The sequence below is a fragment of the Paenibacillus caseinilyticus genome (genome assembly GCF_027533645.1).
GTDB classification, from domain to species: domain Bacteria; phylum Bacillota; class Bacilli; order Paenibacillales; family NBRC-103111; genus Paenibacillus_G; species Paenibacillus_G caseinilyticus.
The window spans coordinates 115,343-173,013 of record NZ_JAQAGY010000006.1 but is presented as its reverse complement, the minus strand read 5'-3'; the positions used below and the strand labels follow the sequence as shown (position 1 = coordinate 173,013).

The window sequence follows — 57,671 nt, the reverse complement described above, 5'->3', positions numbered from 1 at the left end:
CAGATCGCGTGCTATCCGAAGGTGAAGCTGGGGGACAAACAGTATCACCTCTCGACGCAGCTTGCAGGCGTCATTGGGGCGACGGACACGGCCAATAACGATGTTCCCTATGTCTCTCCATCCAATAAAGCGCTGAAAGCCGTTGGAGCCGTCCTGGAGGATGGCACGGAGCTTTACCTTGGTCCGGATCAGGCAGCGTATCTGAACAGCCAGGGCATCGTTACAGCACTGAATTTCATGGACGGATGGAAGAGCTGGGGCAATCAAACCGGAGCGTATCCGGGCTCGACGGACCCCAAAAATGCGTTTATCGCTATCCGCCGCATGTTTGACTGGGTGTCAAATACGATCATCCTGACGTACTGGCAAAAGGTCGACAGCCCGGGGAATAACCGGCTGATCGAAACGGTGACCGATTCCCTGAATATTTGGCTCAACGGCCTGACGTCCGCCGGCTACCTGCTGGGAGGCAGGGTCGAATTCCAGGCATCGGAGAACCCAGTTACGGACCTGATGAACGGCACCTACAAATTCCACGTCTACCTGACGCCTCCGGGTCCGGCACAGGAGATTAATTTCGTCCTTGAATATGATCCGCAGTACCTGCAGAGTCTCTTTGCAGCGTAGAGAGGGAGATAGCCATGAACAACGTACCCGAGAAGCTGATCAGCTACTCTGTTTACCACAACGGCAATGATTTTCTGGGAACTGCGGATGTGCAGCTGCCAAGCCTTGAGGCCATGACTGACACCGTAAGCGGCGCGGGGATCGCCGGGGAGGTTGACAGCCCGACGATCGGACACTACAGCTCCATGACGCTGGGCCTGAACTGGCGGACCATCACCAAAAACAACCTGTCTCTCGCGGCCCCGGTGGCTCATGCTCTTGACTTCCGCGGCTCGATGCAGGTGTACGATCCGGCGTCAGGGCAGCATAAGCCGGTTCCCGTGAAGGTTTCCGTGCGGGCTATGCCCAAGAAGACGGACTTGGGCAAAGGGGCGGTCGGCGCCACCATGGACACGGCAAACGAGTTTGAAGTGGTGTACATCAAGGTGCTGCTTGACGGAAAAACGATGGTGGAGATCGATAAATACAACTATATCTGCATCATCGACGGAATCGATTACCTCAAAAAAATCAAAGAACAGCTCGGCATGTAGAAAGGAGCATTACCCATGAATCCCTTAGAAAAAGCGGCAGAGCAAACGGCAGAAGAGCAGGTGAAAGAAGAGCTGCAGGCGAGCGTACAGACGTTCACACTGAGCAAGCCCTATTTGTTCGACGGGGAGAGCCATACGGAGATCAAGCTGAACTTCGATGCCTTGACCGGCGAGGATCTGATTGCCTGCGAAAGGCAGCTGAACGTGCTCTACCCAGGTACTACAATTCCGATGAAGGAGATTTCCAAGCAGTACCTAGCTGTAGTGGCGGCGAAGGCAGCGGGCGTACCGGTTGAATTTATGCAAAAGCTCCCGGCCAAGGACTTCAGCAAAGTGACCATTCGGGTGCAGAATTTTTTGCTGGTATAGGACTGGCTGGCGAGGAACGGGGGAGGCTGCTGCGCAAAGCGGCGCTCTCCCTGTCCATAAGTACGAATACGTCGGTCCCGTACTGGCTCGGCCAGCCTGTAGCTGAGATGTGGGAATGGATTACGGACACCAACGAGATCATGAAACGGAGGTGATTTAGGGTGTCAAAAGAGTATGACATAGCGTTTAAGCTGGGGGCGGAGCTCGAGAGCTCCTTTTCCAGCGCCTTCGGCAAGGTGCAGAGCACCATCGAGCGGATCAGTATGGTGGCTGGCGCAGGGCTTGCCGTATTCGAGACCTTCAGCGCTTCGAACGAGTACATCAAGGGCATGAATCAGATTCAGGCAGCCACGGGCGCGTCCCAGGAGCAAATGGCCGAAATGAGCGAGGTAGCTGAAGGGCTGTATACCCAAAACATGGGCGAAGATTGGAACGATGTGGCCAAGGCCGTGTCGGCCGTTAGTTCCGTCACCAAGTTGCACGGCGAAGAGCTCGAGGAAACCACGAAAAACGCCATGCTGCTGCGGGACACCTTTGAATACGACATTGCAGAGTCAGTCAAAGCATCCGATACGATGATGAAAAACTTCGGGATCACAAGCTCGGAGGCTTATAACCTGCTTGCCCAAGGGGCGCAGCAGGGGCTCGACAAGTCCGGGGAGCTGCTGGACTCCGCCAACGAGTACACGCCTTACTTTAAAACCCTCGGCTTCACGGCAAACGAGATGTTTGACACCTTCAGCGCCGGGCTTGATGCCGGCGCGTTCAATTTGGACAAAGTGGGCGATGCGGTCAAGGAATTCAACATCCGGGTCAAGGACGGCAACAAAGGCACGGCCGACGCCTTCAAGGCTCTCGGCATGGATGCCGAGAAGATGTCCCAGACGTTTGCCGCCGGCGGACCGCGGGCGAAGAAAGCCTTCAATGAGGTTGTGCAGGCAGTCTCCAAGATTGAGGACCCGGTGAAGAAGAATCAGATCGGTGTGGCGCTGATGGGGACGCAGTTTGAGGACCTCGAGGCGGCCGTCGTCGCTGCTATGGGCACCGCGGAAAGCAAATTCGACTCCACCAAGAAGACCATGGACGAGATCGCCAAGGTGAAGCACAACTCCCCGGGGGAAGCCTTCGAGATGATCGGTCGCCAGCTCGAGGTCGGGCTGCTCATCCCCCTGGGTCAGCTGGCCCTGCCGGTGCTCAACGAATTCAGCTGGGCACTGGGTAACATAACGCCTATCGTCTCCGAACTCGTATACGCCTTCCAGAACGGCTTTGATGGCGAAACGGTCGGGATATTCCAGACGATGTTCGAAAGCTTCGGAATGGGCGCTCAGGAGGCCGAGAGCGCGGCGAACGTGGTAGTCGAAACATTGAGCGGACTTCGAGCTGCAGTGATTGAGCTCGGCGGCGATGCCTCGGCGGGATTTAACCAGTTTCTTTCGGCCGGGCAAGAGACATACGCGTTCATCGTGGAAAACTGGTCGACCCTCGAGCCCCTGCTCGTCGGCGTCGCGGGCGCATTCGCGGCGTACCAGGTTGCAGCCGGCATTATGTACCTCTGGAGCAACGCGGCCGCCATCGGTGCAGCGACGACAGGGGCCTTTGGCGCGGCCATGGCCTTCCTGACATCGCCTATTTTCCTCATCGCAGTGGCGATTGGGGCCGTGATCGCAGCCGGCTATGCGCTATACAAGAACTGGGATACGGTCAAGGCCAAGGCAGGGGAGCTGCGGGACGGCATCCATGATGCGCTCGGAGGGCTGGGAGAATGGTTTGGGGGACTGTGGGATGCAGGCAAGGCCAGCTTTTTCGGATTTATTAATTCAGTCTCTTCCCGGATCAACGGGCTGATCCGAGGCTTGAACTCGGTGCAAGTGGATATTCCGGAGGGCGTACCAATCGTCGGCGGAACAAAGTTTGGTCTCAGCATCCCCGAAATCCCCATGGCCGGGTACGCTGAGGGCGGCATTATCGATCAACCGCATATGGCCATGGTCGGCGAGGGCGGCGACAAGGAGGTCATCGTCCCGATCAACAACTCCAAGCGGTCTATGGCCCTCTGGCAAACCGCCGGGAACATGCTGGGTGCCAATACCGGCGGCGGGGGCGGCCCAGCTGGGGGCATTGTGGTCCACTTCTCCCCTCAAATCACCCTCCCGGCGGGCGGAGAGAACGTGAGGGAGCAGGTAAGAAGTGGCCTTAACGAATCGTATGACGACTTGGTTAAGCGGCTGCAGGCGCTGCAGCTGCAGGTGAGGAGGACGAGTTATGACTGAGTATGTGACCATCCAAGGCGACATGTGGGACTCGATTGCCTATAAAGCACTCGGATCCGAAACGTACATGCCTCATCTCATGAAAGCCAACCCCGATCACGCCCGGATAGCGGTATTTTCCGCGGGCGTTGTGCTGCAGCTGCCCGTCGTGCCTACAGGGCAAGCGGCCACCTCCCTGCCGCCCTGGAAGAGGGTGAGCCTGTGAAGGCGAGGCGCGCCGAGCTCGTTGTCGTGTATGAGGATGTGGATGTGTCCTCCTCAATCGCCGAGTACCTGACGAGCTTTTCGTACAGCGACGCTGGCAGCGGTACGCTGGATGATCTGCAGCTGACGCTTGAGGACCGGCACCAGTTGTGGCAAGGGGACTGGATGGGGAAAAAGGGGGACACGATCACCGCGGCGATCCGTACGGTGAACTGGAATAAGGCGGGGGAAGCGCAGCTTCTCATCTGCGGCACATTTGAAGTGGACGGGATGTCCTCTTCCGGCCCTCCGGATGTGCTGAATATCAAAGCCGTCTCTATCCCGTTTGATTCCAATGTACGGTTTGAGAAGAAAACCCGTGCATGGGAGAAAGTGAAGCTGTCCACGCTGGCCAAGGACATTGCAAAAAATGCAGGTTATAAACTCGTGTTTGAGCTTACAGATGATCCGGAGTATGACCGGGTCGATCAGACCGATCAGAGTGACCTGGCCTTTCTGCTCGAGAGGGCCAAGAACGAGGGCGTCGGCATGAAAGTGACGGACGGTCAGATCGTGCTGTTTGATGAGCTCGTGTACGAGCAGCAGGGGCCGGTGGCTGAGATTGCACGCGGGGCCGGCAGAGTCCTTTCGTACTCCTTCGAGGATAACATGGCCGATGCGTCCTATGTGGCTTGCCAAGTAGCCTACCAGGAGCCGAGGAGCAAGAAGACGGTCACGCACACCTATCGCCCACCAGGGGCGCCCACCAAGGGGCCTGTGCTCAAAATTAACGAGCGCTTTGCATCCATCAAGGAGGCAGACCGGATCGGGCGCAAACGTCTGCGCGAGAAGAACAAAAACGCGGTCAAGGCCAGCCTGAAGCTGCCCGGCGACGTGCGGCTGGTGACGACCGCGACGGTCACTCTGGCCGGCTGGAAGAACTTTGACGGGAAGTACATTATCGAGTCATCCAAGCACGATGTGGGGGGCAGCGGCTACACGACGAGCCTTGAGCTCAGGAAGGTGCTGGAGGGATACTAATGTTTGGATCAAGACAGAACGGCGGCCTCTATCCGGTCCGCCTGGGCGAGGTCTCCTCGGTTTACCCGGAACGGGGGACCGTCAGGGTTCGGTTTGCGGATAAAGACGATACCGTATCGCCGGAGTTGCCCCTGATCGGCTGGATGCCGGGCGATCCAATGCCGGCCAATGGCGCGCAGGTCCTTTGCCTGTACCTGGAGACAGGCGACGGCTTCTGCCTCGGGCGGACAGATGGAGGTGCCGGATGATTGGAGCCTTTGGGGATGTCGTTTTTTTCGCCACACTGGAGACGCAGCGGACTTTTACGGATTTTTCGCGGAAGAGCTCGGCCAGATGGGCCAAGCACGATGTGCTTCTCCGCAAGCCCCTTGGGCAGTTTACCGGTCCGGAGCTCGACCAAGTATCGTTTAAAATGCGCTTTGATGTGCGCTACGGGGTGAACCCCCGGGCGGAGATGGAGCGCCTTTTGGTCATGCAGCGTGACGGCCGGGTGGCCGACCTTACGATCGGAGGAAAGTCCCTCGGCATGGGCCAGTGGGTCATCACATCGCTGGATCAAAGCTGGGATGAGATCGACAACGAGGGCATCGTGCTTGTCGGCACGGCCTCGATTTCACTTGAAGAGTATATCGAAGAGGGGGGATAGGACTTGGAGTATACGCTGAACCTGCAGGAGCGGACGCAGGGGGTCATTTTCGGGGCAACAGGGCTGCAATCGATCCGGCAGAACCTGCTTACGCTGCTCACGACCATGCAAGGGACAGTGCCGCTGGATCGAGGGTTTGGCCTTGACCCCCAAACGATAGACGAACCCCTCCCGGTTGCTCAGGCCCGGTATACGGCTAAAATTCTGCGTTTAATCCGCAAATATGAGCCGAGGGTAACCGTGAAGGAGATTTCGTTTCTCACGGATAATGCATCCGGCATCCTGGTGCCCGTTATACGTTATGAAACCGAGGTGACATCATGAGCGGCACCCTTTTTGATCTACCAGACATCCAATTCACGGACCCCAATGTGCTTGAAACGGCGAACGACTTGATCACGAGCTTCGAAGCGATATCAGACACCAAGCTGTATCCGGCCGATCCGGTACGGCTTTTTTTCTTGAGCATCGCCAAGAGGCTCGTGGTCCAAGAAGCGATGATCGACACGAGCGCCAAGGCTAATCTGCTGCGTTATGCGAGAAAGGATTTCCTGGACCATCTCGGTGCGTTTTCGGAGACCACACGCCTGGAGGCCACGGCAGCCGTGACGACGATGAGGTTCAACGTCTCCCAAGCCCAGGCAAGCGCCATTCCCATTCCGTCCGGGACACGGACGGTTCCGGAGGCAAAAAGCGGGCTTTACTTCGAGGTCGTATCTCCAGGTTCGGTGCCCGCGGGGGCGACCCATACGGATCTGCTGTGCCGGTGCGCGCTGCCCGGTGAGGCAGGCAATGGCTATCTACCAGGACAGATTAACCGGCTGGTCGACCCCATCCCTTACATCTCCTCAGTAAGCAATGTGACGGAGAGCAGCGGAGGGGCGGACCGGGAAACGGACGATATGTACAGGGAGCGGATCCACGAGGCGCCCGAGTCCTTTTCCGTGGCCGGTCCGGATGGCGCTTATAAGTATTGGGCCAAATCAGCCAGCCCCCAAATCATTGACGTGGCCGTGCACACGCCGTCGCCCGGGGTCGTAAACATCGTTCCCCTGCTTGCCGGCGGGGAGTCGCCGAGCCAGGAACTGCTGGACGCCGTGCTCGCCAAATGCAGCGACAAGAAGGTGCGTCCCCTGACCGATAACGTCACAGCATCGGCGCCTACCGATGTAGAGTACAGTGTCTCTTACACGTACTGGATTGAGAGCAGCAGGGCATCGGAGGAGGCGGCCATCCGGCAGGCTGTGGAGGCGGCCAGCGAAGGCTACACCACTTGGCAGAAATCCAAACTCGGACGCGATATCAACCCTTCGGAGTTGATCCGCAGGGCGATGGCAGCCGGCGCTTACCGGGTGGACATCACTGCGCCTGTCTTTCAGGCGCTGGCCAAGACAGAGAAGGCCGCATTGACCGCAGTGAACGTGGTTTATGGGGGGCTGATGGATGATTGAGTTCAAGGACCTCCGGATGATCGACCTGGTTCCACCGAATTTGCGAAACGACCCCAAAATCGCAGCTGCAGCTGAATCCCTTGACGCAAAGTTCCAACGGCTGGACGAAAAGATCGATCGCCTGCCGTTGTACAGCCGCATGGATTCCCTGACCGAGGAGGAAGCCAACGAGCTGGCATGGCAGTTTCATGTGGACTTCTACGACCCGGCTCTGCCAATCGAGAAGCGCCGGGAGCTCGTCAAAAACAGCATCGCCTGGCATCGGCGCAAGGGTACACCATCGGCCGTCGAGGAAGTCGTCAGCGCGGTGTTCGTGGATGCAGAGGTACTGGAGTGGTTCCAGTACGGCGGGGACCCGTACCGGTTCAAAGTGGTGGTCAGGGACGTATTGGATGCTGATAAGTACGCCAAAATCGTGCAGGCGATCAATTCTGTTAAGAATACGCGCAGCTGGCTCGACAATCTGGATGTGCAGCGTGACTTCCCGGGGGAGATGTATCTTGGGTTCGTAACAGCCAGGAATAAAGAAACAACAATCCTGCCCAAAAGGTAGGGGATTGGAGGGAGCATATGGCCGGATATGGCGGCAGCATCCTAACCAATGGGGGCCTGATTTTGCAGGGTAAGGTGCAGGCAGGCGCCCCATTGGTATTTACAAAGATTGAAATCGGTGACGGCACCCCGGCCGCCGGTGTCCAATACAAGGACCTTACGTCCCTGGTGAACAGGGTAAAAATCCTTCCCATCACACTGATCAAACCAAACGGTCCAGGCGAGGCGCTGGTCCGCACAATTTTGACTAGTGAAGGCGTAACGGCTGGGTTTTATGCCCGGGAGATCGGCTTATATGCGAAGGACCCTGCAAACGGAACAGAGGTCCTTTATTGTTATGCTAATGCCGGCGACAAGGCCGATTATATTCCGCCTTCAAGCGGGACAGATCTGGTGAGCGAGGTCATAAATGTTGTTACTTTAGTTGGCTCCGCATCGAATGTTTCAGCCACCATTGATGGATCACTCGTCTATGCTACGGCAGCCCAGCATAATTCATTGCAGAATCAAGTGATCGTTTTGGATAGCCTTACACCAAAAAGAACAACGGCAAACATGACCCTATACGTTTCGACCACCGGCAACGACGCAAACGACGGCCTGACAAGTGGCACGGCCCTCCGGACGATCGCGGCAGCGGTGGCAAAGATTCCGCAAATAGTTCTCCATTCCGTTATAATCTACATTGCAAACGGGAGCTATTTGGAAAACGTGGTGATATGGGCCAAGCATGGCAATGGCACCATTAGCCTTATTGGCAATGCCACGTCCCCGGCTTCCGTGACCTTTAGTTACCTGGAGTTGAATAGCTGCACGGCGAATGTCGCAATTCAAGGGATACAACTGAATAATTCAACTGGCAAGGGTTGTTGCTTCCTGAACTACAACTCGGTTTCCGACATGAACAAATGCCGGCTGATTGGCAACAACCGTTCATACAACGGATTCAACGGGGACCGTGCAAGCCAAATCATAAGCGAATCCTATATTTCCGGAATGCAGGACGCTATAGCGGCTCGGTGGAATTCTAACGTGCATTTGGTTGAAGTTTCAGGGGCGGATAATTACTTCGGAATTACGGCGACACATAACGCTAAAGTCGGAATACATGGATCGGCCATCCCGGCCGTGAATCAATTTAATGCCGAATGGGGCGGGAGCATTGATTGGGGCAACTTGACGGTGACCCGAAGTGATATGACGTTTTATGTAAATCCGGCGACCGGCGATGATGCCAATGACGGCACGTCCGGCTCGCCCCTTAAAACGATCATGGCGGCCGTCAGAAGGATTCCGCAAATAGTCAATCATAGAGTTGTCATCGTATTGGTGCAAGGTTCTTATGCTGCGGAAGAAGTTGTGTTTAGTGGGTTTTACGGGCGAGGGCAATTGGAATTGTTGGGTTCCGACACGGCAGCCAATAGCGTAAATTTCGTGATTGGTGGCGTGAACGTTATTAAATGCGGAATTTACGTATATGTCAGAGGAGTAAAGGCGGACCGGATCAACTGGCCAGGGTTCTATGTCAACACATGCTCAGACGTATTCATTGATATGTGCAAATGCACGACGGCGACATTTGGGACGACCAATCATGAGGGCGTTCGGTTTGTTCGGGCAAACGGGTCCGTTGGGGTCGGTGAGTTTTCCAACAGGGGGTCTGGAATCCTGGCCAATTCTGGATCTATCGTGTTTAGCAATGGAAACACCGGGACAGGTAACGGCAATGGGTTGTCGTCCGCCGAGGGCTCTACCATCGGCAAATACCAATCCCAGCCCGGCGGGGTTACGGCCGAAAATGCTTATGCAGGTGGGGTGATTCGATGATTGCCATTGTATATAGAAAAATTGACGGGTATGTGCTCGACGTAGTCAAAGACGTAACATCGGTTGCAGACGGCAACGTAATAGGACAGGACCATCAGCTGAAGGGGATTGACATGCAGGCCGCGGGCGTCATCGTCGTCGATGATGCTGTGGAAGTGAAGGCTGGTAATAGGGTTGATCCCACCAAGCTTGACGATCTTAGCGAACAGCTCCCTAAATCCGCCGAGCAGCTCCGGGATCAGCGTCTCGCTGACCTCGAAAAGGGACTCGCTGATTACTTTGCAAATGGAGGTGCGTGATATGCCCATGGAGGACTACAAGATCCGTATCATAGGTAATGCCTGCATCACAAGGTTCAATGACATGGAGGCAGCGGACCTGAAGACCATCATGGATACCAGGTACAGTGCCCTCCAGGCGGAAGATCGAGAAGCGGTACGAAAGCACGTCGCTTCCTCAAGGTCGGATATCCCATATGAAAAAATCGAGGAGCCCTCCGCTTAAGCGGACCGGCTCCTTTTATATATCCCCATCACACCAAAAGAAAAGAGGATGACACTGTGAGCAGAAATCTGTTGTACTCATCAAATTTCAAGTCCAACGTCGTAAAGGTTCAAACTCCGGGCACCCGAGTGCAGCTGCCGGATATCCCCTGCAAAGAGATCACCATCATTGCCCTTCGAAGCAATACGGGCTCTATTTTTGTAGGAGACAGCACGGTCAGCTCGACCGTCTTCGGCGCTGAGTTCTTACAAAGGGACGGGCTCACCTTTGTGGTAAACAATGCAAGCGAGTTTTATATCGACGCCTCCGTGGCCGGCGAAGGCGTGTCGTTTACCACAGGCTAAGCCCAGTAAAGCAGAAAGGGGGCTGCTGTCATCATGCCGCCCGAACCGGTCATAATTTCCGTTGGAGAGGCAGGCTATTCAGAAATGGGAGCTTGGACTGCATCAAGCTCCCTAACCTCTTACAACGGAACGCAAACCAAGTACACACAGACAGTCGGGAATACGGCCACCTGGAGCAAGTATGCACCTGAAACGGGCAATTACGATATCGAGGTCTGGTTTCCGATTTCGGCCGCGAGCGCCTCTCTGGTGGAATACATCATATCCACCCCTTACGGTGACTGGGTGCGGACAGCTGATCAGACGAGCAATGGCGGCGGATGGTACAAGATCGCCACGGTTACCGCCCAGCAGGGCGCCGGCATCACGGTGACGTTGACAGCCAAGACCGCAGGGGCAAACACGCGGGCCGGATCGGTGCGGTTCGTGTTCACGGCGGCAGCCGCCGAACCCACGGGGACCGCCTCAGCTGGGCAGGACACCACCACGGTCAAGGTCATCCTGAACCAGGTTGGTTTTGATCTCGGAGAAGCCAAGCGAGCGACAGTGACAAACGTGCCGGACGGCACCCCTTTCACTGTAAAACGAGTCTCTGATGGCTCGCCGCTGTTCCCCGGCAACGTAATCGGCGGGGTGGCCGACTTTACTGGTTTCGATCCACTCGCCTTGCACAGCACTCTTTACTATGTGGAGTGCAACGGCGTAAAATCGGACAATTTCATGATTGCCAAGTTCCTGATGCAGCGAACGACCGCCAAGATCATGCTCGACTTCATGGTGCAGTCGCGGTCCGATATCTGGAGCCCTGGCGAGAACAGCGTCCTGACGCGGGATGGGCATCACTTCGACTTTCCCCTGAGCAGCATTTACTTCCTGTACTGCGCAAACCCTGCCTATTACGAGCGGCTGCCTCGAGGGGTGTACCGAGTCGCAGATACCGAGTTTGCGGAGCTGCGGCTCCAAAACGAGCCGGATATCGTGTGGCTCATGAAATTCTATGCTTACAAGATGTACGACCTTGTCGTAAACAAAGGCAAGCAGCTCCACGCCATGACCAAGGGCGAGCTCGCCTTTTTCCTGCACCTTTATCCGGAAATCAGCCAGTATGTGACCCCTGCGTTTTATCAGCAGATCCGTGACCTGGCGGTCTCTCAGTGGTCGGTCCCTACAGTCAGCGCGGACATGCAGAAATACGATGCAGGAACCTCGACGGACAACAACCTGCTGGCGACCCAGTCAGTCATTGGGGATATCAAGGGGGCCCAGCCACCCGGATATGCGATCATGCCCAACATCCTCATGTGGGAGGTTGCGCAGCGCGACGGCCTGGCCAATCCCCAGCAGTATCTTGATGCGGCCATTAATAACGCCGCATGGCTGGTCAACAGCGTCGACCTGAGTGATCCGCGGTACACCAAGGGCCAGCGGATGAGCGAGCACATCACCATCCCGTCCCTCGCTTATTTGCTGGAGGTCCATCCGGACAAGGCTCCGGCGGGGACAAAGGCAAAGATCGCAGCATGGATCGACAGGATGATCAAACGGTCGAATAACATGTGGGACCTGCGAAAATACGCAGACCCAGCTGCCGGCGATGGTCTCGATCAGTGGACGGGCGGCCTTATCGTTTATAACGAGCCAGGTAACATTGCCGGGTTCCAAGGCTGCGCGCTCGCGGCAATCCGGGTAGCAGGTACGCCGGAGCAAAAGGCAAGAATGCTTGCTATCGCGGTTGCCCACAATGACCAGGTCCTCGGTCGCAACCCCTTAAATGTGGCATTCTCCTACAGCGCTGTGACCGAAATTCCGGGCGTCGAGCGCGGCTGGCCAGTGCAGTACAAAGATACCGGCGCTGGTGATCTGAAGTGGGTTGTAGGCTCCCTGGAAGGATCGCCAAAAGAGTCTGCGTACCCGTTTGCACCTGCGGCTCCGCCTCAGTATACCGAGGGATGGACCAGCCATAACGGACCCTGGAACAAGTCTCGTGCCTACGCGGATGCCAGCAAAATCGAGGTCAAGGTAGTCAATTCTTTCGGCGCGGAGATCAGCCAGGCTCCAGCGGGGACCGCTGTATTTGTCCGATTGAAGGCACCGCTGAACAGCAATCCGGAAGCCATTGAAACAGCAGCGGTGCAGGCCGTGACGAACACGGGAACCAAGATCAACATTACATTGACAGAAGAATCTGCGGACGATTACTATTTCCGCGGATCTTTTGTCGTGCCGGAAGGGATCAACTTCTTTGATGTCTCTTACGGCTTCAGTTTATTCAGACAGAGCGCCCGGGTCACTGCAGCTCAGACGACCGGGCCAAGCGAAAGGACGGGTCTAAACATGGGCATCGGCAGATGGAGACCATTTAGCAACGGAGGCGGCAGCGTACCTGCCGTAAAGAAGTGGCTGGCCGTGGACGTCGTCTGGATCGGAAACTCGATCTGGGCAGGACAGGGGCTTACAGCTGCGCAGAAATTCATCGCGCAGCTCAGCGAAGCGACAGGAATGAACAGCACGGTGCACGGATTTCCGGGCGAAGCTTGGGCACATACCGGATCCGGTACCGACACTTCGATTCTTAGCCGGCGGGCCACATTTAAAAAGGGCGCGAAGATGTACGTCATGTATTCCGGAGGTAACGATAATAACAAGGACATCGATCTCGGCGATATCACGGACCGTTTGAACACCACCTTTAGTGGTTCAATCAACCTGATGATCGATTGGGTCGAGGCGAACGCACCAGGCGCCATAATCGTCATGGCCATCTCCTTGCCGCGAAATGGCCCACCGACCGGAGTGATCACAAGCACGACCAAAAACCTCAAGGGGTTTTCGCTGATGGACTACAACAACCGCGCTCGGGAGATCGCGGAAGCACGCGGATGTTACATCTGGGATTTGTTTGGAATTTGGAAGAAGAGCGAAATCATCCCGAAAACGCAGGACGGCGTGCATCCTAGCCCTTCAGGAGCTACGCAGATTGCGCAAAATGGAGTCGGGTTCTTTAATTCCCTCGAAGTACCGGCAACTGCTCCTGCAGGCGATACAACGGCACCAATCAAGCCGGCCACACCGACTCTGGGATCCAAGACTTCGACGCAGGTCGTAATCAACTGGACAGCCGTCGCGGATAATGCCGGCGGATCTGGCGTCAATGCTTATCAGGTATTCCGAAACGGTACGCTTCGGACAACGCTCGGCATTGCAACCACATTCATCGATACCGGGCTCTCTCCCAATACGGCTTACACTTACGCGATCAAGGCCCGGGATGCGGCCAATAACTACTCGCCAATCTCGGATAATCTGAGCGTGACGACGGATCCGGCCGCCCAGGGGGACACTACACCGCCGAACACTCCAGCCGCGCCAACGCTCGGCTCCAAGTCGCATAACAGCGTAACGATCAACTGGACAGTAACATCGGATAATACCGGCGGGGTTGGCGTCACGCAGTATGAGGTTCACCGGAACGGTACGCTGCTCACCACAGTTCCAAGCAGCACTCTCGCGTACACGGACAGCACCGTACAGCCTGCCACAGACTACACCTACGCGATTAAAGCAAAGGATGGAGGTGGATACACTTCCGCCGCGTCTGCAGCTCTCAGCGTAAGGACAGACGATGCACCTGCAGGCGGCAGCAGAGTGGAGATCGCCAAGCACAACTTTAATGCCAATTCGGGCGCGACGAACCTTGCGGCGCTGACTCTTGAGACCGGTCAGCAATGGACTGTTCCTGTTGGTGCAGCAGCTGTTGGTGGAACTGGTTCTATCTGCGCCTACTTCTCAAGCTCCGTTGCCAACTCCGTTGCTGTCTTTGATGGTGGGGTTTCGGATGGGAAATACGAGCTCAAATTCCCGAACCCAGGCGGTACGAACAAGCCGAATGGCGGACGGAATGTCTTCCGTTACGTGGACAAAGACAACTACTGGTTTACCGAGAACTCGGATACTGCGGGACTTAGACTGTTCTTGCGCCAAGGTGCCCCGGGTGCCGGAGCCAATACTCCGATGTTCACAGGCACTGGACCAAACACCGCAGACGGCTGCGTAGTTCGTGTAGAACTGGTAGGACCTAGCATCTCCGTCTACTACAACGACGTTTTGGTTGAAACCATCACCAATACGACGCACCAAACGGCTACGAAATACGGTTTTGGTACGGCACAACAAGTAGCGCGCTTTGACGATGTTCTCCTTTACACTGGTCCATAAACATGCTGGCCTCGATCCGATCGGGGCTAATTTTATGCCCGATGGGCAAGGAGCGAGTCGAGAAATGGCATCACAAGAGGTTGTATGCGTCAAAGAATTCGGCGCAGTAGAAGGCGGCAAGGAAGACTGCACGGAGGCGTTCAATAAGGCCACGGCCGCGGCGCGGGACCGGGGGCTTAAAATATTTGTTCCTGGCGGCCGCTGGAGGATCGATGGCGAACTGATCGGCATCAACAATGTGTACTTTGAAGGGGTATCGAACAACAAGCAATACAACAACAAATTTGTCGAGGAACTGCTATTTGACGGAGCCTCGACGGTACTGGTGGGCAACGGCTCCAATTACACCTTTGGATCCTGCAACGAGCAGGACAGGGCTTCATTCGACCATATCTGCTTTACAGGATTCAAAGCGCTCGCCGCGACAACGGCGGAACGCGGGTTCTCTCCGCGAAGCTATCGGTTCCGTAACTGCTCATTCCAGGGCATGCGGGTCCTGGATGCCCCGGCAGACCTGCCATATGCGATCCATAACTTTAGGTTCTTCAGTTGCGATTTTACCAATTACGGGTTCATTTCTCTATATGGCCGAATCATCGACACGATTGCCAAGGAATGCACCTTTGTGGGCGGGACGCCGATTGTACTGTCCGATGCGCGGGCCAATGTCTTTGCCCACAGTCGGGTTGAATGGGCGGACTCGGCTTACGCGATCCAGCTTACAGGCTGCGATCACCAGCTTTTCACGGATTGCTTTTACGACCGCATTGCTGGCCCGGCCTTTCAATTTAGAGAGGGAAATAAACATATCAACATCGTCGGCGGGCTGTTCAATCGCTGCGGATCTCTCCTAAAGTCCGACGGAAAACCTTTGGAGGGGACCTATAACGACTCGCATCGCTGCTTTATCCGGGTCTTCGATAACAATGAGGACATCCGGTTTGCCAATAACACCTTTGGCGTCGAGCGGAGCAGCGATCGCGGTACGGGGCTCATGACGCCGAATTATGTGGTCGGCTTGATGTGGCCGAATAAGGGCAATAACCCGGGTGGCCTACCTATCAAAATGACTTGGAAGAACAACACGGTTCATACGGCCAGCATCAAAGGGTGGCTTTTCTCGGAGAACGGTTCCTATACCGGCCGGGTGGAAGTGGAGACGGATGCCGCCTTTGGCCAGCTCAATGACCAGGTAACGTCCTTGGCCCGGCATGCCACACATCCGGTGCGGGTCACGAACTGGGATGACGTCAGCGTCTCTCTGATCCCTGAGATGCTCGAGATCGACAATCGGGCCAACATCAAGATTCCAGCAGGCATGCAGCATGGCAAAGTGTTCGGTGGGTATATCAACGGGATACAGCGGTATCACCGGCCGGAGACTCTGGCGGAGCACAACCAGCTGCAGACAGCTGCCGGCGGCGGAACGTTCCGCATGGTGGAGTACGTGATCCCGACGCCCAAACCGGTCCGCGGCGGCCCCGTGACCCTGTCCTTGGCATACAGCGCAACCGCTGGCATTAACGGGCAGGCCATTGTTTTTGATGATCAGACTCCGCCGAACAAGCTGGCCGATCTTCCGGATCTGGCCCCGACCGGCGACCTGGATGCGCGCGGGCTTTATCAAGCTGTTTACCAAGTACCTGCAGGTTACTCGCAAGCGACCATGCGGGTTCGTTTCTATGCCACAAGAGATCTGCCGCTGACTGCAGCGGCGCAGCTCAATGCTTACGCCCTGTCCGCAACCTATGGTTACGGCGCGGCGCGGACCATCGTAGATCGGCTGTAATTATGAGAGGAGCGATAAAGAGCATGACAATTAAGGATATGACGACGATGTTTGCGACGGCAGCACTGGGAGATAACCTGAAGGAGTTTAGTTACGGCAGCGTCGTTGCCGCTGCAGGCTTTGTGGGCAGCAACTACCTCGGCGGATGGGACAAGGCCCTGCAGTTCCTGGTTGTGGCCATGATCGCCGATTACATTACAGGCATCCTTGGCGCGGTAAAAACAAAGTCGGTTAACAGCGAGGTCATGTTTTGGGGCGGTATCCGGAAGGGAGTTGTAATTGGAGTCATCGCTCTTGCAGCAATCTGCGATCAATGGGTTGGCGGTGAAAACCCCGTCTTCCGCATGTTGGCCTTGTACTTCTATGGCGGACGCGAAGGGCTTTCCGTGGTCGAAAATCTTGGCAAGATCGGCGTGCCTCTGCCCGGCTCCCTGACAAAGTTCCTCGAGCAGCTCAAGCAAAAAGGAGATGCCGTGCAATGAATAAGCTGACCTTCATTGAGACGCTGGCGCCTCTGGCCGTCAAGGACCAGAAGCGTACCTGCGTCCTTTCATCTATCACGATCGCTCAAGCCTGCCTGGAGAGTGGATATGGTAAGGCAGGGCTCGGCTGCAATCTGTTCGGAATCAAGGGCAGCGGGCAGACTTTTACGACTCATGAGTATTACAATGGCCAAAAGGTAATCGTCCAGGATAGCTTCCGGGCCTATGAAAATTGGGAGGTCAGTGTTCGCGACCATGGAGATTTCCTCATACAAAATGGGCGTTATTCACGAGCCGGATTCCTCGCCGCCTGCAATGCGCTGGACTATAAGGCGGCTGCCAAAGCTCTTCAAGATGCAGGTTATGCGACTGATCCGAAGTACGCGAGCAAGTTGATTGGCATAATCGAAACGTACGAATTGCACCAATACGATAAAATCGAGGAGGAAGACGAATTTATGAAACCTGTAGAGTTGAAGGATTGGGCATGGGCTGAGCTCGACAAGTACGTGGGAGACGCGTATAACGAGGGTATTATCACTGATTGGTCTTGGGTCCAGCAGGTGCGTGACAGAAAGCTTAATGTTGTAGAATGGCTTACGCTCAAAACTCTGATTGATGAGCGGCGCAGGGCCAAATAGAAAAGTAATTGGTGGACAGGAATTGTACGATCGTGAAGAGCATCAGGGACCTTTTTGAGTGAATAATGCGAGTAAAAAAGCAAGAATACAGAGATGCAACTCCGTTGGCATTCGATCTGAAAATTGAAAGAGACAAGGTAAATTCACCTTGTCTCTTTACTGAAGAATTCGGTCACGCTATATTCTGTTACAGCTTTTGGATGTGGTCTTATTTTTTCGTGTATTTTTTCGTCAGAGAATGTACCCAAAAATCCTTTAATAATAGAAAATGGTTCAATACAGCATTTTTTTAATTTCTTACCACTCTTACATCCACAAGGATCATTTCTTTCTAGATCTTTGAAATTCACAAAGAAAGTTCCCTCAGTAAACATTTCCCAAGCAATCTGATCTTTTTCATAAAAAAATACTTCCTTTTTAAGAGTTGCTCCCCCAAGTGCGCCACTTTTGTATTGAGTATAGGTGGATGCAGGCGATTGGGATTTAAAAGTTAAAAGCACTCTTTCAAGAGACTCCTTAGAGTATCCAACACATTTGACATAAGAATTATTAATTATTACTTTATTTATTTCGTCCACTTGATGTTCAGTAAGTACATTTATCTTATTTTTTTGAATATAGTTTGGTTTCTTTCCATGGTAATAAACAGCATAGTATTTACATGATATAGGAATTAAAATAAATACATCATTTAGTCCTATATGGCGGTTACTTATATTAAGGAATCTACTTTTTATTGACAAAGCAGCTGTAGATAAATACTGATCACTAAGTAAAAATTCATTATTTTCACTTTTAATGATTGTGAATTCATAGTATTTTTTTATTGTCTTTCCCAAAGCATTTATATAACTGCCGTTAGATAATTTTTCTAAGAGATAGTCGATCCTTAAATCTTTCTCTCTCATATTACCTAAGGAAAATTCATGTAATAAAGCTCCACTTCTGTAATAAAAAATGATAACAGCTCTAAGGTATAAATCAATTGTTTGCTTTACATTTTGAATTTGATTTACTTCGTCTTCATCCTGATTTTCTAATATCTCAACGATTTTTTTGATCGCGGGAGCAAAATCTGACTCGACATCGCCAAAAAATTTCTCTAACTTATTTTGCTCAAGAAGCGGGTGCTCATAAGTATAACGTTCTGACATTGACCTGTTATAATTCGTTTTATAAATTTTCTTACCTTCTACTAATGTCTCATAAACTTGCTTGTCATTAGAGAAATGACATAATACACACTGAGGAACATAATGTTGGTTTTTTACTGTTTCAGCCATTTCTCTCACCCAGTCGAAAGGTAGTTTTTTACTCTTCACGCATCGAACAAAAAAGCATCGGTGCTTCTTTCGCACGAAGTTTTTTGACCGATACTTTCGATTTGAGATTAATGTAACACCGTAATTTGTGCTTGTCCATGCATATAAAATAAACTTTATTGCATGAAATTCGGGGAAGATCCCCAGGTCTTCAATTTATTTTAGATTAGCTTTAAGACTTTTTGACTATCTCCTAGTCATCCCTTGGGTAATAAATACAAGGAGGGGATGCCATATGCAGATACGAAGGGGAGGAACACGAGATCCGCTGCAACCGGGTGATTTGATTGAGGTGCTATACGAAATGGATGAAGGTAAAGCGCAGCTGCAGGCTCGATTTGTTGAATACGATATCATAACAGAAGATATGGCAGGTGTAAGTTTCATTCGTGTTCAATCCGAAGACGGCAACGAGAAGACTTGGATCAACTTGGAAGTGGTGGAGATGATCCGGAGAATTGGCCCTGGCAAATTGAATACGGGGAAGATGTAGCTGGCGGATGCCAGTAGCCCTGTATAAGAAAAACGGTTCGAGGCACAATCCCAAGAACCGTTTTTTCTTAAAGCGTATTTAATATTGACCTCGAATTAACCCGCCACATGGATCGGGTTTAGGCTGGATTTTCGGCGTGTTCGGCGACAGGCGCTGTATACTTTAAAAGTTTGAGCCATCCTGAAACAATAAGATTATTTTGGGGGACAAACGGGGGACAAAATAGCATTGAGCTAAAGGAAAACTAGAAGGGAGAGGGTTTAAAAAACCTTATAAATCAAGAGTTTAATCGGATATGTTATAAAAAATCGGGCCCCGTCTCGCGACGAGGCCCTTTCATGGGAGAGGAGAAACCGGACGAAGAGCTTATGGGGAACGTAAGTCTTCTCCGCGGTTGTCTACGACATTTTCGGATGTCGATAATTACAGGATAGCCCCTTCGGAGGAAAGTTATACATGCCGGCGCAAAAATTGTTTTCCTTTTTGTGCAGGAGAATCGGTTTATGGTACCATAGCAGTATATTCAATGTAGTATGGAAGGAAGGCTTGTGTGCATGAGAGTCATATCGGGCAGTGCCAAAGGACGTCCGCTGAAGGCGGTGCCGGGCATGGGGACACGGCCGACCACGGACAAGGTGAAGGAAGCGGTATTCAGTATGATCGGCCCGTATTTTGACGGCGGCCGGGTACTGGATCTGTTCGCCGGGACGGGCGGCCTGAGTATAGAAGCGCTGAGCCGCGGGATGGAAGCGGCCGTGCTGACGGATACGGATAAGAAAGCGGTGGAGACCATCCACCAGAATCTGAAGGCGGCGGGCTTCACGGATCGGGCGGAGGTGTACCGCAACGATGCCCTGCGCGCCCTGCGAGCGCTTTCCAAGCGGGAAGCGCAGTTTGACCTGGTCTTTTTGGACCCTCCGTACCGGCTGAAGCTGATTCCGGATCTGCTGCAGGAGCTGCAGGAAGGCGGGCTGCTCGCTGAAGGAGCCCGGGTGGTGATCGAGCACGACGCGGAAGACGCGTTCGAAGGGGATACCGGGACACTGGAGTGGATGAGACGGGCCGAATACGGCGATACGGCCATCACCATATTCCGGCATCATAGCGGGCCGGCCCCAGAGGAAGAGAACGAGTCGTAACGAGTAGAGGAGAGAACTTACATATGCATAAGAGCGATCAAGGGAATGTTCCCTTCGCCAAAGTGGCGGTATATCCGGGCAGCTTCGATCCGGTAACGAACGGGCATTTGGACATCATCCAGCGCGCATCCAAAGTGTTCGACAAACTGGTGGTGGCGGTGCTCAACAACACGAGTAAGAATCCGCTGTTCTCGGTAGAGGAACGGGTTGCCCTCCTTCAGGAGGTAACCAAAGATCTGCCCAATGTGGAGATCGATTCCTTCCGGGATCTGCTCATTAATTATATGAAGAAAAAAGACGCGCACCTCATTGTCAGAGGGCTGCGCGCCGTATCGGATTTTGAATATGAACTGCAGCTGGCTTCCACGAACCGCAAGCTGTGCGAGGATATCGAGACGTTCTTCATGACGTCGACCCCCAAGTATTCTTATCTCAGCTCCAGCATTGTGAAGGAGATCGCCCGCTTCCATGGCCCTGTGTCCGATCTGGTTCCGCCCGAGGTGGAAGAGGCGCTGCACGGCAAGTATGGAACCGGGACGACGGAGTGCTGACGGGGTAACTCTTACATCGAAACTCTTACATCGAAACTCTTACATCGGTTCCCGGTCGCGTCCGCGGTAGAACAGGAAGGCCGTGAAGATGGACAAGACCAGCATGAGCAGCAGGGCGGCGCCGAACTGGAGCATCATCGGGGAGACGAGGGGCCACAGGCTGTCCTGCTCCAGCGACCAGCCGTAATCTCCTGCCGCAACGCCCGCGAAGACAGGACGTTCGCCGCCCAACCGGGACATCAGGGGCTGCCACAGCCCAAGCGTCAGGAAGAAGGCGGTGCCTCCATGCTGCAGACGGGAGAGCAGAAAGCGGGAGTACCGAAGATCGGTCGAGACGGTAAGGCTCTTCACCTGTGCGTGAGTCGACAGGCCGCCCCAGGCGAGCAGCAGGCTCAGCAGCGCATAGGGCAGCGGGGCGGAGGTCGTGCCCGCCGCCTGGGACAAGGCATAGGCGCCGAGATGCGGTTCCAGGATGCCGGCCAGCAGGGCGGAAGCCAGGTGCTTGGCCTCCGGCGGGGCCATGCCGGCGAGTGACAGGACGGAGGCCAGGAGGTGCGGCAGACCCGAGAGGCTGACGGCGTGCAGCAGCACGGAGAACATCATCATGACGCCGCCGATCAGGAACAGCTGCTGCACGCCCGAGGAGACCGAGTCGCCGAGCAGCTTGCCGAACGTACGGCCGTCCCGCTGCTTGGCCTCATGGTAGGCCTGGGAGGCCCGGGAGAGCAGCCCTTGTCCGGAGCGCGTCCATTCGGACGGCCTTCCCGGAGGCGCGTCGTGCGTCGTGCTGAGCCGGTGCCACAGCATGACGAGCGCCCCCGAGAGATAATGCAGCAGCGCGAGGGCCAGACCGGCCGACGGGTTCTGCAGGAACCCGGTGCCTACGACGCCGACGAGGAAGACCGGGCTCATCAGATGGGAGCCGCCGAGCAGGCGTTCGGCCTCTTCGCGGCGGAGCAGGTCGTCCTTGCGGAGCGAAGAGGTGGCTGAGGCTCCCGCCGGCATCCCGGCGGCGAACCCGAGGGCAAGGGCCCAGCCGCCGGCGCCGGGGAGCCGGAACACGAGGCGCAGCAGCGGTTCGAGCAGGGTCCCGAGCCCATGCAGCACGCCCATACCGCGCAGCATCTCGGTAGCGATCAGAAAAGGCAGCAGGGCCGGGAATACGAGCTTCCACCACAGCTGAAGTCCTTGGAGCGAGGCTTTGAAAGCCCCGTCCGGAAACGCGATAATGCTCGCCACCAGGGCGAGCGCCGCCGTGCCGAGGAAGAGGGTGGCCAGCCGCGGCGACAAGAGGGCTTGCAGGCGGTGCATCCGCATCACTCCAGCTTCGGTTAGTCGTCTGCCGGGAAGCCTCTCCAAGGAACGGCCGCTCGGCGACGGAATGGTACATGTTTACGCTTTGTCCGCATGGTTTAGACCAGCGGAGCGTAGGATAGCTAATGAGACACACCTTGACGGCGAAGGGGCGAAGAGGAGCACCCATGGGAGAGACCAGACACATCAAGCAAGCGTCGCGTATCGTATTCTCGGTGTTCGGGGCGATCCTGCTGTTATACTTCATCTATTTCATGCCGCTTCCTTTGTATATCTTCAAACCCGGGAGCGCCGATGTCATCGGTCCGATGGTGAAGGTGGGCGAAGCAGGCCCGGAAGACCGGGGCGAGCTCATGCTGACGACAGTGTCGGTGAGCAATGCGAACATTGCCGGCTATCTCTTGTCCTTCGTGATGCCTTACCAGGAGCGGCAGCCGAAGCAGGATCTGCTCAAGGAAGGCGAGACCGAAGAGGAATACACGCAGCGCCAGGAAGTCGTCATGCTGACCTCCCAGGCGGACGCGATGCAGGCGGCTTACAACAAGCTCGGTGTTCCCTACCGGATCTCGAAGGACGGCGTCGTACTCCAGCGGGTATATACGGGGTTCCCGGCGCATGACGTGCTGCTGCCCGGCGATTATCTAGTGAAGATCGACGATCGGCAGGTAGAGGCGTATGAAGATGTAAGAAGTGCCTTGCAGGATAAAAAGGAAGGCGATAAGGCCTCCGTGACCTTCAAGCGGGGGAGTGCCCTGCGGACGGAGGAGATCGGGCTGAAGACCCTGCCGGTACAGCCCGGCGAAACCGGGGGGCCGCGGGTCGGACTAGGCGTCGAGCCGGCGGAGGTTCACAGCATCAAGGCCGAGTCGGAGAAGCAGCAGGTGTCGATCCAGGCGGGCGAGATTGGGGGTCCTTCGGCCGGGCTCATGTTCTCGCTGGAGATTTACAACAAGCTGGTTCCCGAGGACATTACGAAGGGATACCGGATTGCCGGCACGGGCGTGATCGATCCGCAGGGGACGGTGGGCGTCATCGGGGGCATTCAGCATAAAGTCGTTGCCGCCGACAGGGCGGGTGCGGAGATCTTTTTTGCCCCGAAGGACGTGACGATGGACGGCAAGACGATAGCGAATTATTCGGTCGCAGAGCAGCGGGCGGAGGAGATCGGGACGAAGATGAAGGTCGTGCCGGTAGGCACGATGCAGGACGCGCTGGACTATATGGCGGCGCTGCCGGCGAAGACCGGAGGCTGATGCGGGAGCATCGGCCTCTTTTGTTGACGCGGCAGAAAGTGAACTGGCAGAGGAGCCGAGCGGAGGCAGAGGGAGAAGTCATAGGGCGTGAAGCCGGCGCAGCGTGAGCCCGCCGCCGGTCACGCGCTGCCGCCGGGTGCGGCCGGGCAGTCCTCGCTGCAGCGCAGAGGGGCCTCATAATAATCGCGGAACATTTCCCTGGAGGAAGGATGGTCGTAGCCGAGGGCATAGGCGGAGGTGGCGCGCAGGTCCAGCTCCAGCAGAGGCGGAGCGTTCTCCGAGGGCACTTTGGTGAGGACCGGCACCTTGGCGGTTTTCTTCATGCGCTTCAGCAGAGCCTGTCCCTTAGGACCAAAGCCCAGCACCCGCAGGTAAGGGACGCCCTGCCGCAGCACCTCGGGAGCGAGTGCTGCCTTGCTGTGCCCGAGCAGGATATGCAGCAGCATCCGCTGCAGCTTGGTGCGCGTGTAACGCTTTGTCTTCAGCTGATCGAGAAGCGAGGAGACCATCCCCTCCGGCGCAGAGGGCAGCCCCTCGCTCAGCACGCGCAGGATGCGGTGCTCGAGCCCTTCGGTGACTTCGTGGCAGGCGGCCAAGCCCTGCGGCCCGAAGGTCGCCAGCTTCAGCAGCAGCGGCCGGGCGAAGCGCTCCCATCCGAGGGGCGCTCGGCCGGCCGCGTATTCCCGCTGGAGGATCGTAAGCGTGGAAGCGGGCACATACGGTGCGATGGCAGTAAGGTCCCCTCCTTCGAACAGGAGCTTGCGCAGCGCGGTCGCGCTGGCAATGCGGCGGTCGGTGATCTCCTCCTGCCGGTACTCCGCCTTCGTGCGGGGGATGGTGAGCGGCCGGATCCCGCTTTGAAGCCGGTGCAGGGCGATGAGGTAGTGCAGCCCGAGCGTGTTGTTCGGCTTCGCGAGCTCCTCGGGACTCGCACCGGGCACCAGGGCCGCGACAGCCCGGCTGTAGGCGGCCGGATAAGGCAGCCCTGCCTTCAGTCCGAGCCGGAGCTCTTCGTGCAGCTGCGGAGGCTCGGCGGCGAGCAGCCCGGCTGCCTGGTCCAGCCAGCCGAGCTCCCCGCTCTCGCTGCCGAAGCAGAGCGTGTCGACGACGCCGGTGGCCTCGAGCGCGGAGACGGCGCCGTAGCCGAACCATTCGGCGGGCTGGACCGCGAAGGCGGCCGGCAGCTCCAGCACGAGGTCGGCGCCCATGGCGAGGGCCATCTCGGCGCGCGCCCATTTGGAGGCGAGCGCAGGCTCGCCCCGCTGCAGGAAGTGGCCGCTCATGATGCAGACCGCGGCCTCCGCCCCCGATACCTTCATCGATTGTTGGTAATGATAAGAATGCCCGTTGTGCAGCGGGTTGTACTCCACGATCAGGCCTACCGTCCGCATCGTTTCAAGCTCCTTTTGTGCCGGCTCCTCCGGAGATGCGGAGGGCGAGTCTATGATGATTTACTATAGCATGAAACGGAAATCAACTGAAAATGTTGACAAGGAGCGTCATCAGTCGATATAATAATCTTTGTCTGTTTGGGGTGATACTCATGTTTTTCCATATGAAAGACTTGGCTGCCAAAGGCGCCATCGTATTGGAAGGAACGGAGGACCTGACCGGCATACTGCCGACAACCGGCAGCCTGCAGAAGTTCGGTCCGCTTGAAGTGCGTTTGGAAGCTGTAGATAAACAGGGTGCGGCAGAGGTCAGCGGCGACCTTCACATCGATGTGGAGCAGTCGTGTTCCCGCTGTTTGGCCCCGGTGCATCAGCATATTACAGCGCATTTTCATGAGACGTTCGTGAAGGGCCAGGAACCCGAAGAATCGGAAGAGAATGACGACGATGAAACCGACGCCGTCATCTATGTATCCGAGGACCGGGTGGACTTGAAGCCTTTGCTGGCGGAGGGCGTCATGCTGGCGCTGCCGTACGTCCCGTTATGCAGTGAAAATTGCCAGGGTCTGTGTCCCGTCTGCGGAACCGACCGGAATGTCGAAGCTTGCGGCTGCAAGCAGGACAAGGTCGATCCGAGACTCGCCGGGCTGGCTGACTTTTTCAAACAAGAGTAGGACCGGAACACTCGCCGCAGGCGGTGTGAATTCGTTGAAGGAGGTGGGAATATGGCAGTACCTCAAAGGAGAACGTCCAAAACGCGCCGTGATAAGCGCCGGACTCACTTTAAATTAGAAGTTCCAGGCATGGTAAAGTGTGACAATTGTGGTGAATCGAAACTGGCTCACCGTGTGTGCAAAGTTTGCGGTCACTACAAGAAAAGAGAGATTATTACTCAATAATCTCCATGGCTACGCAAAAGATAGTACTTCCTTCAAACGGAGTGCTATTTTTTTTGCCCAGCGAGCCTTCCATTTTCATCTAAAATCCATTATACTTTTTATGACTTGGTCATAAGATATAGTATTAGACCATCCGTATAGAATGCGTTACATAGCGAACATTGCGCATCCAAGCTTATATAAAGGTGGTGCCCCTGGAATCGAACGCCTACCGAAACGACAACGGCAGCAGCAGCTTGCCAAAGCCATAGAAGACAATCCGTTCATTACGGATGAGGATCTTACGAAATTGTTCCAGGTCTCCATCCAGACCATCCGTCTCGACCGTCTCGAGCTTGGCATACCCGAGCTGCGGGAGCGGATGAAGCAGATGGCTGAGCAGTCCTACGATCAGGTCCGCTCGCTGCCCCTCCACGAAGTCATCGGGGAAGTGATCGATCTGCAGCTCGACAAGAGCGGTATATCGATGTTTGAGATCCGGGAAGAGCATGTGTTCTCCCGGACGAAGATTGCGCGGGGGCATCATATATTCGCCCAGGCGAACTCGCTGGCCGTCGCGCTCATCAACGACCAGGTGGCCTTGACGGCGGCGGCGGATATCCGCTTCGTCCGCTCGGTCAAGCTGCAGGAGAAGTGTATCGCCAAAGCCTATGTCCGATCCCTGTCCAAAGGGAAGGCCAAGGTGGAAGTGTTCACCTACGTGGGAGACGAAATGGTGTTCCAGGGGAACTTCACCATCTACCATTCCAGCAGGGAGTCGGGCAAGGAACGCCACGAAGGAGGAGAGCTTCATGCGGATAGCGATTGATGCGATGGGCGGAGACCATGCGCCGCAGGCCTGTGTCGAAGGCGCCCTCGCAGCGGCCGCCGAGTACCCGGATACCACCATCGTGCTGGTAGGGGATACGGCGCGCCTTGAGCCGCTGCTGCAGGGAAGCAGGCCCGCGAATCTGGAGCTGCGCCATGCCTCCGAGGTGATCGAGGGGGACGACGAGCCTGTCAAAGCGGTCCGCCGCAAGAAGGATTCGTCGATGGTTGTAGCCGGACGCATGGTGAAGGAAGGCGAGGTCGGCGCGATGATCTCCGCCGGCAATACCGGGGCGCTCATGACGACGGGGCTGCTTGTGGTCGGGCGGATGAAGGGCATCGAACGGCCGGCGCTGGCGCCGATGCTGCCGACCTTGGACGGCGAAGGCGTGCTGGCGCTCGACCTTGGCGCCAATATGGACGCCACGGCGGAGCAGCTTCTCCAGTATGCGATTATGGGCAGCATTTACCGTGCCAAGGTGCACGGGATGAAGAAGCCCCGGGTCGGTCTGCTCAATGTGGGCACGGAAGCGAGTAAGGGCAACGAAGTGACGAAGGCGGCTTTTCCTCTGCTGGAGGGCGCCCCGATCGAGTTTGTCGGCAACGTGGAATCGCGCGACGTGCTCCACAAGCCGTGCGACGTGCTGGTGTGCGACGGGTTCGCGGGGAACATCATGCTGAAGTCGATGGAGGGTACCGCTTCGGCGGTCTTCTCCGTCCTCAAAGCGGAATTCACCCGGACCTGGTATACGAAGCTGGCGGCGGCTGTCGTGAAGAATGGCCTCGGCCGCTTCCGCAGCAAGATGGATTATACGGAGCACGGCGCAGCGCCGCTGCTCGGCCTTGGGGGGCTCGTGCTGAAGAGCCACGGCTCCTCGAACGCCACCGCCTTCAAGAATGCGGTGCGGCAGGCCCGCACGGCGCTCAGCAACGATCTTGTCCGCAGCATTTCGGCGGAAATCAGTAAGGGAAGCGAGTTGGAATCTCCATGAATTTACAGCCAGTCGGCATTATCGGCTCTGGCAAATACGTGCCGGAGCGGGTGTTAACGAACCAGCAGCTCGAGCAGATGGTCGAGACGAACGACGAATGGATCGTGACCCGCACCGGGATCAGAGAGCGCCGGCTTGCCTCCGGCGAGCAGGCGGCATCCGATCTGGCTTACGAGGCTTCGCTCCAGGCAATCGCCCAAGCGGGCATTACGCCGGAGGAGATCGATCTCATCATCGTCGCCACGGTGACGCCGGACATGTCGTTCCCTTCGACCTCCTGCATCCTGCAGGAGAAGCTCGGCGCGAAGCGGGCGGCGGCCTTCGACCTCTCCGCAGCCTGTTCGGGCTTTATCTACGGCCTGGCCAATGCGGCGAACTTCATCGCCACCGGGACCTATAAGCATGCGCTGGTCGTGGGGGCCGAAGTGCTCTCCCGCATCACCGACTATACCGACCGCAATACGTGCATCCTCTTCGGGGACGGCGCCGGCGCGGTTGTGCTGGGTCCGGTGCCGGAAGGCCGGGGCTTCAAGTCGTTCGAACTTGGGGCCGATGGTTCCGGCGGGGAGCTCCTGCAGGTTCCGGCGGGCGGCTCCCGTTGTCCGTCGAGCCCGCAGACGCTGCAGGGCAAGGGGCATTACATCTCCATGGCCGGCTCGGATGTATTCAAGTTCGCCGTCCGGATCATGGGCAGTGCCGCTGAGGAGGCCTTGCGCAAGGCGGGGCTTGAGAAGAGCGACATTGATCTTCTCGTGCCTCACCAGGCGAATATCCGGATCATCCAGGCATCTTTGAACCGGCTCGAATTGTCCGAGGACAAGTGCATGATCAACCTCGACAAATACGGCAATATGTCGGCCGCATCCATCCCGGTAGCCTTGGCGGAAGCCGTAGAAGGCGGCCGGATGAAGGAAGGGGACTGCGTCGTGCTTGTTGGCTTCGGCGGCGGTTTGACCTGGGGGGCATCCGTGCTCGTCTGGTGACGGGAGGCCCCCGGGCTTCCTAGCAACTTACGACAGGAGTAGAAGAGAGTATGGGCAAAATCGCATTTGTTTTTCCGGGCCAGGGGGCCCAGGCCGTCGGCATGGGCCGGGATATCGCGGAGGCGGATCCGGCATCGAGAGCTTTGTTCGAGGCGGCGGACCATGCGCTCGGGTATGATCTCAGCCGGCTGATCTTCGAAGGGCCGGAGAGCGAGCTCAAGCTGACGTATCACACGCAGCCCGCGCTGCTGACGACCTCCGTCGCTTATCTAGAGCTGTTCCGGCGCCGGTACGGCGTGCAGCCTGATTATGTCGCAGGCCATTCGCTCGGCGAATACAGTGCGTTGGTCGCTGCGGGCGTACTTGGCTTCGAGGATGCCGTCCGGACGGTCCGCGCCCGCGGGCAGTTCATGGACCAGGCAGTGCCCGCCGGCATCGGAGCCATGGCGGCCGTGCTCGGCGCGGAGCGGGAGGCGCTGCAGACGCTGTGCATCGAGATCAGCGCAAGCGGCAATGTCGTGGAGCTGGCGAATATGAACTGCCCGGGCCAGATCGTGGTATCGGGCACTGCGGCCGGCGTGGCGGCCGTGGTCGAACGCGGGAGAGAGGCCGGCGCGAAGCGGGTCCTCCCGCTGGAAGTCAGCGGTCCGTTCCATTCGTCACTGATGAGGCCGGCTTCGGCAAAGCTGGCGGAGGTGCTGGACGGACTCTCCATGCGTGAAGCTTCCGTACCGGTGGTGGCCAATGTCAATGCCCTTCCGGTCCAGGATCCCGCCGAGATCCGGCGGAGCTTGGTGGAGCAGGTGCACTCCTCGGTCTTATGGGAGGACAGTGTAGTCTGGCTGCTGTCCCAAGGCGTCGACACCTTCGTCGAGTTTGGGAACGGCAGCGTGCTTGCCGGGCTGATCAAGAAGATCGACCGGGGCACATCCATCTTCAGTATCAACAGCCTGGAGTCACTGGAGAAGTTCGGCGGGGAAGCGCAAGGGTAGATCGGCGCATGCCTTACCGGATTCCGTTCTGCCGAAACCATGAAAGGGGAATACGAATCCATGCTTACGGGGAAAGTAGCACTGGTCACCGGCGCCTCGCGCGGGATCGGCCGAGCTATCGCTGTAGCGCTGGCCGAAGCGGGAGCCGATGTGGCCGTCAATTATGCGGGCAGCGAAGCGGCTGCGGCCGAAACGGTGCAGGCGGTGGAAGCGCTGGGCCGCAAGGCGGTCAAGATCAAGGCGAACGTGGGCTCGGCGCAGGAAGTCGACGATATGTTCAAGCTGGTGCTTGAAACGTTCGGCCGCATCGATATTCTCGTGAACAATGCGGGAATCACGCGCGACAACCTCATCATGCGCATGAAGGAAGAGGAGTTCGACCAAGTCATCGAGACGAACCTCAAGGGCGTGTTCAACTGCATCAAGTCCGCGACGCGTCCGATGATGAAGCAGCGCTCGGGCCGCATCATCAATATCTCCTCCGTCGTGGGTGCGATGGGTAACGCGGGGCAGCTGAACTACGTGGCGGCCAAAGCCGGCGTGATCGGGATGACGAAGTCTGCGGCGAAGGAGCTCGCCTCCCGGGGCATTACCGTGAACTGCGTCGCTCCCGGCTTTATCGAGACGGATATGACCGAGAAGCTCCAGGAGGAGATGCGCCAAGCGCTCCTGACCCAGATTCCGCTGGCCCGCCTAGGCCAGCCGGAGGACATCGCCAAGGCCGTCAAGTACCTGGCTTCGGACGACGCGTCCTACCTGACCGGGCAGACGATTCACGTCGATGGCGGCATGTATATGTAGGTGTTTCGCGATTTTTTGTTAAGGTTTGGACGGGCTATGGCATTTTGCCCATAAGTTAAGTATAATACCATGGAGGAGGTGAACCGGATGTCCGATATTTTGGATCGCGTAAAAAAAATCGTCGTCGACCGACTCGGAGTAGATGAGGCGGAAGTGACGCTTGAAGCAAACTTCAAGGATGACCTTGGTGCCGATTCTCTCGATGTAGTAGAATTGGTTATGGAGTTGGAAGATGAGTTTGATATGGAAATCTCTGATGAAGATGCAGAGAAAATCGCTACTGTAGGTCAAGTAGTGGAGTACATAAAATCTCATACTTAAGCCGTAAGTCCCGTTTGCAATAGAACGGGACTTATCTCCATTCCCAGGATCATTTCGTTTACGCCGTGAAGGATAGGACCGCTCTGGATCATCGGAGTCACTTTGGAACGACAAGCCTAACGAGAGTTATTTATAATAGAGGTGGACATATTGAAACAAAGAGTAGTCATTACAGGGATCGGCGTCATGTCGGCGCTTGGCAAGGATGCCGAAACCTTCTGGAACGCTCTGCTTGCGGGACAATCGGGCATTTCCCACATCGAATCCTTCGATGTCAGCGAATATCCGACACGTATTGCAGCGGAGATCAAGGATTTTAACGCGGAAGATTACGTGGAGCGCAAAGAGGCCCGCAAGATGGACCGCTACGTTCAGCTGGCGGCCGCAGCGGCCAAGAACGCCCTGAAGGATGCGAACCTGAATCCGAAGGAAGGCGTGGATGCCGAGCGGATCGGCGTGTACATCGGTTCGGGCATCGGCGGGCTGTCGACTTGGGAAGAACAGCATAAGATTCTGCTCGAGAAAGGTCCGAAGCGGGTCAGCCCGTTCTTCATTCCGATGATGATCGCCAACATGGCGGCAGGCATGGTCTCGATGCTGACGGGTGCCAAGGGTCCGAACAGCACGGCGGTTACCGCCTGCGCTACCGGGACCCACTCTATTGGAGACGCCTTCAAGGCGATCCAGTACGGCGAAGCCGACGCGATGATCTGCGGGGGTGCCGAAGCGACGATCTCTCCTACCGGAGTTGCCGGATTCTGTGCGATGCGGGCGATGTCGACCCGCAATGACGAGCCGCATAAGGCGAGCCGTCCGTTCGACAGCGACCGCGACGGGTTCGTAATGGGCGAGGGTGCCGGCATCCTCATTCTCGAATCGCTGGAGCATGCGCAGAAGCGCGGTGCGAAGATCTATGCTGAAGTCATCGGCTACGGGCGCAGCGGCGATGCGTACCACATGACCGATCCGGATCCGGACGGTGCGGCGCGCTGTATGGTCAAAGCTGTGAAGGACGCGGGAATCGAGCCGGAAGCGGTGGATTACATCAATGCGCACGGAACGTCCACTTCAGTAGGCGACCGTTCGGAGACGACGGCGGTCAAGAGAGCGTTCGGCGAGCATGCTTACAAGCTGGCGGTGTCTTCGACCAAATCGATGACGGGCCATCTGCTCGGAGCGGCCGGCGGCGTGGAAGCGATCGTCTGCGCACTGGCGCTGAGGGACGGGAAGATTCCACCGACGATCAACCTCGAGAATCAGGACCCAGAATGCGATCTGGACTATGTGCCTAACGTGGCTCGGGAAGCTCAGCTGAATGTGGCGATGTCGAATTCGTTCGGATTCGGCGGACATAATGCAACCCTGATCCTGAAGAAATACGAAGCATAACCTTTTACGCGGCTGTCTATACTAAAATAATTGTTTCCGGGAAGGCGTGTACCCGCTTCCCGGAAAACAAACTGCTAACACGAAGGTGATAAAGACATGCATCGCAGCCTAAAGCAGCTTCAGTCCCAGTTGCACATCGCATTCAGCAATCCCGATCTTCTCCGGCAAGCGTTTACTCACTCTTCCTATGTGAACGAACACCGGATCGGCCAGTACAAAGACAATGAACGCCTGGAATTCCTCGGTGATGCAGTATTGGAGCTGACGGTATCGGAATACTTGTTCGACAAATATCCGGATCGTTCGGAAGGGGAGCTCACGAAGCTCCGCGCTTCGATTGTCTGCGAGCCTTCGCTTGTCGGCTTCGCCGAGCAGCTCGAGTTCGGAGCTTATGTGCTGCTCGGCAAAGGTGAGGAGCTTACCGGCGGCAGAACGCGCCCGGCCCTTCTCGCGGATGTCTTCGAATCCTTCATCGGCGCACTGTATCTCGATCAGGGGCTGGAGACGGTCCGCACGTTCCTGCAGCAGTATATGTTCCCGCATCTCCCCCAGCAGGGCAAGCTGCTCACGGCAGACTACAAAACGTATCTTCAGGAATACACCCAGCAGCACAGCATGGGGGCCCTCGAATACAAGATTGTGGATGAGCGGGGTCCAGCACACGAGCGTGAGTTCGTGGCGCGCGTATTCCTGGTGGAACAGCTGCTCGGCGAGGGTACGGGCCGGTCCAAGAAGGAAGCGGAGCAGCACGCGGCATCCGAGGCGCTTGCCAAGCTGAATGTGAAAGTGGAGCAGAAGTGAAGGGAATCCGAAGGAAAGAAAGCGGCGCCGCCTCGTGCGGTCGCCGTTTTTTTCGTAAGGGTGGGATCCGCTTCCACGGCGCCCCGTCTCCCTTTTTCGCGGAGGAATGTGGTACAATGGAACTGAGGTGAGTGAACGTTGTTTTTGAAACGTATAGAATTATCAGGCTTCAAATCGTTCGCGGACCGCACCGAACTGGAGTTCGTTCAGGGCATTACAGCCGTTGTGGGTCCTAACGGTAGCGGCAAGAGCAATATTTCGGACGGCATCCGCTGGGTGCTTGGAGAACAGAGTGCCAAGTCGCTGCGAGGCGGCAAAATGGAAGACATCATCTTCGCGGGAAGTGACGCCAGGAAGGCAGTCAATTACGGCGAAGTTTCGCTTACGCTGGACAATACGAGCCAGTCGCTGCCCCTTGATTTTCAGGAGGTGACGGTGACCCGACGGGTTCACCGCAGCGGCGAGAGCGAGTATCTCATCAACCGGCAGTCCTGCCGTCTGAAGGATATTACCGAGCTGTTCATGGATACGGGGATCGGGAAGGAAGCGTACTCGATTATCGGGCAAGGGCGGATCGAAGAAATTCTAAGTACCAAATCGGAGGATCGGCGGGGCATCTTCGAAGAAGCCTCGGGGATCGTCAAATATAAATCGCGCAAACGCGAGACGGAAAAGAAGCTTCAGGAGACCGAACAGAATTTACTGCGGATTCATGACCTCGTCACAGAACTCGAGGACCAGCTGGAACCGCTGCGGGTGCAGTCCGAGAAGGCGATCCGATTCAAGGAGCTGAAGGCGGAGCTGAAGTCCAGCGAGATTGCGATGTACGTATACCAGATCGAACAGATCTACGAGACCTGGACCGAGACGAATCAAAAGCTCGAGGTGCTGAAGGAAGAGCAGCTGCAGCTCTCCGGCTTCGTATCCGTGCACGATGCCCAGCTGGAGACGCACCGGCTGGAGATGCGGGCGCTGGAGGAGCAGGTCGAGCGCCTGCAGCAGCATCTGCTGCACCTCAGTGCGGAATTCGAGAAGTGCGAAGGCCAGGGCGAGGTGCTCAAGGAGCGCAAAAAGAACTATGCCGCCAACCGCGCGCAGCTCGACCTGGCTGTCCGCGGACAGGAAGTGCGGCTCTCGGGACGCGAGACGGAGATGGCGGAGCTGCAGGGACGTATCCGTGAAGTGGCGGAGCTGCTGGCCGGGACGGAAGGCAGGCTGCGTGCCGAGGAAGACCGGCTGCTCGGCGTGGCGGGCGGCATCTCGAGCGCCGAGGAAGACCGGCTGAAGGGCGACCTTCTCGAGGTGCTGAACGAGGCGGCGAATGCGCGCAACGAAGTCCGGTATTCCGAGCAGCAGCTCGAATCGCTAGGCCGGCGGATCGACCGCCTGGGCGGCGAACACCGCAAGTGGCAGGAACAGCAGGAAGGCTTGACGCAGCGCAAAGCGGAGCTCGAGAAGCGGCTCGGCGAAGCCGTCAGCGGGATCGAGGAGATGCGCAGCCGGTACATAGAAGTGAGCCAAGGGCTCAAGTCGAAGCAGCTCCTCTCCGAGGAGGCCCAGAGCACCCTCCGCAAGTGGGAGCAGAAGCTCGATAGCATGATCTCCCGCCGCGATACGATGCGGGAGATGGCGAATGACTATGACGGCTTCATGCACGGCGTCAAGGAAGTGCTGAAAGCGAAGGACCGCGGCGATCTGCGCGGCGTCCGCGGAGCCGTGGCCGAGCTCGTCAAGGTGCCGGCGCACATCGAGACGGCCGTGGAGACGGCGCTCGGCGGCGCGCTGCAGCACGTCGTGGTGGAGAGCGAGGCGAACGGGCGCGACGCGATCGCATTCCTGAAGAAACGGCAGCTCGGAAGAGCGACATTCCTGCCCTTGGATGTCATCCGGGGCCGGAGCGTACCGGACAACGAGCAGCGCAGCATCCAGGGCATGGAAGGCTTCGTCGGCATCGCTGTGGATCTCGTGAAATTCGACGAACCTTACCGCAGTATTGCGGGCAGCCTGCTCGGCAACGTGATCATTGCCGATTCGCTCGAAGTGGCGAACCGGATCGCCGCCCGTGTGCAGTACCGCTACCGGGTGGTTACGCTGGACGGTGATATCGTGAACCCCGGCGGATCCATGTCGGGGGGATCGCAGCAGAAGAAGACGGGCAGCTTGCTCAGCCGGCAGCGGCAGATCGAAGAGATGGACAAGGAGATTTCCTTGTCCGAGTCCCAGCTCGAGAGCCTGCGCGGCAAGGCGGCGGCGATGCGGACCGAGATCGCCGAGGCGAACCGCCAGCTCGACGAGCTGCGCGCCGAAGGCGAGAGCCGCCGCATCGAGGAGCAGCAGGTGCGCGCTTCGCTCGCTCCGCTGGAGCAGGAAGCAAAGCAGGTCGCCGAGCAGCTCGCGCTGTATGGGGCGGACGGCGATACGATGACCGAGGAGCGGCGCGATCTGGAGCGGCGCGGGCAGGAAGCGAAAGCGGCGTTGGAGCGGCTGCAGCGCCAGGAAACGGAGCTGCAGCAGGCGATCCGCGACGCGGAGGTACGCCGCAAGGCGAGCGAGTTCGCGAAGGAGGAGCTGCAGACGCAGCTCACCGACCTGAAAGTCAAGGCCGCCTCGCACCTGCAGGAGAAGCAATCGCTGCAGGGGCAGGAGAGCCGGCTGAAGCTGGAACTCCAGGCGCTGCGCAGCGAGCTGCAGGGCAACCGGGATGCGCTCAGACAGCTCGACCGGGACATGGGCAGCCATGAGCAGGAATCGGTCGAGCAGACCGAGCAGCTCAACGAGCTGAAGCTGAAGCGCGACCAGTGCTCCGAGCAGCTGGATCTGAAGCGGGCGGAGCGGGCGCAGTGGAGCGCCAAGCTGGAAGCGGAAGAGAACAAGACGCGGGAGCAGCGCACGCAGCTGCGCCAGGTGGAAGAGCAGCTGCACCAGACCGAGGTGCGCGTCAACCGGCTCGATGTCGAGCTCGAGAACCTGCTCAAGAAGCTGTCCGAGGACTACGAGCTGAGCTACGAGCGGGCCAAAGCCAAGTATCCGGTGCCGGAGGATGTGCTGGGCACGCAGAACAAGGTGCGGGATCTCAAGCGGGAGATCGCGATTCTCGGGGATGTCAATCTCGGAGCGGTAGAGGAATTCCAGCGCGTCAACGAGCGCTATCAGTTCCTCGCCGAGCAGAAGAACGATCTCGTCGAAGCGAAGACCGCCCTGTACCTCGTCATCCGCGAGATGGACGAGGAGATGGGCAAGCGGTTCCGCACGACGTTCGATGCGATCCGCTCGCATTTCGTCGTCGTCTTCGCGAAGCTCTTCGGCGGAGGCCGGGCGGATCTCATCTTGTCGGAGCCGGACAACCTGCTCGACACGGGGATCGAGATCGTCGCCCAGCCTCCAGGCAAGAAGCTGCAGAACCTGCAGCTGCTCTCCGGCGGCGAGCGGGCGCTGACCGCGATCGCGCTGCTCTTCTCGATCATCCGGGTGAAGCCGGTGCCGTTCTGCGTGCTCGACGAGGTGGAGGCGGCGCTCGACGAAGCGAACGTCTCACGCTTCGCGGAGTATCTCCGGGAATTCTCCGAGCAGACGCAGTTCATCGTCGTCACGCACCGCAAGGGCACAATGGAAGAAGCGGACGTGCTGTACGGGGTGACGATGGAGGAAGGCGGCGTATCCAAGCTCGTCTCCGTCCGGCTCGAAGAGGACGATGCGATCATGGAAGCCGGCTGACGCCTTAGCCTTGGGCTTGCCGGCAAGCCGGGCCAGTTGTGATTACGGACCTCATCGCTTTCGGGCGGCGGGGTCTGTTTTCGGTCGTTTACAGTCGCGAATGTGAGCCCGGACGATTCTTGTCGATGGAGTACGGAGAAGGGAGCGGAGAGCCGAAGCGAGGGCGGGAAGAGGAGCCTGGGAGGCACTTTGACATGCCCCCCTTCCATAGTGGACAATAGTAGCATGATCATCCAATAAAGGTAGGTAGGTGCCCCGTGAGTTTTTTTAAGAAGCTGAAAGAATCCATTACGGCCAAGACTGAGGCGGTAACGAACAAATTCAAAGAAGGCTTGACGAAGACCCGCGACGTGTTCGTGGAGCGCGTGGACGACTTGTTCTCCCGCCGCAAAAAAATCGACGAGGATTTCTATGAGGAGCTCGAAGAAATCCTGATCGGTGCCGACGTGGGCGTGAATACGGTCATGAAGCTAATCGAGGATCTCCGCAGCGAAGTGCGCAAGCGCAAAATCGAGAACCCGAGCGACCTGCAGCCCGTGCTCTCCGAAATGCTCATCGCCCTGCTCCGGGGAGATGAGCAGGTTGGCCTGAAGATGGCCGCTTCCGGCCCGACGGTCATTCTGTTCGTCGGCGTCAACGGCGTAGGCAAGACGACGACCATCGGCAAGCTGGCGCACCGCTTGAAGTCCGAAGGCAAGAAGGTCATCCTGGCGGCAGGCGATACGTTCCGCGCCGGTGCGATCGAGCAGCTCGAAGAGTGGGGACGCCGCGCGGGCGTCGATGTGATCAAGCAGCAGGCGGGCTCGGATCCCGCGGCGGTCATGTTCGATGCGCTGAAGGCGGCAAAGTCGCGCGGCGCGGATGTGCTCCTGTGCGATACCGCCGGACGTCTGCAGAACAAGGTCAATCTGATGGAAGAGCTCAACAAGATCTACCGCGTCATCACGCGGGAGATTCCGGATGCGCCGCATGAAGTGCTCTTGGTGCTCGATGCGACGACAGGACAGAACGCGCTCTCGCAGGCGAAGCTGTTCGACGAGAAGTCGGGCCTCACGGGTCTCGTGCTCTCGAAGCTCGACGGCACGGCGAAGGGCGGGATTGTGGTAGCCATCCGCCAGGAGCTGAAGCTGCCGGTGAAGTTCGTGGGCCTCGGGGAGAAGATGGACGACCTGCAGCCGTTCGATTCCGACCAGTTCGTGCATGCCTTGTTCAGCAAGTGGATTGCCGAAGGGGACAAGCAGGAAGAGCAGGCGTAGAACCCCATTGGAAGTCATGTAGGAAGCCTTCTTGGCAGCCTGGATTGGAATCCTTGCGGACACCTGTTACGGGGGCTGAAAGACTGACAAGGAGAAATGCTTGACATCCTTTGGCGGATTGGGTATGATAGGTTCTGTTGTTCACGCTGTAAAGTGTTTTACCTTAACGGGGGTGAGCACGGTGACCGAGGACGGCGTCCTATTGAAGACGAACCGGGTTAATCTCCTGTTCGCTTTCTACGAGAAGCTGCTGACTGAGAAGCAGCAGATCTTTATGAGACTTTACTTTCACGACGATTATTCGCTCGGCGAGATTTCTACCGAGTTCGGGATCTCCCGCCAAGCGGTATATGAACATATCAAGCGGGCCGAAGCGGTCCTTGAAGATTATGAGGCGAAGCTGTCCCTGGCGCTCAAGCACGAGCAGCGGGCTCATCTGATGGAAGAGCTTGAGGCGTTGTGCGAGGGCTTGACGGCGGAGCGGAAGCTTCAAGCTGGGGCTTTGATCGGCCGGCTGAATGAGCTCGACTAACACATAACAACATCCTGTAAGGTGGTGACGACCTGTGGCTGCATTTGAGGGACTGGCCAGCCGGCTCCAGAATGTGTTCAGCAAGCTGAGAGGCAAGGGCAAGCTCACCGAAGACGACGTGAACGAGGCTCTGCGCGAAGTGCGTCTGGCACTTCTGGAAGCGGACGTGAACTTTAAGGTCGTCAAGGAATTCATAGCGAAAGTGAAGGAGCGGGCCATCGGCCAGGAAGTGCTCCAGAGCTTCACCCCGGCGATGGTCGTTGTCGACATCGTCAACAAAGAGCTGACAGATCTCATGGGCGGGTCCCAGAGCAAGCTGGCCCGCTCGAACAAGCCGCCGACCGTCATTATGATGGCGGGTCTGCAAGGGGCCGGTAAGACGACATCCACCGGTAAGCTTGCGAAGATGCTTCTGCAGCAGAATCACCGTCCGCTGGTAGCCGCCGCCGATATTTACCGGCCGGCAGCGATCAAGCAGCTGCAGGTGCTCGGCGAACAGCTTAAAGTGCCGGTCTTCTCGCTGGGCGATCAAGTCAGCCCGGTGGAGATTGCGAAGCAGGCGCTGCAGCATGCGAAGGACCATAACAACGACTATCTCATCATCGACACCGCAGGCCGTCTGCATATCGACGAGAACCTGATGGATGAGCTGAAGCAGATCGTCGAAGCGGTAACGCCGCACGAGATCCTGCTCGTGGTCGATGCCATGACCGGTCAAGACGCCGTGAACGTGGCGGAGAGCTTCCACAAGCAGCTGCCGCTCACAGGCGTCGTGCTGACGAAGCTCGACGGCGACACCCGGGGCGGCGCGGCGATCTCAGTCAAGGCGGTTACCGGCTGCCCGATCAAGTTCGCGGCGATGGGCGAGAAGATGGATGCGCTCGAGCCGTTCCATCCGGAGCGTATGGCTTCGCGGATTCTTGGGATGGGGGACATGCTCACCCTGATCGAGAAGGCACAGGCCGGCATTGATGCCGACAAGGCGAAGGAGATGGAGCGCAAGCTTCGCACCGCCGAGTTTACCTTCGATGATTTCCTTGACCAGATGGAACAAGTGAAGAAGCTTGGGCCGCTGGATCAGCTGCTCGACATGCTGCCGGGTGCCGGCAAGATGAAGGGCATGAAGGATATCAAAGTGGACGATAAGCAGATGCAGCGCATCGCGGCGATCGTGAAGTCCATGACGAAGGAAGAACGTTCGAATCCGGATCTGCTCTCCCCAAGCCGGCGTAAGCGTCTGGCGGCGGGCAGCGGCAACTCCGTGCAGGACGTCAACCGCTTTATCAAGCAGTTCGACGACATGCGGAAGATGATGAAGCAGTTCTCCGGCATGATGGGCCCGAAGGGCAACAAGCAAATGAAGCAGCAGATGAAAAAGCTCGGCCGCGGGATGAAATTCCCGTTCTAATACATCCGAAGATCTTACTCTAATGGGGAGGTGAAATACATGGCAACTCGCATTCGTCTTAAGCGTATGGGCGCTCACAAAGCTCCTTTCTACCGTCTCGTGGTATCGGACTCCCGTTCCCCGCGTGATGGTCGCTTCATCGAGGAAATTGGTACTTACAATCCGGTTGCTCAACCAGCCGCTGTAACGATCGATGAAGAAAAAGCACTGAAATGGCTTCAATCCGGTGCGCAAGCTTCTGACACGGTTCGCAGCCTGTTCAGCAAAGCTGGCATCCTGACGAAGTTTCATGAATCGAAACTGCAGAAGTAATCCGTAAAGGATACGGAGGTACCGATGAAGGAGCTTGTGACCGTAATCGCGAAGCGATTGGTAGATCATCCGGATGAAGTACGCGTGACACGGACCGAAGATCAACGCAGCATTACGTTCGAGCTTGCCGTTCACCCCGACGATGTCGGCAAAGTGATCGGGAAGCAGGGACGCATCGCCAAGGCGCTTCGAACCGTAGTCACATCCGCTGCAGTGAAGGAGTCGAAACGCGTTTCGGTTGAAATCGTTTCGTAATGGAAAGTATGAGAGTTAGGAGCTGCTCCTAGCTCTCTTTTATTATGATCAGCCGGGGAGGGACCCATATGAGCGAGAAGTTGTACACGGTCGGCAAAATCGTCAATACGCACGGCATCCGCGGCGAGCTGAAAATCGTACCGGAGACGGATTTCCCCGAGGAACGGTTCGCTGTCGGCAGCAAGCTGCTGTTCGTGGATCCGGACAAAGGGACGATTCTCCCGCAAACCGTAGAGTCCGCCCGCGACCATAAGACGATGTATATTATCCGGTTCAAGGGCTTTATGAATATTAATGAAGTGGAGAAATACAAAGGCTGGCTGCTGAAGGTGGAAGAGCAGTATTTATCCGAACTCGAAGACGATGAGTTCTACCATCATGAGATTCTGGGCTGTGCTGTAATAACGGACGAGGGTGAAGAGCTGGGCACGATCTCCGAGATTTTGTCGCCGGGGGCCAATGACGTGTGGGTGGTCAAGCGTCCGAAGGGGAAGCCGCTGCTCCTGCCTTATATTGACGAGGTTGTGCTGAACGTGGATATTCAAGAGAAGAAAGTTACGGTTCATATCATGGAAGGTCTGCTGGATCTATGAGAATCGATGTCTTGACGTTGTTCCCCGCCATGTTCGACGGGGTGTTCTCTTCCAGCATTCTCGGTAAGGCCCGGGATAAGGGCATTGTCAGCCTGAACACGGTGAACTTTCGGGATTATTCGAACAACAAGCACAACACCGTTGATGACTATCCTTACGGCGGAGGAGGCGGGATGGTGCTGAAGCCCGAGCCGATCTTCTCCGCGGTCGAAGGGATCACGGAAGGCTTGTCCGGCAAGCCGCCGCGGGTGATCCTGATGTGCCCGCAGGGCCAGACCTTCACCCAGAAACTGGCGGAATCGTTCGCCGAAGAGGAGCACCTGGTCTTCATCTGCGGCCATTACGAAGGCTACGACGAGCGGATCCGCGAGCATCTGGTCACCGACGAGCTGTCGATCGGCGATTATGTGCTGACGGGCGGAGAGCTGCCGGCCATGGTCGTTATCGACAGCGTTGTTCGGCTGCTGCCCGGTGTGCTCGGCAACGAGATGTCCGCCGTGACGGATTCGTTCTCTACAGGCCTGCTCGAGTATCCGCATTATACGCGCCCGGCCAAGTTCCGTGAGTGGGATGTGCCCGACGTGCTGATCTCCGGACATCACAAGAATGTGGACGAGTGGCGCCGCCAGCAGTCCCTCATGCGGACGTGGAAGAAACGGCCGGATCTGCTGAAAGGGGTGGAACTCACGCCAAAGGAACGCAAATGGTTCAATGAATGGCGTGCCGCTCAACAGGCCTCGGACAACTCAACCCAAGATGGGAAAAACTAGGTTGCATCTAACGATGGATTATGATACTTTATTCCTATACGTGGTGTGCGGAAGAACCGCTTTATTGAACGGCCGGAAGGTCGTTGCGATAAGGCGGTTTTTTGTGTTTTCACGGACTAATCCTGGTCCCTCGTTACAGATACTTCAGTTTATGGGTAATTTTGTCGATAAGAGGAAGAGTAAGTTTTTACTAAGGAAAGGATGAGAGGAATGAAGAAACTGTTTGCATTGACCACGCTCGTATCGCTGCTGGCGACCGGATGTACGGAAGCACAGGCGAACAGCTCGGAGGCGGCAGCCGCGGCAGTCGCGCTGAAGGACATTGGGGGACACTGGGCCGAGGCTCAAATCCAAGGGGCGGTGGCCAAGCACTACGTCGACGGGTATGAGGACGGCACGTTCCGACCCGAGAAGCCGGTCAGCCGAGCCGAGTTTATCAAAATGCTGACGGTTGCCGCAACTCTGAAGCCCGGTGCAAAGGGAAGCAACTGGTATGACCCGTATGTAACGGCGCTCAAAGAGGAGGGCGTTCTGCGGGAGCGTGACTTTCAAGAGTTGAATGGGGCCATGACGCGTCTCGAGATGGCGAAGCTGGCGGTACGGATGGCGAAAAAAGAATACGCCGATCCCAAGGTGCAGCTTGAGGACATCGCGGCGATGTCGAATGCCGTGAAGCTCGGGCTGATCCAGGGACTCACAGACGGGGAGCTAGCACCGGAGAAGACAACGACCCGGGCGCAGACGATTACGATTATCGAACGCGTACTGAAGGTGAAGGCTGGGGAGACGCTGGAAGTGGACTCTGCCGCCGTTCGTAATAGTGAATTGGCTCGTAGCGGTAGTAACTTCGAGAGTGTATTTGGTAAGCCGTTGTTGATTAATTTTCCTTATTCAACGTATTTGAACGGTAATGTTGATGTAAATATTAAAAGTTTTATTGTAGTTGATATGAATGACGCGAATGACCCGATGGTTAAAAGCCTTAAGGAAACGAAGTACAAAAATCAACTTTCCCCAGATTGGTATAAGGATACTTACGTAGTACTTATGCCAATGACTTATACGGTTAAAGGGGCGGGTGAAGGTGCAGGTAAGTTCTATATGGCCCAAGGTTACACCATTGGAATGGGTAAAGCTCTTATTAGCGAAAAATCGTTAATGTTTTTTTCGCTTAAAGAAGATGGAGTCTATGAGGATGTCCTTTTTACTTTAATATCTAAGGATGAAGCAGAGTCAGTTAGAAGCAAGGCTCTAACCTATTTTCTCCAGAGAACTGATGGAACTCGAATTGTGTTTTACTAGAGAGGTGAAAAGATCTGAAAAGGAGAATGAAAAGTCATCTAAGTATCATACTTCTGCTCTTCTTTATCTTTGAGCTGTTTTCGCCTCTCTTATATTCCCCAGAGGCTTTAGCTTCCAGTTTGACAAAGCGCTTATTTATTGACTTTAGTACGGGCACAATTAAGGATTCCACGCTGAGGGTAAGTCTACCAGATACAACTAAAATAATTGAGAATATAGACGTTTCAAATTATATGACGGGAGTTCTGGAAGGCTGTAAGATCGTGGTAAACGGGATTGAGCAAGCTTCTAAGTGTGTAGTTAAAAATAGTACTAATATAAAACTGAACGGAATAACTGGAAAAGAGCTAGAGGTATACGGCAGGATGTCTACTAACCCCGGTCACCACATGTATCGATTACCGAACGGGTTAAAGTGGGAACATAATGCTCTAACTACATTAGAACCAATTCAGTTTAAAGCAGCACCTTCTACGGATGTATCTGGAATTACAACTTTCCCAGGACTTATTCCTACGACGGGTAATTTAAGATCGTCTGTGAATAGTGCATTTAATTACACCACAGGTAAAGGTGGGTATGATCTTAGGTATTCGTATAACAATCCTAATCAGGTATCGCCTCCAGATTACGGGAAAGAAGGTTATGCGGTATCTGCGGCATATAACCTTATCGCGCCAGCTTCATTTTATACTACTCAACCCCAAGATACTATTAAAATACCCTCCGGAGAAACTTTTACTTCCGGAAGCCTAGTCCCATCTTCTGTAGAAATCTACGGATGGGGTAAGGCTACTGATCGAGTCGGATCCGTTCTTCGAGATCCATTACCTGAAGCTTATTCATGGGGGCCAGGAACCGATACGAATGGAAACCTGATTCCGGGTTCGGGGTTAGTTAAGGTAAGAAGGCTTCTAAATGGTCAGCTTGAAGAAGGTATTGACTTTACAGTAGATGAAGGCTCAAAACCCTACGGCGAAGACCGAAACTACTTTATGCACGTCGATACCCTCTGGAAGGCTAAGACCTACACTTACGAAGGCTACATCGACATCACCTACGGCGTGCCAACGACCCCTGACCTGTCGACGGTCTACCTGAAAACCGACACTGCCTGTATCGCTGTGAACGATACGGTAACGTTCAGGTATGCGTATCGTAATGAGGGCGACAGCACGACAGATCCTTTTAAGATTCAGATCAAAGCAAACGGGTCGACCGTAATAAAAACCGAGACGATAGCCGGGGCGGCTAACGGCGCCTTACTTACAGGGAGCTTCACCTATAAGTTCACTTCCACCGCTATGGTCGATCTAACCGTTTGGGTGGATCCGGACAAGGCAGTAACGAAGGATACGAACCGCTCGAATAATGTACTCACCGAGCGGTTTACCGCAGCAGCCTCGTGCGGCGGTGGTGGAGGGCCAGTGACGGGAGGGCCTGAGGTCGTCAAGGCAGATTTCAACATCCTCATCACGCCGACGCTTCCGTACGGCGAGGACAATACGTTTCAGCCGGAGATCTCCATTACCGGTGGGGAAGGCTGTTCCCTGGCCACGGTAACATGGACTTACGTGCAGGGAAGCCTCACCCATACATTCACTGCAACGCAGGGGAACGCGCAAGGCTTTAACGGCCCGCCCTATCCGAAGGGGATGGGGGCAGGCAAGGTGGATGTCACCATGAAGGTGAAGTCCACCTGCGGCACCGAGAAGACGGCAGGACCGAAGAGCTTTGAAGTCGTGCTGCCTCCGTCGGGAAGCAATAAAGGACCGGTGTTCGACCCGGCCTTCTTTGACGGGGGCAACAGCTACGAGTATCCGCCGGTAGCACAGGTTGTACTGGGCGACCGGGTAGACCTAGGCATCATACATGATCCGACGGCCAATCCCAAGACGCCCTATGATCCGGAAGATGACGGCATCATCTACTACTTTGATTTCGAGGGCTCATCCAGTCCATGGCTTCGGGGGCTGGCCGAGGACAAAGGCTGGTGGGAGTATGATGCACATTTTGGTCCGGTGGTGGCGAGCGTGCTGGGTACGCATGAGATCCAGGTGACGGCATCGGATATCCGGGGAGCGCCTGGAGGAACCAAGACCGCGAGGCTCGAGGTCGTCGCTCCTAACCCTGTGCCGATCATTACGCTGCCGCCAAAGGTGGTGGAGGGGAGAATCTTCACACCGGATATCGGCTGCGAGCGGAGTTACAGCCCGAAGAAGAACGGGAGCATCTCCGCCTGTCTTTGGATGAACAAGCAAAGCATGTATCCGTCTCCCGGTCCCCAAGAAATCCAGCTGTCGGTGAAGGATAAGGATGGCATGATGTCGCTGCAGCCGGCAGCGGATACGCTGATCGTCCAGCCGGATTTGCCTCCGGTGGTGCAGCTCGACAACCCGGCGTTGGGGGTACGGAACAACACTATGTATTTTAAGGATACCTCCTACAGCCCGGACAACGACCCGATCGAGATTCATACGGTCACGATGACGTGTGACAGCAACAATAATGGCTCCTACACGGATGAGGCCGTCACGGCTATCAAGCCGGATGCCACGGGCAGTTTCTCCTATAATCCTGCGCGGGTAGGGAAGTGCAGCATTGAGATCTATATGAAAGAGGGACTCGGCTACAAAAAGGATGCCCGGGGCAGGTTCTACTTCGAAGTCGTCAACGAAGCGCCTGAAGTGGATTTTTATGTGCAGGGCTCCGATTTTCAGCCGCCTGAGATGATGGCAAAGCGTTTTGACGCAGCTGCGCTGCTCGGCGGTGCCTGGAAGACTTCCTCCGTATCACGGTCCGAGAAGGGGAAAGAATACCTCTTCAACGCCTCGGAAGGGGCGCTGGAGACAGCACCGCTGAACAGCCAGGGAGTATCCATAACCGACCGGAATGTGTCCCAGCGGATACTAAAGTGGAACTGTCCGAAGAGCTGGGATTACTGCCGCGGGGCCTCCGACATGATCAAGCCGGACGTGTTCATCGGCAGCCAAGGCAACACGTGGATCAATACGAACAGTACCTCCACTGCCTATATGCCGCAATATGGAGTTATGACGGACGGTTCCGGCTACTGGGATAACTACTATGCCGCTACTGTGAATTATGAGCTGGGCCGGGTCAAGTTCGTCGCCAGCGACCGGAGTACCGGCTCCTCGGGCGGCTACAGCTATTACACCTATGTGTATAAACTGTCGGATATCGAAGCCTCCTCCCGCATGGACGGGAATACGAAGCCTGCGAAGCCCAAGGAGTTTTTTTACCGCAAGGAGTATATGGACTTCTCGGAACCCGGTTACGACCGGCCTCCGACCCCGCCGCCGGCGGACATCTGGACGGAGCCGGCGCCGAAGCCGCTCTACCGATTGGGAGCAGTGCCTAAGATGACGTTCGATTCGGTAGCCAGCGACATCACCGTATTGGACAGCAGCGGGGCCGGAGAAGACAGCCGGGTGTATGGGGCGGATTTTGGAGGCAATATTTACGCGTACAGCTGCTATTTTCACGAGGGGCGCTATGAGAATGTATGCGACCTCCAGAAGAAAGCCCCTGGGGGCAGCATACTCTGGACCATCCCGTCCGTATACAGTACAGCGGCCTACTGGGTTCCCACGATATACAATGGCGTGATCGATTACCTGTCGACCGACAATGCCCGGATCGTCATCGGGAACAAGCTGTACGATAACCAGAGCGGAGCCTTCCTTCGGGACATCGTGGACAATGAAGCATCGATTGCGGGCTTCGCAGACGACCGGGTGGTCTATTACACGGCATATGTGACAGGGGAAGACGAGTATTACCGGTACGAGAACAGTTATTTGAACGTGCTGGATTTGCGCTCGCTTAGCGCGAACAGCACCTTCCTCGGACCCTCCCAGTACAGCAAAAGCAATCGCGAATACAATATGGGGGCCGACCGCTATGCGACGACGTTGACGGCGGACCATAAGATCATGTTCGCTCGCTCGGAAGCGGTGAATAAGTCCCTCAACGTCTACGATCTGAATCTGAATCTTGTCACCCGGGTGACGGGTACCGGACTCAGCGGCCAGGCTTCGGCACCGGTCATCATGGCAGATGGGTCTATAATGACCCCGTTGACCCTCGAGTATGGCAGCTCAAACGACTATCAGGCGTGGATCGTGCGTGCGGAGGTTCAGCGGGACCAGGCGGATCTCGCTAGTTACGGACAATTCTATAACTCTGCCGAAACGCTCCAGAACGGGGAAGTGTCGGCAGTCTTCAAGTTAAACTATGATTCGGGAACGAATATTGCAAGCTACGGCGTATCGGCGCGCATGGCGGATCACCGCAATATGTACCGTCTGGAAGTGTCGAACAAGAAGTCGAAGCTCGTCAAGATCGTGGACGGGAAGCGGACGATTCTGCGGGAGGCGGCTTACCCGGTCAAATACGGATCGTATGTCAACGTCAGGCTCAAGTTGAACGGCACCCGGCTCAAGGGGTATGTGAACGGGGTGCCGGTGCTGGAGGCGGAAGATTCGACGTTCTCGGCGGCCGGTATGTACGGACCCTATTCAGAGACCAGGTACCTGATGTTCAAAAGCTTCTCCTCTACGGTCTATGCAGGTGACGCAAACGTTACGCAGAATACGGCGATCGTGAACACGCCCGTCGAATACGTGAAGAGCTACTCCGATCAGGAAAATGACCCGGGGATCGCCGAGCTGACCCGGTGGACGTACCTCCACATCAATCCGAATAAGTTCCTCGACGGAGGGGACGGCTATTCGGGGCTGTCCGCTTACCACGGGCTGACCGTGACTGCCCCTCACGCATCGATGGACAAGGTGGGGGAATACCGGGTGGAGTACTCCCTCCCGGATGATCCGGCGCCTGCACCGTTCAAGTATCCGAATGCGGCTTTTGCCGGCTACCGTAAATATTCGGACGTGAAGAGCCAGAAGGTGATCATCCATCGAAGACCGATCTCCGAATTCTCGCTGGGGATCAATACGGATAACACGATCGGGTGGATCGACACGAGCCGGGACCCCGACCGCTGGTTGAGCGGCACACAATATTCTACGGAGCCTACCGGAATAGATTACGCCGCCACGCGAGGGGTCATCGAGAGAAAACGCAACTATACGACGCCGGGCGGCGAGCTGAGGAACGGGCAGCTCATCCGCCCGACCGAAAGCGGCGTCTATACGGTTCGACAAGCGGTCAAAGATGAATACGGCGCCTGGAGCGACTGGTACGAGGTCGCCATCGAGATTACCGTTCCAGTCACTAACGCGCCTCCTTCCGCGGTGCTGACCTACCCGGTTGGCACGCAGGCTGCACCGACCTTCGTAGGGGCAAGACCCACGATCGCCTGGACTCAGGCGGACCGTGATCCGAGCCCGCTGTTCTCGGTGTATGATCTGGAGATCAAGGACGAAGCGGGCAACTGCGTCCGCTGCTTGACGAACCGTCCGATGGACACCTATGACACGGCTTGGTCGTGGACGCTCGATACGGACCTGGCGAAGGGCCGCAAATTCCAGGTACAGGTGAGAGTGAGCGACGGAACGGACTGGTCTCCCTGGACGAATATCGGCTGGATGCAGACGAACCGTCCGCCTTCCGCCTACATGACGTATCCGAATGGGACACAGGAGGCGCCGACGGTGCTTAACACCGCCCGGCCCGTGCTGAAGTGGAGCCAATCGGACCCGGATCCGTCCCCGGTGTTCTCTTCCTTTCAGATTCAGATTACGAATGAAGCGAACGATGGCATGGTACTGGACAGCGGGAAGGTGGCCCAGAACTCCTCGAACAGGAGCGGGAGCTGGACGGTACCGCAGAATCTGCCCGCCGGACAGAAATTGAGAGTGAGAGTCAAAGTGTGGGATGTGCGACTTGTTCTGCTATAACGCGTAAGGGCCGGACAAGGTACCGCGCGGAAAGGACAGGGGCTTCTTCTCTAGAGAAGCCTAACTCTGTAACCGAAGACCGGAGCCCGGGATCCATGTTTCCCGGGAGAAGGACTCGTTAATCTCCTGCATGCGGCGGGCGCGGCTGCGTCCCGTCGTATGAAGCCAGGTGAAGTCGGCAGAAGGCAGGCTGGAGCCGCTCGCAAGAGAGAGGTATGCCTGGCCGATATGCCGGACGGCTGCAAAGCCATCTAGGGTAAGAATGACCGCCATGCGGTCTGACGAACTGCCGAACGAAAGGGTCTACAGCTTTGAAGCGTGGAAACATGCGAGCCAGCAAGTAATATAGTGGGTGGCGGCGAGTACGAATGTCCCGTAGGAAAACCGCTCTGCCGGACAATGGCGGCAGGGCAGCCCACAGGCCCAGAGGCAGTACCTAAGGATGGCACGGATAGCTAGGGAACAGGGAACAAGGAAAGCAGGAGACGTCAGGAATCGTCCCGGCCGGGACGGACGGTTGCTATAAGGCTTAAGGCTGAAAGGCATTTGCTCTTGTGAGAGTAGGGGAACGACCGGTGACGTGCCTGTAACGGGTACCGAGGAACAGCCCCAAGTCTTCTTCGAAGAAGAAGATGGAGCGCCGTGTGCGCGGAAACGTGCATGCACGGTGCGGTGGAGGGGAAAAGGCGGAGGAGAGCCGAAGCTTTACCTATTCCAATCAATACGGAGCGGAGTCGGAATGGTCGGCGCAGACCTGGATGGTCATCAACCGGCCTCCGTCCGGACAGCTTTATTTTGAGACGCCGATCTACGAGCACGATACGCCGCTCTTCCGGGTAACGGCTGCCGACCCGGATCTCGACCTTTTGAGCGTGACGGTGGAGAGCAGCTACGAAGGGGGAAGCTTTGGGCTTATCGCGGCATGGAGCGGACTGCCTTCTGGTACGGCCAAAGCGTTCACTTACGGTCCATTGCCGGAAGGCAGCTATACGCTTCGTCTCACGGTGAACGATGGCAGAGGGGGAGTGTATTCGGAAGACTATTCCTTCGAGGCGCTTCCGCTCGAGCTGACGGGCACCGTGCGGCATACGCCTGAGTGGGAGTCTTACCGGCTAGCCTGGAACGGGAAGCACCAGGAGGCGCAGCGAGCTCGGGATGAGTTCTGGGCCGGCGAGGCTTTCGTGCTCGGAGCGGCGGTGACCGATACCGGAAGCAGCAAAACGAAAGCGCAGCGGGTCACGGCGGTGCTGGTCGAGACGGCGGAATCGGCCGTATTGGACCCTGTCGGTCCGGTGGACAATGCCGGCGAGCTCTTCAATACGGAGCATCACCGGATGCTGAAGCACGGCAGTACCTATGTCTTCCGCTTCCAAGTGGAATGGACGAACGGTCATGTCCAGACGGTGGATGTGCCGATCCGTATTAAAGGAAGCATGTATGAGGTCATGGTGCAGCAAATACGCCATTAATGAGGATGATGGGGGGCATTTTTGGCGAATCGCAGGCGAAGAGGTGCCGGTTTCATGGAAATATGGGCTTTATCCCCGGTTTATAGTTGTATTTCAAGTAAGAGTATGCTATGATATTCAACGTTGTGACAAATTGTCCAAATGGGCAAGGCGTCCGAAAACGGTGGTCCTCTGCACGAAACAACGAAGAATCGACAGCAATGGTAGCGGCATGAACACCTGTGTGGAAGGAGGAAGTCATACATGAATTTGATCCAGGAGATCACAAAGGAACAACTGCGCAGCGACCTGCCGAATTTCCGTCCAGGCGACACTTTGAAAGTGTACGTAAAGGTTATCGAGGGTTCGCGTGAGCGTGTTCAGCTGTTCGAGGGCGTAGTTATTAAGCGTCACCGCGGCGGTATCAGCTCGACATTCACAGTAAGAAAAATTTCTTACGGTGTCGGCGTTGAAAGAACGTTCCCACTGCACACTCCGAAGATTGAGAAGATTGAAGTGGCTCGCCGTGGTAAAGTCCGTCGTGCGAAACTCTACTATCTTCGTGGCCTTCGCGGTAAAGCAGCTAGAATCAAAGAAATCCGATAAGACGATCAGCAGGGGCTTGGTTCCAAGCCCCTTTTCGTTTTGCCTTCTAAACGTAAGCTAAGGAAAGGGCAGGAGAGCAAATGGAGCAGGATCAAACCGTCGATAAAGCAACACCGGTCAAGAACGAAGCTTGGGAATGGATCAAAGCGCTGCTGATAGCCGCTGCTCTCGTGTTCTTTATCCGCTGGCTCGTGTTCGCGCCGTTCATTGTGGAAGGACCTTCGATGCAGCCGAACTTTGAGACAGGCGAGAGGCTCATTGTGAACAAGTTTATTTACCGTTTTGCAAAGCCGGATCACGGTGAAGTCCTCGTGTTCCATGCGCCTTCGGACAAAGACTACATCAAGCGGGTCATCGCCCTGCCTGGGGAAACCGTCAAGGTGGAAGGCGACAAGGTATACGTCAATAACCAGCTTGTGGACGAGACCTACCTGAAGGAAGCGCTGGATAAGGCGGCGCAAGAAGGCAGACCCTATAACATTCGAAATTTCCCGGAGCAGACCGTACCGGAAGGCAGCATATTCGTCATGGGTGACAACCGGTCGAATTCATCGGACAGCCGCGACCCGAGTGTAGGCTTCGTTAAATATGAAAAGATTGTAGGACGGGCGGATTTGATTTTCTGGCCGTTCGACAAGATCAGCTTGGTTCATTCCAAATAAGGTGAGAATCTGGCCTGATCTAAGGTATGTGGTAAGAAAGATGAGGTGACTCCTTTGACGATTCAATGGTTTCCCGGACATATGACCCGGGCCCGTCGTCAAATTCAAGACAAGCTGAAGCTGATTGATCTGGCGATCGAGCTGCTCGATGCGCGGATTCCGCTCTCCAGCCGCAATCCCATGATTGACGAGATTCTGCTGAACAAGCCCCGGCTGGTGCTCCTGAACAAAAGCGACCTGGCTGATCCGGAGACGACCCGGCAGTGGGTTGCGTACTTTGCGGAGCAGGGACTCAATGCCGTTCCGATCGACTCCGTCGGAGGCAATCCGGTGAAGGACATCATGGCCCGAAGCAAGGATCTCATGGCCGATAAGATTGCGACACAGATCCGCAAGGGGATCAATCCCCGTGCTATCCGTGCGCTGATCGTAGGGATTCCGAACGTCGGCAAGTCGACGCTCATCAACCGGATGGCTGGCCGGAAGATCGCCGCTACAGGCGACAAGCCGGGCGTGACCAAAGGCCAGCAGTGGATTAAGGTCGGCAACGAGATGGAGCTTCTCGATACGCCCGGAATTCTCTGGCCGAAGTTCGAAGACCAGACCGTGGGCTTCCGGCTTGCCGCGACAGGGGCGATCAAGGAAGAGATTCTCCATCCGGAGGAGATTGCCCTGTTCACCATGAGGTACCTGTCGCAGTATTACGGCGCGGCCCTTAAGGAGCGCTTTGGCCTTGAAGAGCTGCCTGCGGATCCTCAAGATACCGATGCGATTGTCGGACTGATGGAAGCCGTGGGACGCAAGCGCGGTGCGCTCATCAGCGGCGGACGTGTTGACCTCGAGAAGGCCTCGCTGGCTATTCTTCGCGAGCTGCGTGCCGGCAAACTCGGCCGCATTACACTGGAGACACCCGCGGATGTACCGGCGGCGACATAATAAGAGGATCCATATGGGTCATCTCAGCCTGTAGACAAGCCTTCTCAAACGAAGGATTCTACAGGTTTTTTTGTGTGGCAGAGGGTATTAGGATAGATAGGGCGGGGAGGGCGAGGCCAGTGATTCACAAGGAAAGCGAACAAGGGAGTCGACGGAGCGGAAGGCTGCGAGGGCAGCGGAGAGTCCGGTTGTTTGTAGTGGGAGCGGCTACCCTGGCTGGATGCTGTATAGCTTACACGGGCTGGAGTATCTGGACCTATGAGCCTGGACCGAAAACGATCCCCACCGATGCAGCGGTTGTTCTGGGGGCGGCGGTATGGGGGAGTGAGCCCTCACCTGTGCTCCGCGAGAGGATCAGCCACGGCCTCGCGTTATACCGCGGCGGGCTGGTGCGGAAGCTGATTTTTACCGGCGGCAGGGGCGAAGGTGCGGAGGTTGCGGAGTCCGAAGCAGCCAAGCGCTATGCGATAGATCATGGTGTTCCGCCCGAGGATATTTTGATCGAAACGACGTCCCGCATTACGGAAGAGAATTTGAAACATGCCTATGAACTCGGGAAGTCAGCGGGAATCGGGAGTTATACCCTTGTCAGCGATCCGCTGCACATGAAGCGGTCAATGCGGATGGTGGCCGATCTTGGCATGGCGGCGGATGCCTCGCCGACGCCGACTAGCGTGTACCGTTCCTGGAGGACTCGGGTGCTGTTCTGGGGGCGGGAAGTGTTTTTGGACATCGGTTATGTGGTGACGCGGCCGTTCCGGGAGCCCCAATCTTCTACAAAAGGATAGGCAGATGATGGTGGCCGCGGTATAATGAGTCCATGGAAAGTCTAAGGAATAAAGGTTGCAGGTGAGAGAATGTGCTGGAACACGAACAATCGGTATGGTCGCTCGGCAAGCGGCATATTGCAGGAGTGGACGAAGTGGGGCGGGGCTGCCTGTTCGGCGATGTGGTCGCTGCTGCCGTGATTCTGCCTCAGGGTCTTGTACTCGAGGAAGTCAACGACTCCAAGAAGCTCAGCGCCAAAAAGAGGGACGCATTGTATGATGTGATCCGGCAGGAAGCGGTAGCCGTCGGTGTCGGGATTGTAGATGTGGCGACGATTGAGCGGATCAACATCAAGCAGGCGGCCCGGCTGGCCATGAAACTAGCGGTAGAGAGCCTTCAGGTCGCGCCGGATTATTTGCTGGTGGATGCGGAGAAGGTGGATATGCCTCTCGAACAACTGTCGTTAATCCACGGAGATGCCGTGTCCCAATCGATCGCGGCGGCTTCGATCATCGCCAAGGTCACGCGCGACCGGATGTGCGCGAAGTGGGATGAAGAATATCCGGGTTACGGCCTGGCAGAGCATAAAGGGTATGCCACGAAGTTTCACCGGGAGCGGATCCTGGAGCTTGGCGCGACGGAGAAGCACCGCAGTTTGTTTCTCCGAAAGCTGCTTGCAGGGCAGGAAGATGAGAAAGTGGAGCAGGCTGTTCTGTTTTGAAGAAAGTACTGAAAAAACCGGTGAAGTTTGCCGATAATAGAAGTACCGGAATGGAAGCCGGCAGGGAGACGATCCCCGCCGGCTTTCCTTCTATTTGTATCGGAAACGGAGGAAAGGGGCAGGTGGCTATGAATATTGGCGGAATGATCCGAGGCCTGATCGGCGAAGCGCAGGTGTCCGAACCGAAGTCCCTGGAGCTCAAGGTAGGGCAAGTGGTCAAGGGAATGGTGACCCAGCTGGTATCTGACCATGAAGCGGTTCTCAATATCGGAGGCGTCCAGGTCCGGGCCCAGCTTGAGACCCCGCTGAAGCAGGGCGAAGTGACGATGCTGCAGGTACAGCCGGAATCGAGCGGGGGGCAGATTGTGTTGAAGCCGATGCAGACTTCGAATGTTCAGATTGCCGATGGCTCGCTTGGGGAAGTGCTCAAGACGGTAGGGCTCGAGGATACACCGGCCAACCGGCAGCTCGTCCAGGGGATGCATCAGGCGGGCGTGTCGCTCAGCAAAGAGAACGTGCAGCAGTTCGCCGATCTCATGAAGTCGATGGCTCCGGGAACGGCGGTGAAAGATGTGCTGCCATCGGCGGTGATCGCCTTCCAGAAAGGGCTGCCGCTTACGCCGGATACGGTGAATTCGATTCGGCAGGCTGTGCAGGGCCAGCCTTTTCATGAAATGGTGGACGGCTTGGCGAAGCTTGTGGAAAGCGAACTCGGCGGGAACACGAACTTGTCGCCGCAAAGCAGGGCGCTGCTCGACAATGTCAAAGCCCTGCTGAATCAGGTGCGCGCCGCAGGGCTGGTACTGAGCGGAGCGGCTGAGGGAGCGCGAACTCAGACGGCGCAGCCGGGTGTAGGAGCACAGGCGGGAACGCAAGCGGAAGCAGGCGCGGGGCCGCAAGCGGGTACACGGACGCAGGCGGGAACAAACGCCGCCGGAGCAGGCGCGGCAGGGAATGCGAGCGAGCAGGCGAGCGGAACGGCGCCGAGTGCAGGGGCGCAGGCAAGAGGTGAGGGGAGGCAGGCGGGAGCTGGGACGCAGGCGGGTGTAGGGACGCAAGCGGGAGCAGGTGCGGGGACGCAAGCGGCTGCTGTGGGAGCGAATGCACAGACGGGTGCGGCGGCGAATGCGAGTGCGCAGGCGGGAACTGGTGCAACGGCAGGCGCGGGTGCGGCAGCGAATGCGAGTGCGCAGGTGGCGAAGCCGGGGGCGAGTGCAGCGGCGGTAGCAGGCGCGGGTGCGGCAACGAATGCGAGTGCGCAGGCGGGAGCAACAGGGCCGGGTGCCGGGACGCAGGCGGGGGCGGTGTCAGTCGCGGGCGGAATCGCGCCGAGTGCAGGGACGCAGACCGGAGCGATGGCAGGCACGGGCGCAGCAGCGACTGCGGGTGCACAGGCAGCGCAGCCGGGAGCGGATGCGGGGGCGCAGGCAGCACAGCCGGGGGCGAGTACAGCGTCGGTAGGCGCGAGTGCAGGGACGCAGGCAGCACAGCCGGGTGCAGCGGCAGCTGACACGAGTACGCCGGCGTCACCCCAGACGGAGCAGCCGGCTGCCATGGCAGCCGCGGATGCCATGGTGTCTCCGCAGGAGCACGCCGATCATGACGGCGGCCCGATGCTTCAGCGGCTGATGAAGGCGCTGGGCGTAGAACATGAGCAGCAGGCGGCGAAGCTGCTCGACCCGCCGCTGCCGGCGGCAGGGGCTGCCGGAGATGCGCCCAAGACGGGGGACTCGCTGAAGAGCGTGCTGATGCAGCTCTCGCAGTCTGATGAGGTGCCGGCCGTGGTGAAGGAGGCTGCCCAGCAGGCGGTACAGCAGATCACCGGACAGCAGCTGATGCTGAGCCAGGACCGTACGGCGATGTTTTCGCACATCACGCTGTTCGTCCCGCTTCTTCACCCGAACGGAGATCAGACGGCCGCCGTGCATATCCAATCGCGCAAGGGAAAGAACGGCAAGCTCGATGAGGAGAACTGCCGGCTGGTGTTCGATCTTCAGATGAAATCGCTCGGGGATACGATGGTGGATGTTCAGGTGGTCAACCGGATCGTGAGCCTTCATGTCCTGAACGACGAACCGTTCACCCAGACGCTGCTCGATTCCTTCAAAGACGAAATCGCCAAGGGAATGGAAGCGATCGGATATCAGTTCATTTCCATGAAATGCAGTCCTTACCCTGAAAAGACAAGCCTGGGATCTCCAGGGAGCGATACTTCTGCTGCAGCCTCTCCGAATGCCGCGACAGCCGATCAAAGAGCCTCCTTGTACAACCGGAAGCCTTATAAAGGGGTGGATATCCGATTATGAAAGAAAAGCAGCAGCCGTCGATGCAGCGAGCCGTTGCCCTCAAGTATGATAAGGAAGCGGGCGGAGCCCCGAAGGTCATCGCCAAAGGAAAAGGGCGGGTGGCCGAAGCCATTGTGGAGAAGGCCAAGGAAAGCGGCGTGATGATCCAAGAGGATCCCTCGCTGGTAGAAGTGCTGTCGAAGCTGGACATCGATCAGGAGATTCCCTCCGAGCTGTATCAGCTTGTGGCGGAAGTGCTCTCCTTCGTGTACCGCTCCGACCGCCGGGCCAAGGAATGGAAGAAGGGGAATACATGACGAGGGACAACCTTAACCGTATGAACCGCAGACAGCTGGGAACCGCAGGGGAAGCTGCCGCAGAGCGGTATTTGCAGGGACTGGGCATGAGGCTTCTGGCACGCAACTGGCGCTGCCGTTCGGGCGAAATCGACCTGATCTTCCTGGACGGCGAGCTGGTTGTCTTCGTCGAGGTGCGGACGCGCACTAGCGCCCGCACGTTCGGTACGGCCGCCGAATCGATCGATGCCCGCAAGCAGCGGCAGGTGATGGCGACCTCGCAGGTGTATCTGATGCAGCAGCGCCTGATGGACCGCCAAGTCCGCTTTGATGTCGTGTCGGCCGAAGCCGAAGGCGATGGAACCATACTTCACCTGGATCATATCCGCAGCGCTTTCTGACGATGAAAGAGGCTGCGGCTTTTTGGCATTTGAATACTGAACTCCCGGGATGCTCCCGCAGATCTGCCTCTCCCCGCTGCCTGAATTTCATCCCGCCGGTCCCAGCTTCTTGTCTAGCTGGCGGTACTGCAGCGCTTCGGCCAGATGGCTGGCAGCCACATGGGCAGAGCCCTCCAGATCAGCCACCGTACGGGCGATCTTGAGGATCCGGTCATGGGCCCGCACGCTGAGCCCTAGCAGGTCGAACGAGCGCTGAAGCAGAGTAGCGGAGGCTTCATCCAGCCGGACGTGCTCCCGCAGCAGTTTGCCTTGAAGCTCGCTGTTGAAAGTGATGCCGTGAGCGCGGTAGCGTTCTTTCTGAATCCGGTGGGCCGCTTCCACCTGATCTCTCATCTCCCTGGACGAGAGCTGGGGCAGGGCGCTGTCGAGATGCTTATAGTCGATGCGGGGCACCTCGATATGGAGATCGATGCGGTCGAGCAGCGGGCCCGAAATTTTGGCCCGGTAATGAGCGACCTTCAGAGGTGAACAGACGCATCCTTGGTGCTCCGTCTCCGCTCCCCAGTATCCGCAGGGACAGGGATTCATGGAGGCGG

The 57,671-nt window shown here is 56.8% G+C and carries 57 protein-coding genes (2 of these 57 running past the window's edge); 52 read left to right on the top strand and 5 right to left on the bottom strand.

Annotated elements, in window-relative coordinates; genetic code table 11:
• The 19 genes from O9H32_RS11615 to O9H32_RS11525 form a co-directional block, all read left to right on the top strand.
• Positions 1-627: the 3' portion of a phage tail sheath family protein gene (locus O9H32_RS11615; protein ID WP_269866259.1), read on the top strand. Its footprint begins 834 nt before the window's first position; 627 of the gene's 1,461 nt are visible here — the last part of the coding sequence; its start codon lies off the left edge, out of view; it ends in the stop codon at positions 625-627.
• Between the two features lie 14 nt (positions 628-641).
• Entirely contained in the window at positions 642-1,160 is a 519-nt protein-coding gene (locus O9H32_RS11610) for a phage major tail tube protein (protein ID WP_269866258.1), read from the top strand.
• 15 nt (positions 1,161-1,175) lie between these two features.
• On the top strand, positions 1,176-1,529 hold the full coding sequence (locus O9H32_RS11605; protein WP_269866257.1) for a phage tail assembly protein: 354 nt from the start codon (positions 1,176-1,178) through the stop codon (positions 1,527-1,529).
• 161 nt (positions 1,530-1,690) lie between these two features.
• Complete coding sequence (locus O9H32_RS11600; protein ID WP_269866256.1) at positions 1,691-3,802, top strand: phage tail tape measure protein; 2,112 nt, start codon at positions 1,691-1,693, stop codon at positions 3,800-3,802.
• Positions 3,795-4,007, top strand: coding sequence for a tail protein X (locus tag O9H32_RS11595; protein WP_269866255.1), 213 nt, complete (start codon positions 3,795-3,797; stop codon positions 4,005-4,007). Before O9H32_RS11600 ends, O9H32_RS11595 begins: the two co-directional genes overlap by 8 nt.
• A complete protein-coding gene (locus tag O9H32_RS11590) occupies positions 4,004-5,026 on the top strand; it encodes a phage late control D family protein (protein WP_269866254.1) in 1,023 nt (340 codons plus the stop codon). Before O9H32_RS11595 ends, O9H32_RS11590 begins: the two co-directional genes overlap by 4 nt.
• Positions 5,026-5,274 (top strand): hypothetical protein, encoded by a 249-nt coding sequence (locus O9H32_RS11585; RefSeq protein ID WP_269866253.1) that lies wholly within the window; start codon positions 5,026-5,028, stop codon positions 5,272-5,274. The genes O9H32_RS11590 and O9H32_RS11585 overlap by 1 nt, the downstream gene beginning before the upstream one ends.
• Positions 5,271-5,672 (top strand): phage tail protein, encoded by a 402-nt coding sequence (locus tag O9H32_RS11580; protein WP_269866252.1) that lies wholly within the window; start codon positions 5,271-5,273, stop codon positions 5,670-5,672. Before O9H32_RS11585 ends, O9H32_RS11580 begins: the two co-directional genes overlap by 4 nt.
• A 3-nt stretch (positions 5,673-5,675) precedes the next feature.
• A complete protein-coding gene (locus tag O9H32_RS11575; RefSeq protein WP_269866251.1) occupies positions 5,676-5,996 on the top strand; it encodes a GPW/gp25 family protein in 321 nt (106 codons plus the stop codon).
• Positions 5,993-7,123, top strand: coding sequence for a baseplate assembly protein (locus tag O9H32_RS11570; RefSeq protein WP_269866250.1), 1,131 nt, complete (start codon positions 5,993-5,995; stop codon positions 7,121-7,123). The genes O9H32_RS11575 and O9H32_RS11570 overlap by 4 nt, the downstream gene beginning before the upstream one ends.
• Positions 7,116-7,676 (top strand): phage tail protein I, encoded by a 561-nt coding sequence (locus O9H32_RS11565; RefSeq protein WP_269866249.1) that lies wholly within the window; start codon positions 7,116-7,118, stop codon positions 7,674-7,676. Before O9H32_RS11570 ends, O9H32_RS11565 begins: the two co-directional genes overlap by 8 nt.
• Before the next feature lie 17 nt (positions 7,677-7,693).
• The gene (locus O9H32_RS11560) at positions 7,694-9,502 is read left to right on the top strand and encodes a phage tail-collar fiber domain-containing protein (protein WP_269866248.1); all 1,809 of its coding nucleotides are present in this window, start codon (positions 7,694-7,696) and stop codon (positions 9,500-9,502) included.
• Positions 9,499-9,801, top strand: coding sequence for a hypothetical protein (locus O9H32_RS11555; protein WP_269866247.1), 303 nt, complete (start codon positions 9,499-9,501; stop codon positions 9,799-9,801). The genes O9H32_RS11560 and O9H32_RS11555 overlap by 4 nt, the downstream gene beginning before the upstream one ends.
• A gap of 1 nt (position 9,802) precedes the next feature.
• Positions 9,803-10,006, top strand: a complete 204-nt coding sequence (locus tag O9H32_RS11550) for a hypothetical protein (RefSeq protein WP_269866246.1) — start codon at positions 9,803-9,805, stop codon at positions 10,004-10,006.
• A gap of 56 nt (positions 10,007-10,062) precedes the next feature.
• Positions 10,063-10,350, top strand: coding sequence for a hypothetical protein (locus tag O9H32_RS11545; protein ID WP_269866245.1), 288 nt, complete (start codon positions 10,063-10,065; stop codon positions 10,348-10,350).
• A 33-nt stretch (positions 10,351-10,383) separates the two neighbouring features.
• Positions 10,384-14,565 carry a golvesin C-terminal-like domain-containing protein gene (locus O9H32_RS11540; protein WP_269866244.1) on the top strand — a complete coding sequence of 1,394 codons (4,182 nt, stop codon included), beginning with the start codon at positions 10,384-10,386 and terminating at the stop codon, positions 14,563-14,565.
• Between the two features lie 64 nt (positions 14,566-14,629).
• Complete coding sequence (locus O9H32_RS11535) at positions 14,630-16,354, top strand: glycosyl hydrolase family 28-related protein (RefSeq protein ID WP_269866243.1); 1,725 nt, start codon at positions 14,630-14,632, stop codon at positions 16,352-16,354.
• A 23-nt stretch (positions 16,355-16,377) separates the two neighbouring features.
• Positions 16,378-16,836, top strand: a complete 459-nt coding sequence (locus O9H32_RS11530; protein ID WP_269866242.1) for a phage holin family protein — start codon at positions 16,378-16,380, stop codon at positions 16,834-16,836.
• Positions 16,833-17,477 carry a glycoside hydrolase family 73 protein gene (locus O9H32_RS11525; protein WP_269866241.1) on the top strand — a complete coding sequence of 215 codons (645 nt, stop codon included), beginning with the start codon at positions 16,833-16,835 and terminating at the stop codon, positions 17,475-17,477. The genes O9H32_RS11530 and O9H32_RS11525 overlap by 4 nt, the downstream gene beginning before the upstream one ends.
• Before the next feature lie 143 nt (positions 17,478-17,620).
• On the opposite strand, the gene O9H32_RS11520 is transcribed toward O9H32_RS11525, so the two are convergent.
• On the bottom strand, positions 17,621-18,760 hold the full coding sequence (locus O9H32_RS11520) for a DUF4238 domain-containing protein (RefSeq protein ID WP_269866240.1): 1,140 nt from the start codon (positions 18,758-18,760) through the stop codon (positions 17,621-17,623).
• 274 nt (positions 18,761-19,034) lie between these two features.
• On the opposite strand from O9H32_RS11520, the gene O9H32_RS11515 reads away from it, so the two are divergent.
• The 3 genes from O9H32_RS11515 (at position 19,035) to coaD (ending at position 20,982) form a co-directional block, all read left to right on the top strand.
• Positions 19,035-19,292: a hypothetical protein gene (locus O9H32_RS11515; RefSeq protein WP_269866239.1), complete on the top strand. Its 258-nt coding sequence runs from the start codon at positions 19,035-19,037 to the stop codon at positions 19,290-19,292.
• 554 nt (positions 19,293-19,846) lie between these two features.
• Entirely contained in the window at positions 19,847-20,431 is a 585-nt protein-coding gene (gene rsmD / locus O9H32_RS11510; RefSeq protein WP_269866238.1) for a 16S rRNA (guanine(966)-N(2))-methyltransferase RsmD, read from the top strand.
• 23 nt (positions 20,432-20,454) lie between these two features.
• Positions 20,455-20,982 (top strand): pantetheine-phosphate adenylyltransferase, encoded by a 528-nt coding sequence (gene coaD, locus O9H32_RS11505; RefSeq protein WP_269866237.1) that lies wholly within the window; start codon positions 20,455-20,457, stop codon positions 20,980-20,982.
• A 39-nt stretch (positions 20,983-21,021) separates the two neighbouring features.
• On the opposite strand, the gene O9H32_RS11500 is transcribed toward coaD, so the two are convergent.
• Positions 21,022-22,293: a nucleoside recognition domain-containing protein gene (locus O9H32_RS11500; RefSeq protein WP_269866236.1), complete on the bottom strand. Its 1,272-nt coding sequence runs from the start codon at positions 22,291-22,293 to the stop codon at positions 21,022-21,024.
• A gap of 170 nt (positions 22,294-22,463) precedes the next feature.
• Between O9H32_RS11500 and O9H32_RS11495 the strand changes: the two genes are divergently transcribed.
• Positions 22,464-23,549, top strand: coding sequence for a YlbL family protein (locus tag O9H32_RS11495; RefSeq protein WP_269866235.1), 1,086 nt, complete (start codon positions 22,464-22,466; stop codon positions 23,547-23,549).
• A 119-nt stretch (positions 23,550-23,668) separates the two neighbouring features.
• On the opposite strand, the gene O9H32_RS11490 is transcribed toward O9H32_RS11495, so the two are convergent.
• Entirely contained in the window at positions 23,669-24,940 is a 1,272-nt protein-coding gene (locus O9H32_RS11490) for a nucleotidyltransferase (protein WP_269866234.1), read from the bottom strand.
• 152 nt (positions 24,941-25,092) lie between these two features.
• On the opposite strand from O9H32_RS11490, the gene O9H32_RS11485 reads away from it, so the two are divergent.
• From O9H32_RS11485 to O9H32_RS11390, 20 genes are all read left to right on the top strand, one after another.
• The gene (locus O9H32_RS11485; protein ID WP_269866233.1) at positions 25,093-25,614 is read left to right on the top strand and encodes a YceD family protein; all 522 of its coding nucleotides are present in this window, start codon (positions 25,093-25,095) and stop codon (positions 25,612-25,614) included.
• 51 nt (positions 25,615-25,665) lie between these two features.
• Positions 25,666-25,839 (top strand): 50S ribosomal protein L32, encoded by a 174-nt coding sequence (gene rpmF / locus O9H32_RS11480; protein WP_014652177.1) that lies wholly within the window; start codon positions 25,666-25,668, stop codon positions 25,837-25,839.
• A gap of 142 nt (positions 25,840-25,981) precedes the next feature.
• Positions 25,982-26,647: a transcription factor FapR gene (gene fapR, locus O9H32_RS11475; RefSeq protein WP_269866232.1), complete on the top strand. Its 666-nt coding sequence runs from the start codon at positions 25,982-25,984 to the stop codon at positions 26,645-26,647.
• Complete coding sequence (gene plsX / locus O9H32_RS11470; RefSeq protein WP_269866231.1) at positions 26,631-27,638, top strand: phosphate acyltransferase PlsX; 1,008 nt, start codon at positions 26,631-26,633, stop codon at positions 27,636-27,638. The genes fapR and plsX overlap by 17 nt, the downstream gene beginning before the upstream one ends.
• The gene (locus O9H32_RS11465; protein ID WP_269866230.1) at positions 27,635-28,621 is read left to right on the top strand and encodes a beta-ketoacyl-ACP synthase III; all 987 of its coding nucleotides are present in this window, start codon (positions 27,635-27,637) and stop codon (positions 28,619-28,621) included. Before plsX ends, O9H32_RS11465 begins: the two co-directional genes overlap by 4 nt.
• 50 nt (positions 28,622-28,671) lie before the next feature.
• A complete protein-coding gene (gene fabD / locus O9H32_RS11460) occupies positions 28,672-29,613 on the top strand; it encodes an ACP S-malonyltransferase (protein WP_269866229.1) in 942 nt (313 codons plus the stop codon).
• Positions 29,614-29,673: 60 nt separating this feature from the next.
• Positions 29,674-30,414: a 3-oxoacyl-[acyl-carrier-protein] reductase gene (gene fabG / locus O9H32_RS11455; protein ID WP_269866228.1), complete on the top strand. Its 741-nt coding sequence runs from the start codon at positions 29,674-29,676 to the stop codon at positions 30,412-30,414.
• An 87-nt stretch (positions 30,415-30,501) separates the two neighbouring features.
• A complete protein-coding gene (acpP, locus tag O9H32_RS11450; protein ID WP_013919534.1) occupies positions 30,502-30,735 on the top strand; it encodes an acyl carrier protein in 234 nt (77 codons plus the stop codon).
• Positions 30,736-30,885: 150 nt separating this feature from the next.
• Positions 30,886-32,124 carry a beta-ketoacyl-ACP synthase II gene (gene fabF / locus O9H32_RS11445; RefSeq protein ID WP_269866227.1) on the top strand — a complete coding sequence of 413 codons (1,239 nt, stop codon included), beginning with the start codon at positions 30,886-30,888 and terminating at the stop codon, positions 32,122-32,124.
• Positions 32,125-32,220: 96 nt separating this feature from the next.
• Complete coding sequence (gene rnc, locus O9H32_RS11440) at positions 32,221-32,925, top strand: ribonuclease III (protein WP_269866226.1); 705 nt, start codon at positions 32,221-32,223, stop codon at positions 32,923-32,925.
• Positions 32,926-33,063: 138 nt separating this feature from the next.
• Positions 33,064-36,639 carry a chromosome segregation protein SMC gene (smc, locus tag O9H32_RS11435; RefSeq protein ID WP_269866225.1) on the top strand — a complete coding sequence of 1,192 codons (3,576 nt, stop codon included), beginning with the start codon at positions 33,064-33,066 and terminating at the stop codon, positions 36,637-36,639.
• A 257-nt stretch (positions 36,640-36,896) separates the two neighbouring features.
• Positions 36,897-37,895 (top strand): signal recognition particle-docking protein FtsY, encoded by a 999-nt coding sequence (ftsY, locus tag O9H32_RS11430; protein WP_269866224.1) that lies wholly within the window; start codon positions 36,897-36,899, stop codon positions 37,893-37,895.
• Between the two features lie 181 nt (positions 37,896-38,076).
• A complete protein-coding gene (locus tag O9H32_RS11425; protein ID WP_269866223.1) occupies positions 38,077-38,427 on the top strand; it encodes a putative DNA-binding protein in 351 nt (116 codons plus the stop codon).
• 34 nt (positions 38,428-38,461) lie between these two features.
• Entirely contained in the window at positions 38,462-39,835 is a 1,374-nt protein-coding gene (gene ffh / locus O9H32_RS11420; RefSeq protein WP_269866222.1) for a signal recognition particle protein, read from the top strand.
• A gap of 39 nt (positions 39,836-39,874) precedes the next feature.
• The gene (gene rpsP / locus O9H32_RS11415; protein ID WP_269866221.1) at positions 39,875-40,147 is read left to right on the top strand and encodes a 30S ribosomal protein S16; all 273 of its coding nucleotides are present in this window, start codon (positions 39,875-39,877) and stop codon (positions 40,145-40,147) included.
• A gap of 24 nt (positions 40,148-40,171) precedes the next feature.
• Positions 40,172-40,402: a KH domain-containing protein gene (locus O9H32_RS11410; RefSeq protein WP_269866220.1), complete on the top strand. Its 231-nt coding sequence runs from the start codon at positions 40,172-40,174 to the stop codon at positions 40,400-40,402.
• A gap of 68 nt (positions 40,403-40,470) precedes the next feature.
• The gene (gene rimM / locus O9H32_RS11405) at positions 40,471-40,995 is read left to right on the top strand and encodes a ribosome maturation factor RimM (RefSeq protein ID WP_269866219.1); all 525 of its coding nucleotides are present in this window, start codon (positions 40,471-40,473) and stop codon (positions 40,993-40,995) included.
• Entirely contained in the window at positions 40,992-41,765 is a 774-nt protein-coding gene (gene trmD, locus O9H32_RS11400; RefSeq protein WP_269866218.1) for a tRNA (guanosine(37)-N1)-methyltransferase TrmD, read from the top strand. Before rimM ends, trmD begins: the two co-directional genes overlap by 4 nt.
• 210 nt (positions 41,766-41,975) lie before the next feature.
• Positions 41,976-43,067: an S-layer homology domain-containing protein gene (locus tag O9H32_RS11395; protein WP_269866217.1), complete on the top strand. Its 1,092-nt coding sequence runs from the start codon at positions 41,976-41,978 to the stop codon at positions 43,065-43,067.
• A 995-nt stretch (positions 43,068-44,062) separates the two neighbouring features.
• Complete coding sequence (locus O9H32_RS11390; RefSeq protein ID WP_269866216.1) at positions 44,063-48,952, top strand: CARDB domain-containing protein; 4,890 nt, start codon at positions 44,063-44,065, stop codon at positions 48,950-48,952.
• A 60-nt stretch (positions 48,953-49,012) separates the two neighbouring features.
• Here O9H32_RS11390 and O9H32_RS11385 read toward each other — a convergent pair whose 3' ends face one another.
• The gene (locus O9H32_RS11385; RefSeq protein ID WP_269866215.1) at positions 49,013-49,225 is read right to left on the bottom strand and encodes a hypothetical protein; all 213 of its coding nucleotides are present in this window, start codon (positions 49,223-49,225) and stop codon (positions 49,013-49,015) included.
• Positions 49,226-49,608: 383 nt separating this feature from the next.
• Here O9H32_RS11385 and O9H32_RS11380 point away from each other — a divergent pair, with 383 nt between their 5' ends.
• The 9 genes from O9H32_RS11380 to O9H32_RS11340 all read left to right on the top strand — a co-directional run bounded on the left by O9H32_RS11380 (position 49,609) and on the right by O9H32_RS11340 (position 57,075).
• Entirely contained in the window at positions 49,609-50,421 is an 813-nt protein-coding gene (locus tag O9H32_RS11380; protein ID WP_269866214.1) for a hypothetical protein, read from the top strand.
• A gap of 243 nt (positions 50,422-50,664) precedes the next feature.
• Positions 50,665-51,006, top strand: coding sequence for a 50S ribosomal protein L19 (gene rplS, locus O9H32_RS11375; RefSeq protein ID WP_269866213.1), 342 nt, complete (start codon positions 50,665-50,667; stop codon positions 51,004-51,006).
• Positions 51,007-51,086: 80 nt separating this feature from the next.
• On the top strand, positions 51,087-51,668 hold the full coding sequence (gene lepB, locus O9H32_RS11370; RefSeq protein ID WP_269866212.1) for a signal peptidase I: 582 nt from the start codon (positions 51,087-51,089) through the stop codon (positions 51,666-51,668).
• 54 nt (positions 51,669-51,722) lie between these two features.
• Positions 51,723-52,604: a ribosome biogenesis GTPase YlqF gene (gene ylqF, locus O9H32_RS11365; protein WP_269866211.1), complete on the top strand. Its 882-nt coding sequence runs from the start codon at positions 51,723-51,725 to the stop codon at positions 52,602-52,604.
• Positions 52,605-52,723: 119 nt separating this feature from the next.
• A complete protein-coding gene (locus O9H32_RS11360) occupies positions 52,724-53,392 on the top strand; it encodes a YdcF family protein (protein WP_269866210.1) in 669 nt (222 codons plus the stop codon).
• 71 nt (positions 53,393-53,463) lie between these two features.
• Positions 53,464-54,093, top strand: a complete 630-nt coding sequence (locus O9H32_RS11355; protein ID WP_269866209.1) for a ribonuclease HII — start codon at positions 53,464-53,466, stop codon at positions 54,091-54,093.
• Between the two features lie 128 nt (positions 54,094-54,221).
• A complete protein-coding gene (locus O9H32_RS11350) occupies positions 54,222-56,399 on the top strand; it encodes a hypothetical protein (RefSeq protein ID WP_269866208.1) in 2,178 nt (725 codons plus the stop codon).
• Positions 56,396-56,695 (top strand): EscU/YscU/HrcU family type III secretion system export apparatus switch protein, encoded by a 300-nt coding sequence (locus O9H32_RS11345; RefSeq protein WP_269866207.1) that lies wholly within the window; start codon positions 56,396-56,398, stop codon positions 56,693-56,695. Before O9H32_RS11350 ends, O9H32_RS11345 begins: the two co-directional genes overlap by 4 nt.
• Entirely contained in the window at positions 56,674-57,075 is a 402-nt protein-coding gene (locus O9H32_RS11340; protein ID WP_269866206.1) for a YraN family protein, read from the top strand. Before O9H32_RS11345 ends, O9H32_RS11340 begins: the two co-directional genes overlap by 22 nt.
• An 87-nt stretch (positions 57,076-57,162) precedes the next feature.
• Here the strand turns inward: O9H32_RS11340 and O9H32_RS11335 are convergent, their stop codons facing one another.
• Positions 57,163-57,671, bottom strand: partial view of a YifB family Mg chelatase-like AAA ATPase gene (locus O9H32_RS11335; protein WP_269866205.1) — the 3' end only. 1,084 nt of this gene lie beyond the right edge of the window; the window shows 509 of its 1,593 coding nt (coding positions 1,085-1,593); its start codon lies off the right edge, out of view; its stop codon occupies positions 57,163-57,165.

Excerpts from the sequence above, each read along its gene's own strand:
- O9H32_RS11610 (WP_269866258.1), top strand. The coding sequence starts at position 642 with ATGAACAACGTACCCGAGAAGCTGATCAGCTACTCTGTTTACCACAAC.
- O9H32_RS11605 (WP_269866257.1), top strand. The coding sequence starts at position 1,176 with ATGAATCCCTTAGAAAAAGCGGCAGAGCAAACGGCAGAAGAGCAGGTG.
- O9H32_RS11595 (WP_269866255.1), top strand. The coding sequence starts at position 3,795 with ATGACTGAGTATGTGACCATCCAAGGCGACATGTGGGACTCGATTGCC.
- O9H32_RS11585 (WP_269866253.1), top strand. The coding sequence starts at position 5,026 with ATGTTTGGATCAAGACAGAACGGCGGCCTCTATCCGGTCCGCCTGGGC.
- O9H32_RS11580 (WP_269866252.1), top strand. The coding sequence starts at position 5,271 with ATGATTGGAGCCTTTGGGGATGTCGTTTTTTTCGCCACACTGGAGACG.
- O9H32_RS11570 (WP_269866250.1), top strand. The coding sequence starts at position 5,993 with ATGAGCGGCACCCTTTTTGATCTACCAGACATCCAATTCACGGACCCC.
- O9H32_RS11565 (WP_269866249.1), top strand. The coding sequence starts at position 7,116 with ATGATTGAGTTCAAGGACCTCCGGATGATCGACCTGGTTCCACCGAAT.
- O9H32_RS11560 (WP_269866248.1), top strand. The coding sequence starts at position 7,694 with ATGGCCGGATATGGCGGCAGCATCCTAACCAATGGGGGCCTGATTTTG.
- O9H32_RS11555 (WP_269866247.1), top strand. The coding sequence starts at position 9,499 with ATGATTGCCATTGTATATAGAAAAATTGACGGGTATGTGCTCGACGTA.
- O9H32_RS11550 (WP_269866246.1), top strand. The coding sequence starts at position 9,803 with ATGCCCATGGAGGACTACAAGATCCGTATCATAGGTAATGCCTGCATC.
- O9H32_RS11540 (WP_269866244.1), top strand. The coding sequence starts at position 10,384 with ATGCCGCCCGAACCGGTCATAATTTCCGTTGGAGAGGCAGGCTATTCA.
- O9H32_RS11535 (WP_269866243.1), top strand. The coding sequence starts at position 14,630 with ATGGCATCACAAGAGGTTGTATGCGTCAAAGAATTCGGCGCAGTAGAA.
- O9H32_RS11530 (WP_269866242.1), top strand. The coding sequence starts at position 16,378 with ATGACAATTAAGGATATGACGACGATGTTTGCGACGGCAGCACTGGGA.
- O9H32_RS11525 (WP_269866241.1), top strand. The coding sequence starts at position 16,833 with ATGAATAAGCTGACCTTCATTGAGACGCTGGCGCCTCTGGCCGTCAAG.
- O9H32_RS11520 (WP_269866240.1), bottom strand. The coding sequence starts at position 18,760 with ATGGCTGAAACAGTAAAAAACCAACATTATGTTCCTCAGTGTGTATTA.
- O9H32_RS11515 (WP_269866239.1), top strand. The coding sequence starts at position 19,035 with ATGCAGATACGAAGGGGAGGAACACGAGATCCGCTGCAACCGGGTGAT.
- rsmD (WP_269866238.1), top strand. The coding sequence starts at position 19,847 with ATGAGAGTCATATCGGGCAGTGCCAAAGGACGTCCGCTGAAGGCGGTG.
- coaD (WP_269866237.1), top strand. The coding sequence starts at position 20,455 with ATGCATAAGAGCGATCAAGGGAATGTTCCCTTCGCCAAAGTGGCGGTA.
- O9H32_RS11500 (WP_269866236.1), bottom strand. The coding sequence starts at position 22,293 with ATGCACCGCCTGCAAGCCCTCTTGTCGCCGCGGCTGGCCACCCTCTTC.
- O9H32_RS11495 (WP_269866235.1), top strand. The coding sequence starts at position 22,464 with ATGGGAGAGACCAGACACATCAAGCAAGCGTCGCGTATCGTATTCTCG.
- O9H32_RS11490 (WP_269866234.1), bottom strand. The coding sequence starts at position 24,940 with ATGCGGACGGTAGGCCTGATCGTGGAGTACAACCCGCTGCACAACGGG.
- O9H32_RS11485 (WP_269866233.1), top strand. The coding sequence starts at position 25,093 with ATGTTTTTCCATATGAAAGACTTGGCTGCCAAAGGCGCCATCGTATTG.
- rpmF (WP_014652177.1), top strand. The coding sequence starts at position 25,666 with ATGGCAGTACCTCAAAGGAGAACGTCCAAAACGCGCCGTGATAAGCGC.
- fapR (WP_269866232.1), top strand. The coding sequence starts at position 25,982 with ATGCGTTACATAGCGAACATTGCGCATCCAAGCTTATATAAAGGTGGT.
- plsX (WP_269866231.1), top strand. The coding sequence starts at position 26,631 with ATGCGGATAGCGATTGATGCGATGGGCGGAGACCATGCGCCGCAGGCC.
- O9H32_RS11465 (WP_269866230.1), top strand. The coding sequence starts at position 27,635 with ATGAATTTACAGCCAGTCGGCATTATCGGCTCTGGCAAATACGTGCCG.
- fabD (WP_269866229.1), top strand. The coding sequence starts at position 28,672 with ATGGGCAAAATCGCATTTGTTTTTCCGGGCCAGGGGGCCCAGGCCGTC.
- fabG (WP_269866228.1), top strand. The coding sequence starts at position 29,674 with ATGCTTACGGGGAAAGTAGCACTGGTCACCGGCGCCTCGCGCGGGATC.
- acpP (WP_013919534.1), top strand. The coding sequence starts at position 30,502 with ATGTCCGATATTTTGGATCGCGTAAAAAAAATCGTCGTCGACCGACTC.
- rnc (WP_269866226.1), top strand. The coding sequence starts at position 32,221 with ATGCATCGCAGCCTAAAGCAGCTTCAGTCCCAGTTGCACATCGCATTC.
- rpsP (WP_269866221.1), top strand. The coding sequence starts at position 39,875 with ATGGCAACTCGCATTCGTCTTAAGCGTATGGGCGCTCACAAAGCTCCT.
- O9H32_RS11410 (WP_269866220.1), top strand. The coding sequence starts at position 40,172 with ATGAAGGAGCTTGTGACCGTAATCGCGAAGCGATTGGTAGATCATCCG.
- rimM (WP_269866219.1), top strand. The coding sequence starts at position 40,471 with ATGAGCGAGAAGTTGTACACGGTCGGCAAAATCGTCAATACGCACGGC.
- trmD (WP_269866218.1), top strand. The coding sequence starts at position 40,992 with ATGAGAATCGATGTCTTGACGTTGTTCCCCGCCATGTTCGACGGGGTG.
- O9H32_RS11395 (WP_269866217.1), top strand. The coding sequence starts at position 41,976 with ATGAAGAAACTGTTTGCATTGACCACGCTCGTATCGCTGCTGGCGACC.
- O9H32_RS11390 (WP_269866216.1), top strand. The coding sequence starts at position 44,063 with ATGCACGTCGATACCCTCTGGAAGGCTAAGACCTACACTTACGAAGGC.
- O9H32_RS11385 (WP_269866215.1), bottom strand. The coding sequence starts at position 49,225 with ATGGCGGTCATTCTTACCCTAGATGGCTTTGCAGCCGTCCGGCATATC.
- rplS (WP_269866213.1), top strand. The coding sequence starts at position 50,665 with ATGAATTTGATCCAGGAGATCACAAAGGAACAACTGCGCAGCGACCTG.
- lepB (WP_269866212.1), top strand. The coding sequence starts at position 51,087 with ATGGAGCAGGATCAAACCGTCGATAAAGCAACACCGGTCAAGAACGAA.
- O9H32_RS11350 (WP_269866208.1), top strand. The coding sequence starts at position 54,222 with ATGAATATTGGCGGAATGATCCGAGGCCTGATCGGCGAAGCGCAGGTG.
- O9H32_RS11345 (WP_269866207.1), top strand. The coding sequence starts at position 56,396 with ATGAAAGAAAAGCAGCAGCCGTCGATGCAGCGAGCCGTTGCCCTCAAG.
- O9H32_RS11340 (WP_269866206.1), top strand. The coding sequence starts at position 56,674 with ATGGAAGAAGGGGAATACATGACGAGGGACAACCTTAACCGTATGAAC.